The 52,642-nt window shown below is 67.6% G+C and carries 68 protein-coding genes (1 of these 68 cut by a window edge); 17 read left to right on the top strand and 51 right to left on the bottom strand.

The window, feature by feature from the left end; all coding sequences use genetic code 11:
• The 3 genes in view from E2L08_RS12995 to E2L08_RS12985 are tightly spaced (at most 8 nt apart) and all read right to left on the bottom strand, a layout consistent with a single transcriptional unit that may run on beyond the window.
• Positions 1-1,500, bottom strand: the 5' portion of a protein-coding gene (locus E2L08_RS12995; protein WP_240758230.1) for a TRAP transporter permease. The gene continues 462 nt to the left of window position 1, outside the view; the window shows 1,500 of its 1,962 coding nt (coding positions 1-1,500); its start codon is at positions 1,498-1,500; its stop codon lies off the left edge, out of view.
• Between the two features lie 8 nt (positions 1,501-1,508).
• Positions 1,509-1,973 carry a DUF1850 domain-containing protein gene (locus E2L08_RS12990; protein WP_240758229.1) on the bottom strand — a complete coding sequence of 155 codons (465 nt, stop codon included), beginning with the start codon at positions 1,971-1,973 and terminating at the stop codon, positions 1,509-1,511.
• Positions 1,970-2,932: a TAXI family TRAP transporter solute-binding subunit gene (locus tag E2L08_RS12985; RefSeq protein ID WP_133397523.1), complete on the bottom strand. Its 963-nt coding sequence runs from the start codon at positions 2,930-2,932 to the stop codon at positions 1,970-1,972. The genes E2L08_RS12990 and E2L08_RS12985 overlap by 4 nt, the downstream gene beginning before the upstream one ends.
• Before the next feature lie 210 nt (positions 2,933-3,142).
• Between E2L08_RS12985 and E2L08_RS12980 the strand changes: the two genes are divergently transcribed.
• From E2L08_RS12980 to E2L08_RS12960, 5 genes are read left to right on the top strand one after another with little or no spacing between them, the layout of a single operon-like run.
• Positions 3,143-4,645, top strand: coding sequence for an ABC transporter substrate-binding protein (locus tag E2L08_RS12980; RefSeq protein WP_133397522.1), 1,503 nt, complete (start codon positions 3,143-3,145; stop codon positions 4,643-4,645).
• 10 nt (positions 4,646-4,655) lie between these two features.
• Positions 4,656-5,609, top strand: a complete 954-nt coding sequence (locus tag E2L08_RS12975) for an ABC transporter permease (protein ID WP_133397521.1) — start codon at positions 4,656-4,658, stop codon at positions 5,607-5,609.
• Positions 5,606-6,424, top strand: coding sequence for an ABC transporter permease (locus E2L08_RS12970; protein WP_133397520.1), 819 nt, complete (start codon positions 5,606-5,608; stop codon positions 6,422-6,424). Before E2L08_RS12975 ends, E2L08_RS12970 begins: the two co-directional genes overlap by 4 nt.
• Positions 6,421-7,236, top strand: a complete 816-nt coding sequence (locus E2L08_RS12965) for an ATP-binding cassette domain-containing protein (RefSeq protein ID WP_133397519.1) — start codon at positions 6,421-6,423, stop codon at positions 7,234-7,236. The genes E2L08_RS12970 and E2L08_RS12965 overlap by 4 nt, the downstream gene beginning before the upstream one ends.
• On the top strand, positions 7,229-8,053 hold the full coding sequence (locus tag E2L08_RS12960) for an ATP-binding cassette domain-containing protein (RefSeq protein WP_133397518.1): 825 nt from the start codon (positions 7,229-7,231) through the stop codon (positions 8,051-8,053). Before E2L08_RS12965 ends, E2L08_RS12960 begins: the two co-directional genes overlap by 8 nt.
• On the opposite strand, the gene folD is transcribed toward E2L08_RS12960, so the two are convergent.
• Entirely contained in the window at positions 8,017-8,910 is an 894-nt protein-coding gene (gene folD, locus E2L08_RS12955) for a bifunctional methylenetetrahydrofolate dehydrogenase/methenyltetrahydrofolate cyclohydrolase FolD (RefSeq protein ID WP_133397517.1), read from the bottom strand. The genes E2L08_RS12960 and folD overlap by 37 nt on opposite strands.
• A gap of 157 nt (positions 8,911-9,067) precedes the next feature.
• Between folD and E2L08_RS12950 the strand changes: the two genes are divergently transcribed.
• Positions 9,068-9,541 (top strand): CIA30 family protein, encoded by a 474-nt coding sequence (locus E2L08_RS12950; protein WP_133397516.1) that lies wholly within the window; start codon positions 9,068-9,070, stop codon positions 9,539-9,541.
• Here E2L08_RS12950 and E2L08_RS12945 read toward each other — a convergent pair.
• The 9 genes from E2L08_RS12945 to E2L08_RS12905 form a co-directional block, all read right to left on the bottom strand.
• A complete protein-coding gene (locus E2L08_RS12945) occupies positions 9,526-10,218 on the bottom strand; it encodes a phosphatase PAP2 family protein (RefSeq protein WP_133397515.1) in 693 nt (230 codons plus the stop codon). The genes E2L08_RS12950 and E2L08_RS12945 overlap by 16 nt on opposite strands.
• Positions 10,209-11,624 (bottom strand): glycosyltransferase family 39 protein, encoded by a 1,416-nt coding sequence (locus E2L08_RS12940; RefSeq protein WP_133397514.1) that lies wholly within the window; start codon positions 11,622-11,624, stop codon positions 10,209-10,211. The genes E2L08_RS12945 and E2L08_RS12940 overlap by 10 nt, the downstream gene beginning before the upstream one ends.
• The gene (locus E2L08_RS12935) at positions 11,617-11,919 is read right to left on the bottom strand and encodes a lipid-A-disaccharide synthase N-terminal domain-containing protein (RefSeq protein WP_133397513.1); all 303 of its coding nucleotides are present in this window, start codon (positions 11,917-11,919) and stop codon (positions 11,617-11,619) included. The genes E2L08_RS12940 and E2L08_RS12935 overlap by 8 nt, the downstream gene beginning before the upstream one ends.
• On the bottom strand, positions 11,916-12,680 hold the full coding sequence (locus tag E2L08_RS12930) for a glycosyltransferase family 2 protein (protein ID WP_133397512.1): 765 nt from the start codon (positions 12,678-12,680) through the stop codon (positions 11,916-11,918). Before E2L08_RS12930 ends, E2L08_RS12935 begins: the two co-directional genes overlap by 4 nt.
• A 74-nt stretch (positions 12,681-12,754) precedes the next feature.
• A complete protein-coding gene (locus E2L08_RS12925; protein WP_133397511.1) occupies positions 12,755-13,990 on the bottom strand; it encodes an acyl-CoA dehydrogenase in 1,236 nt (411 codons plus the stop codon).
• Positions 13,991-14,085: 95 nt separating this feature from the next.
• Entirely contained in the window at positions 14,086-14,916 is an 831-nt protein-coding gene (locus E2L08_RS12920) for an inositol monophosphatase family protein (RefSeq protein ID WP_133397510.1), read from the bottom strand.
• A 159-nt stretch (positions 14,917-15,075) separates the two neighbouring features.
• Positions 15,076-16,476 carry a sensor histidine kinase gene (locus E2L08_RS12915; protein ID WP_133397509.1) on the bottom strand — a complete coding sequence of 467 codons (1,401 nt, stop codon included), beginning with the start codon at positions 16,474-16,476 and terminating at the stop codon, positions 15,076-15,078.
• Positions 16,477-16,486: 10 nt separating this feature from the next.
• A complete protein-coding gene (locus tag E2L08_RS12910) occupies positions 16,487-17,902 on the bottom strand; it encodes a dihydrolipoyl dehydrogenase family protein (RefSeq protein ID WP_133397508.1) in 1,416 nt (471 codons plus the stop codon).
• 1 nt (position 17,903) lies between these two features.
• Positions 17,904-18,629, bottom strand: a complete 726-nt coding sequence (locus E2L08_RS12905) for a TVP38/TMEM64 family protein (protein WP_133397507.1) — start codon at positions 18,627-18,629, stop codon at positions 17,904-17,906.
• Positions 18,630-18,895: 266 nt separating this feature from the next.
• Here E2L08_RS12905 and rpmH point away from each other — a divergent pair, with 266 nt between their 5' ends.
• From rpmH to E2L08_RS12855, 10 genes are all read left to right on the top strand, one after another.
• Complete coding sequence (gene rpmH, locus E2L08_RS12900) at positions 18,896-19,030, top strand: 50S ribosomal protein L34 (RefSeq protein WP_012177012.1); 135 nt, start codon at positions 18,896-18,898, stop codon at positions 19,028-19,030.
• Positions 19,030-19,440: a ribonuclease P protein component gene (gene rnpA, locus E2L08_RS12895; protein ID WP_168771152.1), complete on the top strand. Its 411-nt coding sequence runs from the start codon at positions 19,030-19,032 to the stop codon at positions 19,438-19,440. Before rpmH ends, rnpA begins: the two co-directional genes overlap by 1 nt.
• Positions 19,437-19,658, top strand: a complete 222-nt coding sequence (gene yidD / locus E2L08_RS12890) for a membrane protein insertion efficiency factor YidD (RefSeq protein WP_133397506.1) — start codon at positions 19,437-19,439, stop codon at positions 19,656-19,658. Before rnpA ends, yidD begins: the two co-directional genes overlap by 4 nt.
• Before the next feature lie 41 nt (positions 19,659-19,699).
• The gene (gene ttcA / locus E2L08_RS12885; protein ID WP_133397505.1) at positions 19,700-20,575 is read left to right on the top strand and encodes a tRNA 2-thiocytidine(32) synthetase TtcA; all 876 of its coding nucleotides are present in this window, start codon (positions 19,700-19,702) and stop codon (positions 20,573-20,575) included.
• 105 nt (positions 20,576-20,680) lie between these two features.
• Entirely contained in the window at positions 20,681-22,480 is a 1,800-nt protein-coding gene (gene yidC / locus E2L08_RS12880) for a membrane protein insertase YidC (protein WP_133397504.1), read from the top strand.
• 28 nt (positions 22,481-22,508) lie between these two features.
• Positions 22,509-23,153: a CatB-related O-acetyltransferase gene (locus tag E2L08_RS17380; protein WP_133397503.1), complete on the top strand. Its 645-nt coding sequence runs from the start codon at positions 22,509-22,511 to the stop codon at positions 23,151-23,153.
• Positions 23,150-23,803, top strand: coding sequence for a ribosome biogenesis GTP-binding protein YihA/YsxC (gene yihA, locus E2L08_RS12870; protein ID WP_133397502.1), 654 nt, complete (start codon positions 23,150-23,152; stop codon positions 23,801-23,803). The genes E2L08_RS17380 and yihA overlap by 4 nt, the downstream gene beginning before the upstream one ends.
• 81 nt (positions 23,804-23,884) lie before the next feature.
• Positions 23,885-25,699, top strand: coding sequence for a c-type cytochrome (locus E2L08_RS12865; RefSeq protein ID WP_168771145.1), 1,815 nt, complete (start codon positions 23,885-23,887; stop codon positions 25,697-25,699).
• Between the two features lie 110 nt (positions 25,700-25,809).
• Positions 25,810-26,679 carry an acetylglutamate kinase gene (gene argB, locus E2L08_RS12860; RefSeq protein WP_133397500.1) on the top strand — a complete coding sequence of 290 codons (870 nt, stop codon included), beginning with the start codon at positions 25,810-25,812 and terminating at the stop codon, positions 26,677-26,679.
• Positions 26,676-27,182, top strand: coding sequence for a SixA phosphatase family protein (locus E2L08_RS12855; RefSeq protein WP_133397499.1), 507 nt, complete (start codon positions 26,676-26,678; stop codon positions 27,180-27,182). The genes argB and E2L08_RS12855 overlap by 4 nt, the downstream gene beginning before the upstream one ends.
• A gap of 6 nt (positions 27,183-27,188) precedes the next feature.
• On the opposite strand, the gene E2L08_RS12850 is transcribed toward E2L08_RS12855, so the two are convergent.
• From E2L08_RS12850 to rplB, 33 genes are all read right to left on the bottom strand, one after another.
• Complete coding sequence (locus E2L08_RS12850) at positions 27,189-27,986, bottom strand: amino acid ABC transporter ATP-binding protein (protein WP_276321531.1); 798 nt, start codon at positions 27,984-27,986, stop codon at positions 27,189-27,191.
• A 15-nt stretch (positions 27,987-28,001) separates the two neighbouring features.
• Positions 28,002-29,297: an amino acid ABC transporter permease gene (locus tag E2L08_RS12845; protein WP_133397498.1), complete on the bottom strand. Its 1,296-nt coding sequence runs from the start codon at positions 29,295-29,297 to the stop codon at positions 28,002-28,004.
• A 2-nt stretch (positions 29,298-29,299) separates the two neighbouring features.
• On the bottom strand, positions 29,300-30,514 hold the full coding sequence (locus tag E2L08_RS12840; RefSeq protein ID WP_240758228.1) for an amino acid ABC transporter permease: 1,215 nt from the start codon (positions 30,512-30,514) through the stop codon (positions 29,300-29,302).
• A gap of 126 nt (positions 30,515-30,640) precedes the next feature.
• The gene (locus E2L08_RS12835; RefSeq protein WP_133397497.1) at positions 30,641-31,660 is read right to left on the bottom strand and encodes an amino acid ABC transporter substrate-binding protein; all 1,020 of its coding nucleotides are present in this window, start codon (positions 31,658-31,660) and stop codon (positions 30,641-30,643) included.
• Between the two features lie 214 nt (positions 31,661-31,874).
• On the bottom strand, positions 31,875-32,591 hold the full coding sequence (locus E2L08_RS12830) for an ATP12 family chaperone protein (RefSeq protein ID WP_133397496.1): 717 nt from the start codon (positions 32,589-32,591) through the stop codon (positions 31,875-31,877).
• Between the two features lie 16 nt (positions 32,592-32,607).
• Positions 32,608-33,660, bottom strand: coding sequence for an RluA family pseudouridine synthase (locus tag E2L08_RS12825; RefSeq protein WP_133397495.1), 1,053 nt, complete (start codon positions 33,658-33,660; stop codon positions 32,608-32,610).
• Complete coding sequence (gene crcB, locus E2L08_RS12820) at positions 33,657-34,034, bottom strand: fluoride efflux transporter CrcB (protein WP_133397494.1); 378 nt, start codon at positions 34,032-34,034, stop codon at positions 33,657-33,659. Before crcB ends, E2L08_RS12825 begins: the two co-directional genes overlap by 4 nt.
• 31 nt (positions 34,035-34,065) lie before the next feature.
• Entirely contained in the window at positions 34,066-35,385 is a 1,320-nt protein-coding gene (locus tag E2L08_RS12815) for a replication-associated recombination protein A (RefSeq protein ID WP_133397493.1), read from the bottom strand.
• 54 nt (positions 35,386-35,439) lie between these two features.
• Complete coding sequence (locus tag E2L08_RS12810) at positions 35,440-36,051, bottom strand: helix-turn-helix transcriptional regulator (RefSeq protein ID WP_133397492.1); 612 nt, start codon at positions 36,049-36,051, stop codon at positions 35,440-35,442.
• Between the two features lie 110 nt (positions 36,052-36,161).
• The gene (gene rplQ, locus E2L08_RS12805) at positions 36,162-36,578 is read right to left on the bottom strand and encodes a 50S ribosomal protein L17 (RefSeq protein ID WP_133397491.1); all 417 of its coding nucleotides are present in this window, start codon (positions 36,576-36,578) and stop codon (positions 36,162-36,164) included.
• A 123-nt stretch (positions 36,579-36,701) separates the two neighbouring features.
• Positions 36,702-37,718 (bottom strand): DNA-directed RNA polymerase subunit alpha, encoded by a 1,017-nt coding sequence (locus tag E2L08_RS12800; protein WP_133397490.1) that lies wholly within the window; start codon positions 37,716-37,718, stop codon positions 36,702-36,704.
• 117 nt (positions 37,719-37,835) lie between these two features.
• Positions 37,836-38,228 (bottom strand): 30S ribosomal protein S11, encoded by a 393-nt coding sequence (gene rpsK / locus E2L08_RS12795; RefSeq protein WP_133397489.1) that lies wholly within the window; start codon positions 38,226-38,228, stop codon positions 37,836-37,838.
• 15 nt (positions 38,229-38,243) lie between these two features.
• Entirely contained in the window at positions 38,244-38,612 is a 369-nt protein-coding gene (gene rpsM / locus E2L08_RS12790; RefSeq protein ID WP_133397488.1) for a 30S ribosomal protein S13, read from the bottom strand.
• Positions 38,613-38,786: 174 nt separating this feature from the next.
• Entirely contained in the window at positions 38,787-39,461 is a 675-nt protein-coding gene (locus E2L08_RS12785) for an adenylate kinase (protein WP_133397487.1), read from the bottom strand.
• Positions 39,458-40,834 (bottom strand): preprotein translocase subunit SecY, encoded by a 1,377-nt coding sequence (secY, locus tag E2L08_RS12780; RefSeq protein ID WP_133397486.1) that lies wholly within the window; start codon positions 40,832-40,834, stop codon positions 39,458-39,460. Before secY ends, E2L08_RS12785 begins: the two co-directional genes overlap by 4 nt.
• A gap of 118 nt (positions 40,835-40,952) precedes the next feature.
• Positions 40,953-41,429: a 50S ribosomal protein L15 gene (rplO, locus tag E2L08_RS12775; RefSeq protein WP_133397561.1), complete on the bottom strand. Its 477-nt coding sequence runs from the start codon at positions 41,427-41,429 to the stop codon at positions 40,953-40,955.
• A gap of 147 nt (positions 41,430-41,576) precedes the next feature.
• Positions 41,577-41,765 (bottom strand): 50S ribosomal protein L30, encoded by a 189-nt coding sequence (gene rpmD / locus E2L08_RS12770; protein WP_133397485.1) that lies wholly within the window; start codon positions 41,763-41,765, stop codon positions 41,577-41,579.
• A gap of 3 nt (positions 41,766-41,768) precedes the next feature.
• Positions 41,769-42,350 (bottom strand): 30S ribosomal protein S5, encoded by a 582-nt coding sequence (rpsE, locus tag E2L08_RS12765; protein WP_133397484.1) that lies wholly within the window; start codon positions 42,348-42,350, stop codon positions 41,769-41,771.
• A 113-nt stretch (positions 42,351-42,463) separates the two neighbouring features.
• Entirely contained in the window at positions 42,464-42,823 is a 360-nt protein-coding gene (gene rplR / locus E2L08_RS12760) for a 50S ribosomal protein L18 (protein WP_133397483.1), read from the bottom strand.
• Positions 42,824-42,834: 11 nt separating this feature from the next.
• Positions 42,835-43,368 carry a 50S ribosomal protein L6 gene (rplF, locus tag E2L08_RS12755; RefSeq protein ID WP_133397482.1) on the bottom strand — a complete coding sequence of 178 codons (534 nt, stop codon included), beginning with the start codon at positions 43,366-43,368 and terminating at the stop codon, positions 42,835-42,837.
• 10 nt (positions 43,369-43,378) lie between these two features.
• Positions 43,379-43,771 carry a 30S ribosomal protein S8 gene (gene rpsH, locus E2L08_RS12750; RefSeq protein ID WP_133397481.1) on the bottom strand — a complete coding sequence of 131 codons (393 nt, stop codon included), beginning with the start codon at positions 43,769-43,771 and terminating at the stop codon, positions 43,379-43,381.
• 13 nt (positions 43,772-43,784) lie between these two features.
• The gene (gene rpsN, locus E2L08_RS12745) at positions 43,785-44,090 is read right to left on the bottom strand and encodes a 30S ribosomal protein S14 (RefSeq protein ID WP_133397480.1); all 306 of its coding nucleotides are present in this window, start codon (positions 44,088-44,090) and stop codon (positions 43,785-43,787) included.
• A gap of 15 nt (positions 44,091-44,105) precedes the next feature.
• Positions 44,106-44,669, bottom strand: coding sequence for a 50S ribosomal protein L5 (gene rplE, locus E2L08_RS12740; RefSeq protein ID WP_133397479.1), 564 nt, complete (start codon positions 44,667-44,669; stop codon positions 44,106-44,108).
• Positions 44,669-44,974 (bottom strand): 50S ribosomal protein L24, encoded by a 306-nt coding sequence (gene rplX / locus E2L08_RS12735; RefSeq protein WP_133397478.1) that lies wholly within the window; start codon positions 44,972-44,974, stop codon positions 44,669-44,671. The genes rplE and rplX overlap by 1 nt, the downstream gene beginning before the upstream one ends.
• Entirely contained in the window at positions 44,974-45,342 is a 369-nt protein-coding gene (gene rplN, locus E2L08_RS12730; protein WP_133397477.1) for a 50S ribosomal protein L14, read from the bottom strand. Before rplN ends, rplX begins: the two co-directional genes overlap by 1 nt.
• A gap of 85 nt (positions 45,343-45,427) precedes the next feature.
• A complete protein-coding gene (gene rpsQ / locus E2L08_RS12725) occupies positions 45,428-45,760 on the bottom strand; it encodes a 30S ribosomal protein S17 (RefSeq protein WP_133397476.1) in 333 nt (110 codons plus the stop codon).
• A gap of 3 nt (positions 45,761-45,763) precedes the next feature.
• Entirely contained in the window at positions 45,764-45,991 is a 228-nt protein-coding gene (gene rpmC, locus E2L08_RS12720) for a 50S ribosomal protein L29 (RefSeq protein WP_133397475.1), read from the bottom strand.
• Positions 45,992-46,111: 120 nt separating this feature from the next.
• A complete protein-coding gene (locus tag E2L08_RS12715; protein WP_133397474.1) occupies positions 46,112-46,729 on the bottom strand; it encodes a TIGR02466 family protein in 618 nt (205 codons plus the stop codon).
• Positions 46,730-46,845: 116 nt separating this feature from the next.
• On the bottom strand, positions 46,846-47,259 hold the full coding sequence (gene rplP / locus E2L08_RS12710; RefSeq protein ID WP_133397473.1) for a 50S ribosomal protein L16: 414 nt from the start codon (positions 47,257-47,259) through the stop codon (positions 46,846-46,848).
• A 13-nt stretch (positions 47,260-47,272) separates the two neighbouring features.
• The gene (gene rpsC, locus E2L08_RS12705) at positions 47,273-47,980 is read right to left on the bottom strand and encodes a 30S ribosomal protein S3 (RefSeq protein WP_133397472.1); all 708 of its coding nucleotides are present in this window, start codon (positions 47,978-47,980) and stop codon (positions 47,273-47,275) included.
• Complete coding sequence (gene rplV / locus E2L08_RS12700; RefSeq protein ID WP_133397471.1) at positions 47,980-48,360, bottom strand: 50S ribosomal protein L22; 381 nt, start codon at positions 48,358-48,360, stop codon at positions 47,980-47,982. Before rplV ends, rpsC begins: the two co-directional genes overlap by 1 nt.
• Positions 48,357-48,635, bottom strand: a complete 279-nt coding sequence (gene rpsS / locus E2L08_RS12695) for a 30S ribosomal protein S19 (protein ID WP_133397470.1) — start codon at positions 48,633-48,635, stop codon at positions 48,357-48,359. Before rpsS ends, rplV begins: the two co-directional genes overlap by 4 nt.
• Before the next feature lie 2 nt (positions 48,636-48,637).
• A complete protein-coding gene (gene rplB, locus E2L08_RS12690) occupies positions 48,638-49,480 on the bottom strand; it encodes a 50S ribosomal protein L2 (RefSeq protein ID WP_133397469.1) in 843 nt (280 codons plus the stop codon).
• A 333-nt stretch (positions 49,481-49,813) separates the two neighbouring features.
• Between rplB and E2L08_RS12685 the strand changes: the two genes are divergently transcribed.
• A complete protein-coding gene (locus E2L08_RS12685) occupies positions 49,814-50,236 on the top strand; it encodes a hypothetical protein (RefSeq protein ID WP_133397468.1) in 423 nt (140 codons plus the stop codon).
• Between the two features lie 63 nt (positions 50,237-50,299).
• Here the strand turns inward: E2L08_RS12685 and E2L08_RS12680 are convergent, their stop codons facing one another.
• From E2L08_RS12680 to E2L08_RS12660, 5 genes are all read right to left on the bottom strand, one after another.
• Positions 50,300-50,596 carry a 50S ribosomal protein L23 gene (locus tag E2L08_RS12680; RefSeq protein WP_133397467.1) on the bottom strand — a complete coding sequence of 99 codons (297 nt, stop codon included), beginning with the start codon at positions 50,594-50,596 and terminating at the stop codon, positions 50,300-50,302.
• A complete protein-coding gene (rplD, locus tag E2L08_RS12675; RefSeq protein ID WP_133397466.1) occupies positions 50,593-51,213 on the bottom strand; it encodes a 50S ribosomal protein L4 in 621 nt (206 codons plus the stop codon). Before rplD ends, E2L08_RS12680 begins: the two co-directional genes overlap by 4 nt.
• Positions 51,210-52,091, bottom strand: coding sequence for a 50S ribosomal protein L3 (gene rplC, locus E2L08_RS12670; RefSeq protein ID WP_133397465.1), 882 nt, complete (start codon positions 52,089-52,091; stop codon positions 51,210-51,212). The genes rplD and rplC overlap by 4 nt, the downstream gene beginning before the upstream one ends.
• A gap of 2 nt (positions 52,092-52,093) precedes the next feature.
• The gene (gene rpsJ / locus E2L08_RS12665) at positions 52,094-52,414 is read right to left on the bottom strand and encodes a 30S ribosomal protein S10 (RefSeq protein WP_133397464.1); all 321 of its coding nucleotides are present in this window, start codon (positions 52,412-52,414) and stop codon (positions 52,094-52,096) included.
• Positions 52,415-52,558: 144 nt separating this feature from the next.
• The coding region (locus E2L08_RS12660) for an EF-Tu C-terminal domain-related protein (RefSeq protein ID WP_133397560.1) at positions 52,559-52,642 on the bottom strand (84 nt) is incomplete at its 5' end.

The following is a 52,642-nucleotide window of genomic DNA, read 5'->3' as shown; positions in this document are numbered from 1 at the left end:
GAACTCTTCGGTCAGGGCGGGGCCGACGAGGATGATGAGCACGATATAGGCCGCTGTCACCGGCAGCCCCAGCCCCAGCACGAGGCTCGCCAGCACCACCATGAACAGCGCGAGCAACAGGTTCCCGCCCGAAAACGCCAGCATCATCGCCGAGAACTTGAGCCCGAGCCCCGTCAGCCCGACCACTCCCACGATGATCCCCGCGACGGCGCAGGCGACCGAGACCGCCACCGCGTTGCGCGCCCCCAGCTCCAGCGCCTCGAGAAGCTGCGCGAGACCCGCGCGGCCCAGCGCGACCAGCCCCGCCCATGTCGGCCCCTGCGTGGCGAACCGCCACAGCGCGCGGGCGGCGGCCGAGGCGATGACCGCGAGGATCGCGTAGAACCCGACCCGCATCGGCGAATAGCCCGCCACCAGCAGCCAGACCAGCGCCACGAGCGGCAGCAGGAAATGCCAGCCCTCGATGAGCACGTCGCGGGTGCGTGGCAGATCCTCGGCGGCCAGCCCCTCGAGCCCCTGTTTCACCGCGGCGATATGGACCAGCAGGTAGACGGCGCCGAAATAGAGCATCGCGGGAAAGATCGAGACGAGCACGATGTCGATATACGGGGTCCGCGTGAACTCGGAGATGAGAAATGCCCCCGCCCCCATGAGCGGCGGCATGATCTGTCCCCCGGTCGAGGCCGCGGCCTCGATGCCGCCCGCCTGCGCGGGGCGATAGCCCAGCTTTTTCATCAGCGGGATGGTAAAGGCGCCGGTGGTCACGACATTGGCGATGGCGCTGCCCGAGATCGAGCCCATGCCCGCGCTCGCGATCACCGCGGCCTTGGCCGGCCCGCCCCGCTGCCGCCCCGTCATGGCATAGGCGAGATCGATGAAGAACTTGCCCGCGCCCGTCACCTCGAGAAAGGCGCCGAACAGCACGAAGACGAAGATGAAGGTCGCCGCGACACCGAGCGGGATGCCGAAGATCCCCTCGGCCCCCAGCGTCAACTGGCTCGCCAACCGTTCGAGCGTATAGCCGCGGTGGTTGAGGATGCCGGGCAGCAGGTCCGACAGGAACGGCAACTCGCCCCGGTTCCCGGCAAAGGCATAGACGATGAAGGCCGCCCCGATCAGCGTCATGGCAAGCCCGATGGCCCTCCGCGACGCCTCGAGCACGACAAGCGCCGTGAGCACTCCCACCCAGACGTCGATATCGCGCGGGATGATGGCATTGGCGATGGCGTCGATATTGGCGGGCACCCAGTAGCCCACCAGCGCGCCCGTCGCGATCAACGGCGCGTCGATGGCCCAGCCCAGCACGCCGCGGGGGCGGGTGCGGGTCACGGGATAGATGAGAAAGCACAGCACGAGGATGAAGCCGAGATGGATCGGGCGCTGAAAGAACAGCCCCAGCGGCTGGATGCCGGCGGCGTAGAGCTGGAAGAGCGACAGCGCGATCCCCACGACCGAGATCGCGCGCAGCACGGCACGGGGGGCGGCAATATCGGCTGGCATCGCGTCGCTCATCGCGCGGGCTCGAGCGTCAGCCACACGCGCTGCCGCGCGGCGACGGCCGACAGCGACACCGTGCCGCCCGCCCAGCCGATGCGGTGATCGACGCCCATCCCGCCCGGACGCAGCGCGTAGGCGTTGCCGGGCACGGGTTCGTCCATGTCCTCGATCCGGTAGCCGCCCTGCCCGTCCGAAACCTGCCTGCCCCGGCCCGGCAGATGGCCGAGCCCGGCGGCGAAATCGGGCTGGTGCGACTGCGTCAGCACCATGCGCCCGCCGCGGTTCTCATAGCAATCGGCCACCTCGAACCCCTGCACGGAATGGCGCCACAAAATGCACCAGCCTTCGCCCTCGGGCATCGGCACCGAGGCCAGCACGCGGCCGTCCCCGAGCCGGGCCACCAAGGTCGCGGCCGGCGCGGCCGTGGCGATCAGCAGGAGGGCGGCAAGCCCCCCTGCCACGCCGCCCGGTCTCACGGGCGCAGGTCGTCCGGGATCTCGGCGCCCGCTTCCTCGTAATAGCGGATAGCACCGGGATGCAGCGGGATCGGGGTCGCCGCCATGGTGAACTCGATCGTGGTCTCGTTCGCGGCCGGATGGACGGCGCGCATGTCGGCGATGTTCTCGAACATGGCCTTGGTGATGGAATAGACGAGATCCTCGTCCATCTCGGACGACGCGACCAGCACGTTCGGCACGCCGATGGTCGCCACGTCTTCGTCGATCCCCTCATAGGTGCCCGCGGGCAGGGTCGTGGGCGCAAAGACCGCGTTCGCCTCGTCCGCGGCGGCGATCTGCGCCTCGGTCAGCGCGATCATGGCGATATCCGCGGTGGTCGCGAGGTTGAGGATGGACGAGGTGGGGGCGCCCACGCTCCAGAAACCGGCGTCGATATCGCCGTTGGCCAGCGCGTCGGCCGTCTCGTTGAAGTTGAGCCGTTGCGCCGTGAAATCGTCGAAGGACATCCCGTTGGCCTCGAGGATGGCCTGCGCGTTGACCTCGGTGCCCGAGCCGGGCGCGCCGACCGAGACCCGCTTGCCCGCCAGATCCTCGAGCGACGCGATCCCCGAATCCGCCATGGTCACGAGCTGCACCGTGTTGGCGTAGAGCGATGCAACCCCGCGCACCATCGAAAGCTGCTGGCCGTCGAACCGGCCGGTGCCGGAATAGGCCTGCTCGACCGTGTCGGCCAGCGCGATGGCGAGGTCGGCATCGCCCGTGGCGACGAGGCCCATGTTCTCGACCGACGCGCCCGTGACCTCGGCGGTGGCCTGCGCGCCCTCGACGTTGTTGTTGATGACCTCGGCGAGGCCCCCGCCCATCGGGTAATAGACGCCGCCCGTCCCGCCGGTGGCGATGGAAAGCTGCGATTGGGCGAGCGCGGGGCCCGCGATGGCGATGGCGGCGGCGGCCGCGGCGATCCTGACCGAGATCATGTGACTAGTCCTCCCTGGTATGATGCCCCTCACCTTACGGGGCGGGGCCGTCGTGGCAAGCGATGGCTCGGCCTCGCGGCGACAGACGGGGCCGGGGCGATCCGGCGCGACATAAAGTTGTTCCAATCCGCCCGCCATTGCGCTTTTAGTGGCGCGACTGCGCAGCCGCCCCCCTCGGGGCGGTCCCGCGCCCTGCCCTGAGGAGCCGCCATGCCCGTTCCGCCGTTCCGCACCGCCCTTTCGCTGGCCGTCCTGTCGGCCGCCTGCGCCCTGCCCGCCGCGGGGTTTGCCGGGATCGACGACAACACCGTCGCCTTCGTCCAGTCGGTCGAGCCGGCCGGGCTCGACCCCACGGTCAGCTCGCCGGTCGCGGCGGGGCAGGTGACATGGCAAAACGTGTTCGAGGGGCTCGTGACCATCGACCGCAACGGCGAGATCGTCCCCCAGCTCGCGACCGGGTGGGAAGTGTCGCAGGACGGCCGGCAGATCACCTTTGCGCTGCGCGAGGGCGTCAGCTTTCACGACGGCACGCCCTTCGATGCCGAGGTGGCCAAATTCAGCCTCGAGCGTATCCTCGCCGAGGACAGCACCAACGGGCAAAAGGCGCTCTACACCGTGATCGAGCGTGTCGAGGCGCCCGATGCCGGGACGCTGGTGCTGACGCTGTCGCGCCCGTCCTCGGACCTGCTTTACTGGCTGGGCTTTCCCGCCGCCGTGATCGTGGCCCCCGACACCGCCGATACGAACGCCACCGATCCCGTGGGCACCGGGCCGTTCCGGGTCGCGGAATGGCGCAAGGGCGACCGGGTCGTGATGACCCGCGCCGAGGATTACTGGGGTGAGGCCGCGCCGCTCGACGGGATCACCGCGCGGTTCATCTCGGACCCGCAGGCGCAGGCCGCGGCGCTGAAATCGGGCGAGGTCGACGTGATCGCCGAGCTTGGCGCGGCCGAGCTTTTCGCCCAGTTCGAGAACGACCCCGCCTATACCGCCCGCGTCGGCACCGGCGAGATGGAGGTCGTGGCCGGCATGAACAACGCCCGCGCGCCCTTTGACGATATCCGCGTGCGGCAGGCGTTGCAGATGGCCATCGACCGCGCGCAGGTGATCGAGGCGGTGAAATCGGGGTTCGGCACGCCCATCGGCAGCCATTTCTCGCCCGCGAGCCCCTATTACGTCGATCTGACCGACCTGTTTCCCTACGACCCCGAGGCGGCCAGGGCGCTGCTGGACGAGGCCGGGCTGGGCGATGGGCTGGAGTTTACCTTCAAGGTGCCGAACCGGCCCTACGCCGAACGCACCGCCGAGATCATGCAGGCCTTTTTCGCCCAGATCGGCGTCACCGCGCGGATCGAAAGCTCGGATTTCCCGGCGGCATGGATCCAGGAGGTGTTCACCGATACCGATTACGACATGACCATCATCGGCCATGCCGAACCGCTCGATATCGGGATCTATGCGCGCGATCCCTATTATTTCAACTACGACAGCCCCGAGTTCGACGCCGCGATGGAGGCCGTCGCCACCGCCGCCACCCCCGAGGCGCGGGCCGATGCCTATGCCGACGCGCAGCGCATCCTCGCGCGCGACGTGCCCGCGCTCTACCTCTATTCGGACCCCAAGCTGGGGGTCTGGGATGCCCGGCTTGAAGGCGTCTGGGCGGACGGGCCGGTGCCTGCGAACGACATGACCGACCTGCGCTGGACGCGGTGACTGCCCGCCCGTGCGACGCCTGAAACGGATCGGGCGCCGGCTGGGCGGGCTGGCCGCCGTGCTGACGCTCGCCTCGGTCGTCATTTTTGCGCTGATCGAGGCGGCGCCGGGCGATCCGGCCCTGATCATGCTGGGCACGGGCGCGCAGCCCGACACGCTGGCCGCGCTGCGCGCCGAGCTCGGGCTCGACCGGCCGCTGGCGCTGCGATATCTCGACTGGATCGGCGGCGTGCTACGGGGCGACTTGGGGATGTCCTATACCTACGGCACGCCGGTGGCCGAGCTCATCGTCCAGCGCCTTGCCGTGACCCTGCCGCTGACCGCGCTGGCCACCGCGCTTGCCGTCGCGATCTCGCTGCCGCTGGGCACATGGGCCGCGCATCGCCCCGGCGGCGGGGTGGATGGGCTGGCGACGGTCTTCGCGCAGGCGGGCATCGCCGTGCCCAATTTCTGGATCGGCCTGCTGCTGATCCTGGGCGTGGCGCTGGGGCTCGGCGCATTTCCGACGGGCGGCTTTCCGGGCTGGGACGCCGGCGCAGGAACGGCGATCCACGCGCTCGTCCTGCCCGCGCTGGCGCTGGCGATCCCGCAGGCGGCGGTGCTGACGCGGGTGACGCGCGCCGCCGTGATCGAGATCGCGTCCGAGGATTTCATCCGCACCGCCCGCGCCAAGGGCCTGACGCGGGGACAGGCACTATGGCGGCATACGATGCCCAACGCGCTCTTGCCGGTGGTGACGATGCTGGGGCTCCAGATCCCGTTCCTGATCTCGGGCGCGGTACTGGTCGAGACGGTGTTCAACCTGCCCGGCATCGGGACGCTGGCCTATAATGCGCTCGCCCAGCGCGACCTGATCGTGGTGCAGAACGTCGTGCTGTTCTTCGCCGTGATCGTGCTGGCCAGCAATGCGGCGGTCGACGCGCTTTATGCCGTGCTCGACCCGCGGCTGAGGGGGCGGCGATGACCCGCCTTCCCCTGTCGCTTCTGGTCGGCGGCGCCATCACCGCCGCCTATCTCGCCGCCGCGCTAACCAGCCGCGTCTGGACCCCCGCCGACCCTACCGCGATGAACATCGCCCGCCGCCTCGCCCCGCCGGGCGAGGCGGGGTTTCTGGGAACCGACCAGATCGGGCGGGACGTGGCGTCGATCCTGATGGCGGGGGCGTGGACCTCGCTCGGGATCGCGGCGGTGGCCGTCGCGCTCGGCGCGGCGCTGGGGACGGCCGCGGGGCTTGCGGCGGCGGCGATGGGCGGGCGGGCCGAGCGGGCGGTGATGTCTCTCAACGCGGTGATGTTCGCCTTTCCGCCGATCCTGTCGGCGATCCTGCTGGGCGCGCTGCTGGGACCGGGCGGCGGCACCGCCATTCTGGCCATCGGGCTGTTCATGATCCCGGTTTTCGCGCGCATCGCGCGGGGCGCGGCCCTGCCCGTCTGGGCGCGCGATTACGTCGCCGCGGCGCGCATGGCCGGCAAGGGGCGCGCGCGGATCACGCTCGAGCATGTGCTGCCCAATATCTCGGGGCAGATCGTCGTGCAGCTCGCCATCCAGACGGGGCTCGCCATCCTCGCCGAGGCGGGCCTGTCCTTTCTCGGCATGGGCGTGCCGCCGCCCAGCCCCAGTTGGGGACGGATGCTGTCCGAGGCGCAGACATGGATCGGCACCGCGCCGCACCTCGTGCTGGCGCCGGGGCTGGCCATCGCGGGCGCGGTGCTGGGGCTGAACCTGCTGGGCGACGGGCTGCGCGACCTGACCGATCCGCGCCGGGACCATAGCGCATGAGGCTGGCCATCCGCGATCTCTCGGTCGGATTCGCACAACCGCGCGGCGCCCCCCCGCGCGAGGTGCTGCGCCGCATCGACGCGGAGCTGGGGCCGGGCGAGGTGCTGGGCATCGTCGGTGAAAGCGGCTCGGGCAAATCCGTCCTAGCGCTGGCCGTCATCGGGCTCTTGCCACGCACGGCGCGGGCGCGCGGCCGGGTCGAGATGGACGGCACCGACCTGTTGCCGCTGGGCGATGGGGCCATGTCGCGGATCAGGGGGCGCAGGATCGGCATGATCTTTCAGGAGCCGATGACCGCGCTCAACCCCGCGATGCGCGTCGGCGCCCAGATCGGCGAGGGGCTGCGCCTGCATCGCGGCATGGGCCGGGCCGAGGCGCGCGCCGAGGCGCTGCGCCTGCTCGACCGGGTGCGGATCGACCGCGCGGCCGAACGTCTCGACGCTTTCCCGCACGAGCTGTCGGGCGGCCAGCGCCAGCGCGTCGGCATCGCCATTGCGCTCGCCCCCGAGCCGGAGCTCCTGATCGCCGACGAACCGACCACCGCGCTCGACGTGACCGTTCAGGCGGAACTGCTCGACATCCTGGACGAGCTCGTGTCCGAGCGGGCGCTGTCGCTCATCCTCGTCAGCCACGACCTGGGCGTGATCGCGCGCCTCGCCGAGCGGTGCCTCGTGCTCTGGCGCGGCGCGGCGGTCGAGACCGGGCCGACCGCGCGGCTTTTGGCCGACCCGCGCCATGACCACACCCGCGCGCTGATCGACGCGCTGCCGCGACGGACGCGCGCCACCCTGCCCCGGTCCGCCGATGGATGAGATCCTGCGCACCGAAGGGCTGAGCCGTCATTTCGCCGTCGGCGCGCGCCGCTTGACCGCGCTCGACGACGTGTCGCTGCGGCTCGGGGCGGGGCGCATCCTCGGCGTGGTGGGCGAAAGCGGGTCGGGCAAGACCACGCTGGCGCGGCTGGTCATGGCGCTCGACCGGCCCAGCGCGGGGCGGGTCTTGATCGCGGGGCGCGAGGTTTCCGCGATGCCGCCCGCCGTGCTGCGCCGCGCGCGCACCGATTTCCAGATGGTGTTCCAGGACCCCTACGGGTCGCTCGATCCGCGCCAGAGGGTCGCGCGCATCGTGGCCGAGCCGCTGCACCTGCTGCCCGATCCGCCGCGCGGCGCGGCGCGGCGCGCCCTGCTGGCCGCGACCCTGGCCGAGGTGGGGCTCGAGCCGGACGCCCTCGACCGGTTCCCGCACCAGTTCTCGGGCGGCCAGCGCCAGCGCATCGCCATCGCGCGGGCCATCGTGACGCGGCCGAGGCTGCTCGTCGCGGACGAGGCGACCTCCGCGTTGGACGTGACGGTGCAAAGGCGCATCCTCGACCTGCTGCTCGGGCTGCGCGCGAAACATGGCATCGCCGTGCTGTTCATCAGCCACGATATCGGCGTGGTCGACGAGATCTGCGACGAGATCGCGGTGATGCGCGCGGGCCGCATCGTCGAGACCGGACCGGCCCGCGACGTGCTCGACGCACCGCGCGCCCCCTATACCCGCGCCCTGGTCGCGGCCGCGCCCCGGCTCGATACGGTGGCGCGGCGCGCGGCTCAGGCGGTCAGGCCCTCGGGTTCGGGCAGGCCGTGAATGCGGCAACAGGCGGTGACGGTATTGGCCAGCAGACAGGCGATCGTCATCGGCCCCACCCCGCCGGGCACCGGCGTGATCGCGCCCGCCACCTGCGCGGCCGCCGTGAACTCGACATCGCCGACCAGCCGGGTCTTGTCGCCCTCGCCCGCGACACGGTTGATGCCGACGTCGATCACGGTCGCGCCGGGGGCGATCCAGTCGCCCTTGACCATCTCGGGGCGGCCGACGGCGGCGACCACGATCTCGGCGCGGCGCACGACCTCGGGCAGGTCGCGCGTGCGCGAATGGGCCACGGTCACGGTGCAGCTATCACCCAGCAAAAGCTGCGCCATCGGCTTGCCGACGATGTTCGACCGTCCGATCACGACCGCCTCGCGCCCCGACAGGTCGCCGAGGTGGTCGCGCAGCATCATCAGGCATCCCAGGGGCGTGCAGGGCACCATCGCCTTTTGCCCCGTGGCAAGCAGCCCGACATTCGAGACGTGGAACCCGTCGACATCCTTGGCCGGGTCGATGGCGGCCAGCACGGCGTCGGTCTCGATATGGTCGGGAAGCGGCAGTTGCACGAGGATGCCATGTACCGCCGGGTCGGCATTGAGCTGCGCCACGAGCGCCAGCAGATCCTCTTGCGCCGTGCCGGCATCGAGCCGATGCTCGAAGCTCGCCATCCCGGCCTCGCCGGTCTGCTTGCCTTTTGAGCGGACATAGACCTGGCTCGCCGGATCCTCGCCCACCAGCACCACCGCCAGCCCCGGCGTCACCCCGTGGTCGGATTTGATCCGCGCGACGTGTTGGGCGACCTGTGCCCGGATGCGCCCCGCGAATGCCTTTCCGTCGATGATCGTGGCGGTCATTGGATCCCCTTCCTGTCCCTGCCTCGGGGCGCGGCCCGCACCCCGCGCCACTGGTGCCACCCCGGCGCGGGCTTGTCACGCCGCCCGCGGCACCCGGCTGGACCTTTCGCGCCGGCACGCGCACCCTGCGCAAAGGCAACGGGAGGGGCGCGCGCGCATGGTGATCTGGCAAGCCGGACGAAACGGGTTCTGGAGCCTCGTGTCCGACCGCGTCATGGGCGGGGTCAGCGCCGGACGCCTCGATTGCGACGCCACGGGCTGCCGGATGCGGGGGCGCGTGTCGCTCGACAATGACGGGGGGTTCCTGCAGATGGCCGCCGACCTGCCGGACGCGCCGCTCGACGCGCGGGGCTGTGACGGGCTCGCGCTGCGGCTACGCGGCAATGGCGAGGCCTACAACATCCACCTGCGCACCCCCGACGTGGCGCGGCCCTGGCAGTCGTGGCGGGTCTCGTTCACCGCGCCGCGCGACTGGACCGACCTGCGCATCCCGTTCGCACGCTTCGCGCCGCACCGGATCGAGGGCGCGCTCGACACCGCGCGGCTGAGCCGGATCGGTCTGGTCGCCATCGGCCGCGCCTTCGAGGCCGATCTTTCGGTCGCGCGCCTCGCGCTTTACGGCCGAACGTAGCGGTAACGCGGGATCAGGCGCAGAGCCGCGCCGATGGCCGCGACGATTAGGAACGAAAGCACCACGTCCGACACGAAATGCCGGCCCATGGCGACGCGCATCGCCCCGGTCAGCCCTGCCAGCCCCCAGATCACCACGAGCGCCGGGCGGCGGTCGGCGACGGGCGCCGCGCGCAGGATCGCCGCCAGTGCCAGCGCCGAGGCCGCGGCCCCCGCGCCCTCGCCCGAGACAAAGGAACAGTTGTCGGCGCATTGATCCGTCGGCAACCAGAAGGGCGAATACCGCGCCTCGCCGCCGAAGATCGTGACATCGGCGGGCCGGGCGCGGCCCCAGTAGGATTTGAGCAGCACATCGACGATCAGCCCCGGCCCCAGCGCAAAGACCAGCAGCGCCCATTCATAGACGCGGCCCGGCACGGCCCAAAGCCGCCGCCCCGCCGCCCCCATGAGGGCGCCCACAAGGCACAGTGCAAAGGTGGCGTTCATCGCGCCCCGCAGCAGGTTGCGCAGGCGCTGCGCGGCGGGCTCGGCGTCATAGCTGAACCCCCCGCGCTCGGGGAAATGGGTCCAGCCCGACACCGCCGGGTCGAGGCCGGGAAACAGCGCAAAGACCGCCGCCACCACGACGATCGCCGCGAGGCAAAGGACCAGCGGCCGGGCGTGGGGGCTCAGAGGCATGCGGGCGGCAAAAGCTCCAGGTGAAGGACGCGGCCCGCATGGGCGCCGCCGGCGATGCGGGGCGCGGCCAGCGTCCGCGCCGCGGCGCAGTCCGAGGGCGCAAAGCTCGCGCGCAGCACCGGGGCGGGCGGATCGTCGGGCAAGGGCCGCGTCTGTTCGTAGTAATTGGACGGCGCCCCCTCGGGGCGCGGCGCGTAGATCGCCCAATCGGTGCCGTCGAGCGTCCAGAAGAGATCGGCCAGAAGGTCGCGATCCGTGGCGAGGATCGCCGACGCCCCCCCGGCCCGCGCCGCCTCGTCGATCATGCGCGAGACCTGCGCCCGCCCGAGATAGCGCGCGGCCATCGGCTCGCCCGAGGGCAACCGCATCACCCCCGGCAGGGCCGCGGCCAACGGCACGACGAGGCAAAGCGCGGCGTTCAACGCGGTCGAGATCCGCAGCCAGCGCGGTGCGCGGTCGTACAAGATGGCTGTGGCCAAGGGCACGCCCGCCAGCAACCCCGCAAAGGCCCAGTTCGCATAGGCCTGATCGAGCAGCGCCTGCACCGACACCACGGCAAGCGGGGGCAGCGCGAACAGCGCGAGCCACCCGAACCCCGCGCCCCGCCGCGTCGCCGCGGCCCAGACAAGCGCGGCCATCAGCACCGGCCCCATGACCCCGAATTGCGAGGCGACGAAGGCGGCGAACCCGCCGGGATTCACCGACGGCCCCCGCCCCTCGGGGCCGATCCAGCCCACGTTCTCCATCGTATGCGCCACGGTGGTCATGTCGTTGGACAGGTTCCACAAGAGGTTCGGCGCGATCACGATGGCGAACGGCAGCACCATGACGGCGAGCTGCACCCCGCCCAGACGCCGGGCCGGCACGAGCATCTGCGCAAGCGCAATGCCCGCCACCGCATAGACGGCCGCATATTTCGCCATGAAGGCCAGCCCCAGCATCGCCCCCGCCAGCGCGGCGGGCGCCAGCCCCCCGCGCCCCGCCCGCCACCACAGCGCCAGCCCTGCCGCGAGGAACGGGGCCATGACCGTATCGGTCGAGATCATCCAGCTTCCGACCGAGACGATGGGCATGGTCAGATAGGCGGCGGCGACCCAGGCGGCGAGCGTCGTACCGCCGGGCCGCACCATCAGCGCGAGCCGCGCCAGGATCAGCGCGGTCGCGCCGTGCAGGATCGGCGCGGGCAGGCGGACCCAGAACGTGGCTTGCGGCGCGATCTCGGACATGGCCCGCAAGAGCCACCCGATCAGCGGCGGCTTGGAGAAATAGCCAAGGGCCAATTCCTGCCCCCAGAGCCAGTATTGCGCCTCGTCGACGAAAAGATCGGTACGGTCGAAGGCCAGGAACACGATCCGCAGCCCGACGATGGCCGCGGTGACGGTCAGGGCCGGCCGCAGGTCAGTCACGCCGCGTCTCGGTATGGATCAGCCACAGGTTGCGCGCATAGACGATCAGCCCCAGCGACTGCCCGAGGATGAAGACCGGGTCGCGCCGATAAACGGCATAGGCGAACAGGATCACCCCGCCCGCGATCGAGAAATACCAGAAAGCCAGCGGAATGACCGACCGGCCCTCGCGCTCGGACACGATCCACTGCACGAGGAACCGCCCCGAGAACATCAGCTGCCCGGTCAGGCCGAACATGACCCACCAGAACTCGAGCCACGTGTCGACATGCACGAACTCGAGCGCCGCGTTCATGCGTCCGTCCCGGTGGCGGCGACGGGTGCGGCGGCGGCCTCGATGGGGCGGGCCCGTTCGCGCTTGCGCCGCCGGATCAGCCAGGCCACGCCCAGCAGGTCCACGGCGCCGACCATCGCCCGCCCGAAATTGGTATAGTTCGACCGCCCGCCCATCCGCGGCCGGTCGCCCACCTCGACATGGACGACCTCGGCCCCGGCGCGCAGGAACAGCGCCGGAAGATAGCGGTGCATGTGATCGAAATAGGGCAGGTCGAGATAATCGTCGCGCCGGAACGCCTTGAGCCCGCAGCCCGTGTCGGCGGTGGCGTCGCCAAGAACCGCCGCGCGGATGCGGTTGGCCGCGCGCGAGGCCAGCCGCTTGCTGGCCGTGTCGCGCCGCCGCCGGCGCTGCCCGGCGACCAGCGTCGGCCCGCTCGCCGCGGCCAGCCGGCGGGCAAGGCGCGGCAGCTCGGCCGGGGGGTTCTGCCCGTCGCCATCCATGGTGCAGACCACGGGCGCCCGTGCGGCCAGCACGCCGGAATGGATCGCCGCGCTCTGCCCCGCGGGGCGGTCATGGCGCAGCGGTCGCAGCCCCGGATGCGCGCGCGCGAGCTCCGACAGCAGCGCGGCGCTGCCGTCATCCGACCCGTCATCGACCACGATCACCTCGATCCGCGCGTCGACCCCGGCAAAGGCGTCGAAAATCTCGGCGACCAGCGCGCGCAGAACCGCCGATTCGTTCCGGGCGGGAACGACGATGGAAATATCGGGATCTGACATCAAGCTACCTCGGGCCGCGCGGGGGGCGCTATAGCCCGCCCGCCCGAAATCCGAAAGACCCCGGCCCCCGCGACCTAGAAGAACGCCTGGAGCCCCGTCTGTGCCCGCCCCAGGATCAGCGCGTGTACGTCATGCGTGCCCTCGTAGGTGTTCACCGTCTCGAGGTTCAGCATGTGGCGCATCACCGGGAAATCGTCCGAGATGCCGTTGCCGCCCAGCATGTCGCGCGCCATCCGCGCCACGGTCAGCGCCTTGCCGCAATTGTTGCGCTTCATCAGGCTGATCGCCTCGGGCGAGGCTGTGCCCGCATCCATCATCCGCCCGAGTTGCAACGCGCCCTGCAGGCCCAGCGCGATCTCGGTTTGCATGTCGGCGAGCTTTTTCTGGAAAAGCTGCGTCTGCGCCAGCGGCCGGCCGAACTGCGTGCGGTCGAGCCCGTATTGCCGGGCGACGTGCCAGCATGCCTCGGCCGCGCCCATCACGCCCCAGGCGATGCCGTAGCGCGCGCGGTTGAGACAGCCGAACGGCCCCTTGAGCCCTTGGACGCCGGGCAAAAGCGCCTCCTCGCCGACCTCGACATCCTGCATGACGATCTGGCCCGTGGGCGACGCCCTGAGCGACAGCTTGCCTTCGAGCTTGGGCGACGAAAGCCCGGCCATCCCCTTTTCCAACAGGAACCCGCGGATCTTGCCGTCATGCGCGTCGGACTTGGCCCAGACGACAAAGACATCGGCAAAGGGCGCGTTCGAGATCCAGGTCTTGGTGCCGTTCAGGACATAGCCCGCCGCGGTCTTGCGCGCCGTCGTCTTCATCCCGGCGGGGTCGGACCCGGCATCGGGTTCGGTCAGGCCGAAACAGCCGATCATCCGGCCCGCGGCCAGTTCGGGCAGGAACCGCGCGCGCTGCGCATCGCTGCCATAGGCGTGGATCGGGTACATCACCAGCGAGGATTGCACCGACAGCATCGAGCGATAGCCCGAATCGACGCGCTCCACCTCGCGCGCGATCAACCCGTAGGTGACGTAATTCGCCTGGAGCCCGCCGAACCGCTCGGGGATCGTGGCGCCCAGCAGCCCCGCCTCGCCCATGGCGGGGAAAAGCTCGGGCGCGCTTGTCTCGCCGCGAAAGGCGTCGCGCGCGAGGGGGGCGAGCCGGGCCTCGGCAAAGGACGCGGCGGCGTCGCGCAGCATCCGCTCGTCCTCGTCGAGCTGCGCCTCGAGCCCCAGCGGATCGGCCCAGACAAAGGCCGACAGTTCGGGGCCGTGGCCCGCGGGATGGCGCGGGGTCTGCTCGGGGCTGTCCTTGGGCATGGCGGATCTCCTGAAAGGGCGGGCGCGCAACGCAGTATCGGCAGAACGGGAGCCGCCTGCAACGCCCCCGCGTCGCGACCGATCCGCCCGTCCGATCAGCCCAGCGCCGGGGCGAATGTCTCGCGCAGGGCCTCGAGCCGATCGGCCGACGAGGCCGCCATCAGGATCTGGCCGGTATCGGAGGGATCCCATGCGTCCCCCGACAGCGTGCCGCAGGCGCCACCGGCCTCGGTCACGATCAACTGGCCGGCGAGATGGTCCCAGGGCTTGGACTGGGCGGCGATCAGCCAGTCGACATGCCCCTGCGCGAGCATCCGGTATTCGTGGCACGAACAGCGCAGGGTCTGGATGCGGCCGAACCCCGGCACGCGCGCAGCGACGGCGGCCTGACGGTCCGGCGCGAACAGCCCCAAAGGCAGGTATCCCGTCTCGTCCTCGGGCGCCCGCGCGCCGCGCACCGACAGCCGACGCGGGGCCACGCCCTCGCGCGCGATATGCGCCCCCTGGCCCGCCCGCGCCGTCACCCAATCGTCGAGCACCGGATCGTAGAGCGCGCCGAACCGCGTCTCGCCGCCCGCGCGGATGGCCGCGATGATCCCGAACAGTGCCAGCCCGTGGGCATAGTTCCAGGTGCCGTCGATGGGGTCGATCACGGCGACGGTCCCGGCCCCGTCCAGCGCCGAGAGAAGCCCCGGATCGCTTTCCGAGATCTCCTCTCCCAACAGGGTCGCGCCCGGCAATAGCGGCCCCAGCCGGGCAAAGATGGCAGCCTCGGCGGCGCGGTCGGCAACGGTCACGAGGTCTTCGGGCCCCGATTTCGTCTCGACCTCTTCCTGGTCGAGATTGCGGAACCGCGGCAGGATCTCGGCGCGGGCCGCATCGCGCAGGGCCGCGACGATGGCCGCGCAGGTCTCGGGGGATGGCACGGTCGCAACCTCGCATCAGGGGGATCGGCGCGCACATTAGGCACCGCTTGGCCGGGGGCAAGACACAACGATGCTGCGCGGCGGGGACGGGTGCTCACGCCCCGCTCTTCTCTTTCTCAAATACCCATCCGACGCCGCGAGTGGCGCCATGCGCTGGGGCTATTCGGGCGCGTCCAGCCCGACCACGGCGCGCGGCAGGCGGATCTCGAACCGTGTGCCCTCGGGGCCGGTCTCGACCAGCGTCAGCGTTCCGCCATGGCCGCGGACGAGCTCGTGCGCGATGGTCAGGCCCAGCCCCGTGCCGCCCTTGCCCGAGGCCGAGGCGAATGGCTCGAACAGGTGATCGCGGGCGCGGGGCGGCAGTCCGGGGCCGGTATCCGAGACCTCGACGATCCAGTCGCTCTCGGTCTCGCGGCCGAGGATCGCGATGCGCCCGCCCTCGGGGCGCAGCGCCAGCGCCTGGCGGGCATTGCGCACGAGGTTGCCCAGCACGCGGTAAAGCTGTTCGGGATCGGCGCGCACGTACATCTCGTGGGGGATGTCGCGTTCGATGGTCACGTTCTGGTCGGCCGCGGCGAGCCGTTCGCCCTCGATCACGTCCTCGACGATATCACCCAGAGGAACGCGTTGCAGCGCCGGTTGCGGCTCGTCGACGCGGCCGAAGGCCAGCGTGCCCTCGCAGATCGAGATCGCCCGGCTGATCGAGTTCAAAAGCTTCGGCAACAGCCGCTTGGCGGTGGGATCCTCGCTGGTTTCCTCGAGCCGGTCGGCGAAAAGCTGCGCGGTGGTCAGCACGTTGCGCAGGTCGTGGCTGATCTTGGCCACCGCGCCGCCAAGCTGGGCCAGCCGCTGGCGTTGCCTGAGCGCGGCGGTAAGCTGCGTCTGGAGGCTGCGCAGCGCCTGTTCGGCGGTCCGCAGTTCGCGCACGCCGGCCGAGGGCACGATGACGCGGCGCGCGTCCTCGGGCGCCTCGGCATAGCTCTCCATCGCCTGCACCACGCCGCGGATGGGCAGCACGATCACGCGGCGCACCGCCCAGAACAGCAGGATCGCGGTCATGCCCGAGATCACCGCCGACAGGATCAGCACCCGCAGCCCGTATTGCAGCATCGCCATCCTGAGCGGCCCGTCGGCCAGCGTCACCTCGATCACGAGGTTGGGCCGGCGCGGCGGGGTGGCGAGGACGCGCACGATCTCGTCGCTGTCCTGAACGAGCGTCGCCATGGCGTCGCGGATCAGCGTCACGGCGGTCGCGTCGCGCAGATCGTAGGTCGCGGCCACCGGCGACGGGATCTCGGAACTGAGCACGAGCTGGCGTGCGTCATCGGCGCGCAGCACGATATTGTAGACGCCCACCGTCTCGAGAAGCTCGCGTTCGAGCGCCGGGTTCACCATGTCGTCCGACAGCGCGGCCAGCGACGCGATATGCGCCCGCTCGACCGCGGTATAAAGGTAATCCTCACGGAAACGGGCGACCGACGGCACGAAGATCAGCACTTCGGCCAGCATGACGAAGATCACCGTCAGGATGAGGAAGCGGCCGGACAGGCTGTTGAGCATGTTCTTCCCGTCAGGGCAGGTATTTCTGTATCAGTCCAACGACGCTCTTGAGTGTATCGTTTCCGAACAGTCTTGGCGAGAAATACGCCGAAGCGGCCTTCTTGTTCAGCTCCATCAGGGTCGGATAGGGCAGGACGGTATCGGCCAGCGCCTTCATCCTGAGCCCGTTGGCGATGGCGAGCGCCCAGACCCCGATCAGCTCTCCGGCCTGCGCGCCCACGATGGTGGCGCCGACGGGCTTGCCACGCACCACCATGACCTTGACGAACCCCGTCGTCCTGTCTTCGGTATTGGCGCGGTCGTTCTCGGCATATTCCGCGCGCACGACCTCGAGATTGCCGCCGTGCTCCTCGCGGGCCTGCGCCTCGGTCAGCCCGACCTGCGCGAGTTCCGGGTCGGTATAGGTCGCCCAGGGGATGTGGTGCTGTTTCGCCTTTGCTGGCAGGCCGAACACGATGGACCGCACGACGACGCCCGCGTGATAGCCCGCCACATGGGTGAACTGGAGCCGCCCGGCCGCGTCCCCGATGGCATAGACCCGCCGGTTGCTGGTCGAGCGCAGATCGTCGCCCACCTCGATGGCCCGGTCATGCTTGACGCCCCCCGCATCCAGGTCGAGCCGGTCGAGATTGACCTTGCGCCCCACCGCGATCAGCAGGTGCGAGCCCGAAAAGCTGCGGCCGCCCTCGGTCTCGACGGTCACGGCCCCGTCCTGTCCGGTGACGCGCGCGGCCTGTTCGCCCTCGACGATCTCGATACCCTCGCCGCGCAGCCGCTCCATCAGGATGGCGACGGCCTCGGGGTCGTCCTTGGCCAGGGCGCGCGAACCCTCGACCACCGTCACCTTGCAACCCAGGCGGCGATGGGCCTGCGCCATTTCCATGCCGATATTCCCGCCGCCGATGACGATCAGGTGCTCGGGCCGCTCGCGCAGGTCGAAAATGGTCTCGTTGGTGAAATAGGGCACCGCGTCCAGCCCCTCGATGGGCGGGACCAGCGGCGAGGATCCGGTGGCCAGCACGAAGCGGCGCGCCTTGATCCGACGCTCACCGACCTGCATCTCGGTGGGCGAGACAAAGCGCGCCCAGTCGCGGATGACGCGAACGCCCAAGCCCTCGAACCGCTCGACGCTGTCGGCGGGTGCCAGCGCCTCGATGGCCGCCTCGACATGGTCCTTGGCGGCGGCGAAATCGACCTGCGGCGCGGCCGGCGCGACGCCCATGCCGCCCTTGCGCACGGTCTGGGCGTGCTTGCCCGCCGCGATCAGCGCCTTGGAGGGGACGCAGCCGAAGTTCAGGCAGTCGCCGCCCATCTTGCGCCCCTCGATCAGTACCACGTCGGCGCCGAGCTGCGCCGCTCCGGACGCGACGGACAGCCCTGCCGAGCCCGCGCCCACGATGCAGATGTCGCAGGAAATCCGTTCCATGTCAGAGACCTTTCCGCCCGCGCAGGGCCTTGATGAGGATGGGAAGCGCCGCCAGAAGGCACAGGCCGAGGATCGGCAGAAGGATGTGCGGCTCGAAGACGATGCCGAGATCGGGCGTCTCGCCGCGGGCGAACACCTCGCCCAGCCCCGCGCCGACCGAGGTATAGACCACCGCGCCGGGGATGATCCCCAGAAAGGTCGAGACCGCGAATCGCCATAGCGCCACGTTCATGAAGGCCGGCACGAGATTGGCGACGAAGAACGGCACCGCGGGCACCAGCCGGATGAGAAAGAGCATCGACCACTGGTTCTCGTCGATGCCGGTCTTGATGCGCCGGATCAGCCCCTCGCCGGCCGTCATGCGCGCCGACAGCCGCTCTCCGAGGCCCCAGCGCGCCGCGAGGAATATCGCGATGGCGCCCAGCGTCGCCCCGGTGATGTTGTAGAGCGCGCCGGGAAAGGTCGCGAACAGGAACCCCCCGGTCAGGGTGGCGATGGTCGCGCCGGGCAGGCTGAAGGCCACGATCGCCGCATAGGCCGCGACGAACCCCGCGACGCTGGCGAGGTAATTGGCATCGCGAAAGGCCAGCAACTCGGCACGGTTGCGCGCCAGCGCGTCGAAGCTGAGATAGTCGCGCAGGGTAAAGGCCCCGATCAGCGCCACGGCGGCGATCACGATGATCGGCACGCGCCTGCCCCAGGCCGATCGAGTCGTGGTGTCGTCCATGCCGGGGCACTCCTGTCGATGGCGTCGGCGGCGATGGTGGCGGTTCGCGCGGCGGGCGCCACCCCTATCACGCGCGATTGAGGGGTCGTGACGGAATGGGGCGGGGGCTGAAACGGTTCCACCCCGTCGCGGTCCGCGCGGGCGGTTGACAGCGCGGCGCGCCGGCCCTAGAGGCGGGGTTCGAGACGATCGCGCCCCGGCCGATGCGTGTGGCCCCCCGTGCGGCCGGCGCGACGCCGCGGCATGCAGCAGACCGGAGAGACGCCATGAAACGCACCTTCCAGCCTTCGAACCTCGTGCGCAAGCGCCGTCACGGGTTTCGTGCGCGCATGGCCACCAAGGCCGGCCGCAAGATCCTGAACGCGCGCCGCGCCCGCGGCCGCAAGTCGCTCAGCGCCTGATCGCTATCGCCGCTGACACGGATCGCCCCGCCGCGCCGCAAGGTGCAGGCGGGGTTTCCGCGTCCGGGCACGACGCGCCCTCGACCGAACGTCTCACCCGGCGTGCCGATTTCCTGCGGGCGGCGCGGGCGGTCAGCGTGCGGGCCGACGGGTTCGTGTTGCAGGCCCGCGACCGGGGCGCGCCCGGCCCGGTGCGCGTCGGGTTCACCTGCTCGAAAAAGGTCGGCAACGCGGTGGCGCGTAACCGCGCCAAGAGACGCCTGCGCGAGGCCGCGCGCCTGACGCTGCCCGGCCGCGCCCGGCCGGGATGGGATTACGTGCTGATCGGGCGGCGCGACCGCACCGCCGCAATCCCCTTCGACACCCTCTGCGCCGAGCTTGCGCGCGCGCTCGACCGGGCGCACGGATGACCCCGCTTGCCTGGATCCTTGCGCTTCCGGTGCGGGTCTATCGCGCAGTGTTCTCGCCATGGGTGGGCTATAACTGCCGCTATGACCCGACCTGTTCGGCCTATGCGCTCGAGGCGCTGCGGCGGCACGGGGCCTTGCGCGGCGGCTGGCTGACGCTGCGCCGCATCGCGCGCTGTCACCCCTGGGGCGGGGCCGGCGTGGACGACGTGCCGGATTGAGCCCGCTTCCCTGCCCGGCCGATCCGCGCTATCGCGCGGTCATGCTGGACCACAACGACATCCATCCGCTTTTCGCCGGCGCCCCCGCGACGACCGAGTTCCGCAAGCTGCGCAAACGCATCCTGCGCGAAACCCGCGAGGCGATCACACGCTATGGCATGGTGCGCGGACCGCGTGACACGGGCCCCGAGCGATGGCTCGTCTGCCTGTCGGGCGGCAAGGACAGCTTTACCCTGCTGGCCGTTCTGCACGAGCTTCAGTGGCGCGGATTGCTGCCGGTCGAGCTTCTGGCCTGCAATCTCGACCAGGGGCAGCCGGGTTTTCCCGCCACCGTCCTGCCCGAGTTTCTCGAGGAACGCGGCGTGCCGCACCGGATCGAGTTTCGCGATACCTTCAGCGTGGTCAAGGACAAGGTGCCCGAGGGTCGGACCTATTGCGCGCTCTGCTCGCGGCTGCGGCGCGGCAACCTCTATCGCATCGCCCGCGAGGAAGGGTGCAGCGCGGTCGTGCTGGGCCATCACCGCGACGACATCCTCGAGACGTTCTTCATGAACCTGTTCTTCGGCGGCCGGCTCGCGACCATGCCGCCCAAGCTGGTCAACGAGGATGGCGACCTGTTCGTGCTGCGCCCCCTCGCCCATGTCGCCGAGGCCGATTGCGCGCGGTTCGCCGCGGCGATGGCCTATCCGATCATCCCCTGCGACCTCTGCGGGAGCCAGGACGGGCTGCAACGCCAGCAGGTCAAGCGCATTCTCGACGAATGGGAGGCGCGCAGCCCCGGACGGCGACAGATCATGTTCCGCGCGCTGGCCCATGCGCAGCCCTCGCACCTGCTCGACCCGGCCCTGTTCGATTTCGCCGGGCTCGACCTTTCGGCGGCGGGGGATATATCGTTGCCGGACGACACGACCCGTTGACCCCTGCGTGAGCGGAGGGCACCCACAAGGGCTTTGCGCTTGACCTCGACCCGCACGCCCTGTTGAACACCGGCTGAATTGGCGGCTGGCCCGGGGCGGAACGATATGGACGACCAAAACAGGAACCTCATCTTTGCGACGGTTCTGAGTTTCCTCGTCATTCTGGGGTGGATGTTCTTCTTTCCACCCGAACAGCCCGTGCGCGACACCACGGCCGATAACGTCGCGGCCGATGCCGACCTGGCGGTGGCCGACCTGCCGCCCTCGGCCCGCGTCGCGGGCGAAACCGTGCCCGACGCCCCCGCGGCAGAGGTCGAGGCCCCGCGCATCCCCATCGACACACCGGCGTTGGCGGGCTCGATCTCGCTCAACGGGGGGCGGATCGACGACCTTTCGCTCAAGCGCTATCGCGAAACGCTGGACCCCGACTCGCCCATAGTCGACCTTCTGTCGCCCGTGGGCGGCGGACAGCCCTATTACGCGCTGTTCGGCTGGGCGCCGGGCGGATCGCTCGAGTTCGACGACGTGCCGGGCGCCAACACCCCCTGGCGGCTGGTCGAGGGCGAGGAGTTGGGCGTGAACCGGCCCGTCACGCTCGAATGGGAGAACGGCGCGGGGCTGACCTTTCGTCGCGTGATCTCGGTCGATGACGACTACATGTTCACCATCGACCAGACGGTCGAGAACCGCTCGGGTGCGGCCGTCCGCATGGCGCCCTATGGCACCGTCGCGCGCCACGGCGAGCCCGACACCACCGGCTTTTTCATCCTGCACGAGGGCGTCGTCCGCATGTCCGACGGCGAGCTGCAGGAGCTCGATTACGACGACCTGCCCGATCTGACCGCCGATGCCCGCGAGGGCGCGCCGGCCGACGTGATCGAGGTGGCCGGCGACGGCTGGGTGGGGTTCACCGACAAGTACTGGATGACGACGCTGGTGCCCGGCGCGGGCAGCGCGTTCACCTCGGTGGCGAAATATGTCCCGCGGTCGGATGTCTACCAGACCGAGGCCCGCCTGCCCACGATGGAGATCGGCGACGGTCAGACCGCGACCACCACCATGCAGCTTTTCGCCGGCGCCAAGGAGTGGGAGAGCATCCTCGCCTACCAGAACCAGGGCGTCGACCGTTTCGTCGATTCGATCGACTGGGGCTGGTTCTTTTTCCTGACCAAGCCGATCTTTGTCGTGCTGCACTGGCTGAACCTCGCCATCGGCAACATGGGCTGGTCGATCATCGTCCTGACCCTGTGCATCAAGGCGCTGCTCTTTCCGCTGGCCTACAAGTCCTACGTCTCGATGGCCAAGATGAAGGAACTCCAGCCCGAGATGGAAAAGCTGAAGGAGCGGGCCGGCGACGACCGCCAGAAGCTTCAGCAAGAGATGATGCAGCTCTACAAGAAGGAAAAGGTGAACCCCGCCTCGGGCTGTCTGCCCATCCTGTTGCAGATCCCGATCTTCTTCTCGCTCTACAAGGTCATCTTCGTCACGCTCGAACTGCGCCATGCGCCCTGGATCGGCTGGATCCGCGACCTGTCGGCGCCCGATCCGTCCTCGATCCTCAACCTGTTCGGACTGCTGCCCTGGGGCGTGCCCGATCCCAGCTCGTTCTTTGCCATCGTGTCGCTGGGCGTGCTGCCGATTTTCCTCGGCATCTCGATGTGGCTTCAGCAAAAGCTGAACCCGGCCCCCACCGATCCGACGCAGCAGATGATCTTTGCGTGGATGCCCTGGGTGTTCATGTTCATGCTGGGCAATTTCGCCAGCGGGCTCGTGCTTTACTGGATCGCGAACAACACGATCACCTTCTCGCAGCAATACATCATCATGCGCAGCCAGGGCTACAAACCCGATGTGCTGGGCAACATATTGCGCGGGTTCAAGCGCGAGAAAAAGGAAGCCAAGTGACCGGCGCGCGCCTCGCGCCCGCCCCGGCATGAGCGTCGGGCCCGATCCGTCCTGCCTGCATCCGCTGGCCTTCAGCGAACAGGTCGCGTTCCTCCAGCCGCTCGCCGAGGGGCGCGAGAATGTCGAGATCGGGCGCTTTGCCTATTATGACGACCCCGACGGGCCCGAGGGCTTTTTCGATCGCTGCGTGCGATACCATTTTCCGTTCCACGGCGACCGGCTGGTGATCGGGGCGTTTTGCGCCATCGGCGCGCGGGCCCAGTTCATCATGAACGGCGCGAACCACGGCATGACGGGGCTGTCGACCTACCCTTTCGCGATCTTCGGTCATGGCTGGGATGACGGGTTCGATTTCGAAAGTTTCTTCGAAAACGCGCGCGGCGATACGGTGATCGGCCCCGATGTCTGGATCGGGACCGAGGCGATGATCCTGCCCGGCGTGACCATCGGCGCGGGCGCCGTGATCGGCGCGCGGGCGGTCGTGGGGCGCGACGTGGCGCCCTATGCCGTCGTGGCGGGCAACCCGGCCCGCGAAATCCGGCAGCGCTTCACCCCCGATATCGTCTCGCGCCTTTTGGCAGTCGCGTGGTGGGACTGGCCGGCTGAGCGGATCACCCGCGCCCTGCCCGCGATCCGCGCGGGCGACATCGAAATGCTGGAGACCATGGCATGACCACCCTGCCCTTTCCCCTGGCCGAGCCAACGGAGGACGAGCGCGAGACCGGGCGGTTGATGTTTGCCGGGCCGGTCGAGTTCGTCAAAGGCGTGGTCGCCATGGACGGGCTGCCGCCCGCCGACCGGATCGAGGTCTGTTTCGCCGGGCGCTCCAACGTGGGAAAGTCGAGCCTCATCAACGCGATGACCGGGCGCAAGGCGCTGGCCCGCGCGTCGAACACCCCCGGACGCACGCAGGAAATCAACTATTTCACCGCCGGTGAGATGTTCCTGGTCGACCTGCCCGGCTATGGCTTTGCCAATGCCCCGGTCGCCGTCGTGGGCAAGTGGCAGGCGCTGATGCGGTCCTACCTCGGCGGACGGCCGACCTTGCGGCGCGCCTTTCTGCTGATCGACCACCGCCACGGGCCGAAACCCGTCGATGACGAGATCATGAAGCTGCTCGATCGCGCCGCCGTGCCCTTTCAGGCGGTGCTGACCAAAGCCGACAAGGTCAAGGCGAGCGAGCGCGGGCCGATCCTCGACCGGCTCAGGGGCGTTCTGTCGCAGCACCCGGCCGCATTTCCCGAGATTCTGGTCACATCCTCGGAAAAGGGCGACGGAATCGCCGATCTGCGCGCAGTCATTGCCGGGCTGGGGCGCGACTGACGCCGCACCGCTCGGAACGCCATCCGCCGCGACGTGTTTCGGTTCGTACACGAACGCGCGAGCCTTGACGGGGAGATGACCATGAAGCGGCCGAAAATCAAGCGCAGGGATATCTATGCCGGCGTCATCGCGCTGGTCGGGACCGGGGCCGTCGTCGGGGCCGTCGCCTTTACCGCCCTGTCCTTCGGCGCGTTCAACGTCTCGGCCACCTATCCGCATCCAAAACCCGTCCACTGGATGCTGCACTATGTCTTCAAGCGCACCGTCGCCGTCAGGTCGAGCGAAGAGCCCCCCGAGGATCTGATGGCCGAGGGTCGCAGGCTGCTCGGCACGCAGCATTACGCCAATGCCTGCGCCAAATGTCACGGCGGTCCGGGGCTGGGCCAGAACCCTCAGGCCCTGTCGATGCGGCCACGGCCGCAGCACCTCGCCTCGGTGGTCGACCAGTTCTCGGACAGCGAGCTTCACTGGATCCTCAAGAATGGCGTGCGCTACTCCGCCATGCCCTCGTGGCCGGCCGAGGATCGCGACGACGAGATCTGGAACGTCGTCGCCTTTTTGCGCGAGTTGCCCGAGCTTTCGACCGAGGAATACGTCTCGCGGCTGCAATGGCCCGAGGGCGAGGATCTGCCGATGATGCCCTATGGCGAACGCGGCCCGTTGATCGAGACGGACATGCCCCCCAAGGCACCGCCGCTCGACGAATATCTCTATGCCTCGCCTGCGACCGAGTGGCGCGATTTCGCGATCCAGGGCCACCCGGTCCAGCGCTGCGCCGCCTGTCACGGCGTGGACGGCAGCGGCAGCGCGACCAACGGCTATGCGCCGAACCTGACCGCGCTCGATGCGCCCTATATCGAGACCGCGCTCGAGGAATACGCGGCCGCCGAGCGCGAAAGCGGGATCATGCAGATCGTCGCGTCGAACCTGTCGGCGACCCAGCGCACCGAGCTTGCCGCCTATTTCGCCAACCTGCCCGACAAGAAGGCCCCCAAGGCCGGGCAGCCCGCCGACCTGGTCCCCGTGGGCGAGGAAATCGCGCTGAACGGCGTGCCCGAGCGCGCCATCCCCGCCTGCACCACCTGCCACCAGCAGGGCCGCAGCGAACTGGTCGACGGGCTGGCCGTGCCGAACCTCGCCGGGCAATCGCCGATCTACATCCGCGAGCAGCTTGAACTGTTCGCCAAGGGCGGGCGGCGGTTTCAGGCGCTGTGGAACCCGATGCACTACGTCGGCGGCGCGCTCGAGGAACGCGAGATGATCGCGCTCGGCGCCTATTTCTCGTCGCTCGAGCCGGATACCGCGCTGCCGCAACCCACGCTCGCGCTGGCCGATGTCGAGGCCGGGCAGCAGGTCGTCATCAATGTCTGCTCCAAGTGCCACCAGGCCAGCGGGCGCGGCAGCGACGGAGGCGACGTGCCGAACATCTCGCTCCAGAACGAGACCTATATCAGCCACCAGCTCTGGAAGTTCCGCAACGATATCCGCCCCAACAGCCGGATGAGCGAAACGACCAAGCTGCTCTCGGCCGAAGAGCTGCGCGACGCGGCCGCCTATTTCGGCTCGCTCGAGCCGCTGGACCGCGACGAGACCGTGGATGCCACGCTGGTAGCGCAGGGCGACGAGATCGTGCGCAACGGTATCCCCGAGCGCAACGTGCCGTCCTGCCTGACGTGCCACGCCGAAAGCTCGGTCAGGGATGTGCCGATCATCGCGCGGCTGCACGGGCAGACCTTCGAGTATCTTGATTCGCGGTTGGAACAGTTCGCCGGCGATACGGGTGATGGGCTCTACGGGCTGAGCCCGATGCACCGGATCGCCTCGCGCATGGACGATGGCGAGCGCGCCGCCGCCGCCGCCTGGTTTGCGGCACAGGATCCGCTGCCCAAGGACTGACCGCCCGCGCGGCGGAACCCAGGGCGGCGCGCATCCCCCGCGATGCGCGCCGCCATCTGCTTGAGCGTTCCGGCGCCAGCCGCTAGGCAGAGGCGAACGAGGGACGCTCCATGACAGATACGCGCGCGACGCATGACGACTGGGCCGCAACGGCCCATACTCTCAGCCAGGCCCTGCCCTATTTCCAGCGCTATGCCGGGGCCACGGTGGTCATCAAGCTGGGCGGTCACGCCATGGGCTCGGACGAGGCGATGCGCAGCTTTGCCCGCGATATCGTGCTGATGCGCCATGTCGGCGTGAACCCGGTCATCGTCCATGGCGGCGGCCCCATGATCAACGCCATGCTCAAGGCCCAGGGCGTCGAAAGCACCTTTGTCGGCGGCAAGCGCGTGACCGATGCGGCGACCATCGAGATCGTCGAGATGGTGCTGTCGGGGCTGGTGGGCAAGCGCATCGTGCAGGCCATCCAGGCCGAGGGCGGGCAGGCTGTCGGCATCAGCGGCAAGGACGCGCGGCTGATGGTCTGCGAACAGACCGACCCGGCGCTCGGCTTTGTCGGCACGCCGGTCGAATGCAATCCCGGCTTTCTCACCGCGCTGCAATCGACGCGCACGATCCCCGTGATCGCCCCCATCGGCACCGGCCGCGCGGGCGAGACGTTCAACGTGAACGGCGACACCGCCGCGGGGGCCATCGCCGCGTCGCTACGCGCGGACCGGCTGCTGTTGCTGACGGATGTGTCGGGGGTCAAGGGCGAGGATGGCGAGGTGATCTCGGAGATCACGCCCGAGGCGATCCGCGCGCTGACGGAGGACGGCACCATCTCGGGCGGCATGATCCCCAAGACGCAGACGGCGCTAGATGCCATCGACGGCGGCGTGCGGGCGGTGGTCATCCTCGACGGGCGCGTGCCCCATGCGGCCCTGCTCGAGCTTTACACCCAAGGCGGGGCCGGCACCCTGATCCGGGGCCAGAGGTGAGCCTGCGGCTTGTCCTTACCCGGCACGCGAAATCCGATTGGGCCGATGCGGCGACCCCCGACCACGACCGCCCGCTGAACGCGCGGGGGCGCGACAGCGCCCGCGCGATGGGCGATTGGCTCAGGTCGCAGGATGCGACGCCCGACACGGCGCTGGTCTCGACCGCGAAACGGGCGGTCGACACATGGTCGGACCTGTCGGCAGCGTTCACACGCACGGTCGAGGTGCGCCTGATGCGCGCGCTCTACCTTGCCCCGCCCGAGGATATACTGGCCGCGTTGGCGCCGCTCGAGGTGCAATCGGCGCTGGTGATCGCGCATAACCCCGGCATGGCCGCCCTCGCCCAATGGCTGGTCGACGAAACCCCGGCCTCGGTCGAGTTCCACCGCTTTCCGACCTGCGCGACGCTGATCCTCGACATCGCGGCCCAATGCTGGGCCGATCTGGGGCCGCGCAGCGGAGCGGTCGCGGGCTTTGCGGTGCCGCGCGACCTGATGGGCTGACCGGGCCTAGTGGCCGAGGATCTGGCTGAGAAACAGCTTGGTCCGGTCGCTCTTGGGGTGGTTGAAGAACTCTTCGGGTTCGTTCTGTTCGACGATCTGACCCTGATCCATGAAGATGACGCGGTTCGCGACCTGCCGCGCGAAACCCATCTCATGGGTGACGCAAATCATGGTCATCCCCTCTTCGGCGAGCTCGATCATGGTGTCGAGCACCTCCTTGATCATCTCGGGGTCGAGCGCCGAAGTCGGTTCGTCGAACAGCATGATCTTGGGCCGCATGCACAGCGACCGCGCGATGGCCACGCGCTGCTGCTGCCCGCCCGAAAGCTGGCCGGGATACTTGTTCGCCTGATCGGGGATCTTGACCTTTTCGAGGAACTGCATGGCGTCCTGCTCGGCCTCGCGCTTGGGGGTCTTGCGCACCCAGATCGGCGCCAGCGTGCAGTTCTCGAGGATGGTGAGGTGCGGGAACAGGTTGAAGTGCTGGAACACCATCCCGACCTCGGACCGGATGCGGTCGATATTCTTGAGATCCGAGGAAAGCACCGTTCCATCGACCTCGATCCGGCCCTTCTGATGCTCTTCGAGCGCGTTGATACAGCGGATCAACGTCGATTTTCCCGACCCCGAGGGGCCGCAGACCACGATCCGCTCGCCCTTGTAGACGGTCAGGTCGATGTCGCGCAGGACGTGGAAGGCGCCGTACCACTTGTTCATGTTCTCGATCGAGATCGCGACCTCGTCGCTGACCTTCATGGCGCTGCGATCGACGGTTTTCGGCGCGGCTTGGGGGGTGTCGGTCATGGTCATGGGCATCCCTCAGCGATGATCGGTGGCCAGCTTGCGCTCGAGCCATTGGGAATATTGCGAAATCGTGTAGCAGACGACGAAGAACAGCAGGGCGGCTGCGCCGTAGAGTTCCCAGTAGACGCCGTTCCAGTCGGTCGAGGCCAGGATCGGGCCGCGGATCATGCCGACCACGTCGAACATCGAGATGATCGAGACGAGCGTGGTGTCCTTGAACAGGCCGACGGCGACATTGACGATGCCGGGGATCGAGATCTTGAGCGCCTGCGGCAGGATGATGAGGCGCATCGCCTGCCCGTAATCCAGCCCCAGCGCATCCGCGGCCTCGTATTGGCCGCGCGGCAGGGCCGCCAGACCGCCGCGGATCACCTCGGCGATATAGGCCGAGGCAAACATCGTGATCATGATGATGACGCGCAGGATCAGGTCGAAATTCGTGCCGGGCGGCAGGAAATAGGCGAGAACCACGTTCGCCACGAAAAGCAGCGTGATGAGCGGCACGCCGCGGATGAACTCGATGAAGGCGACGCAGGCGATCTTGATGATGGGCAGGCGCGATTGCCGCCCCAGCGCCAGCAGGATCCCGAAGGGCAGCGAGAGCGAGACGCAGACCGTGCCCAGCATCATGTTCAGCATGAAGCCACCCATGTCGCGCGAGGGCACCGGCATCAGGGCCACGAAATCGGGAACGGCGCCCGCGACGGCGATGCCCACCCACCACACGATGCCTGCCACGACCAACGCGGCGACAAGCGCGGTGGCAAAGCCGCGCGAGACGGTGGCGCCGAAGGCCACGTAGCCCAGCACCACCCCCAGAAGCGCCATGAGCGGCACGACGATCGTGCCCCCCCACAGCAGCCAGTAGGCGGCAAAGGGATAGAGCAGCGTCAGGATCAGCAGCTTTCGCGGCAGCCCCGAGAACAGCACCGGCGCCGCGCAGACGAACAGCAGGATGAAGGCCAGCGTGGGGCGCCAATAGGCCTCGGTCGGGTAGGAAAAGCCGAAGAGAAGCTGGTTCCATCGCTCGGTCAGGACGGCAAAGCACCCCGCGTCGACGCCCTGCAGGATCTCGCGGCATTCGCTGAGCGAGCCCGCGTTCCACACCCCCGAGAACAACCAGGGCAGGAAGCCGCTGAGCAGCGAGAATACGACGTAGAGCGAGACCAGCGTCAGAAGCGTGTAGAACCAGTTCGAGAACAGGTTCTCGCGGCCCCATTTGAGGATGCCCCTTTCACGCGCGGGCGGCGGGCTTTGCGGGATGAAGCTTTCGCGGACGAAGGCGGCGGATTGGGCGTGGGTGTCGCTCATGATTACCGCTCCTTCAGCGCGACGGAGGCGTTATAGACGTTCATCGCGGCCGAGATCGACAGGCTGATGACGAGATAGAACAGCATCAGCAGCAGGATCGACTCGATGGCGCGGCCGGTCTGGTTCAGCGTGATCCCCCCCAGCGTCGCGGTGATGTCGGCGTAGCCCACCGCGATGGCGAGCGAGCTGTTCTTGGTCAGGTTGAGATATTGCGAGATCAGCGGCGGGATGATGACGCGCAGCGCCTGCGGAAGGATCACGAGGTTCATGATCCGTCGCGGGCGCAGCCCCAGCGAGGCCGCGGCCTCGGTCTGGCCCTTGCTGACGGCGAGGATGCCGGCGCGGACGTTCTCGGCGATGAAGGCGCCGGTATAGACCGACAGTGCCAGCCACAGCGCGATCAGCGGGCGCTGAATCTCGAATCCGCCCGAAAGGTTGAACCGGTTTGCCAGCGTGTCGGGCATGTTCAGCCCGATGGGCTGGCCGAGGATGAAATAGAATGCCACCGCCGGCACGACGAGGATCGGCAGCACCGGCCAGGCGGGGTAGAGCGTGCCGCTGGAGAACAGCGCCTTCTTGCGAAAGCGCATGTAGGCCCATGCGGCGACGATCGAGGCCACCAGCGCCACGACGACCCAGACCGACCCCGCCTCCCAGATCGGGGCGGGCGACGTGATGCCCCGGTTGGTAAAGGCGAAAAGGCCGAAGATCAGCCCGCGCTCGGGCTCTTCGCCGAGATAGACGCGGGGGCTCGGTCCAAGCTGGACGATGGTGCCGATCATCAGGATCCAGATCAGGACCGGCACATTGCGGAACGCCTCGACATAAAGCGACATGAGGCGCGCCACGAGCCAGTTTTTCGACAGGCGCAGCACCCCGGCGGTGACGCCGATCACCGTGGCGGTGATGCAGCCCATGATCGCGACGAGCAGCGTATTGAGCAGCCCCACGATGGCCGCGCGCAAGTGCGAGGATTGGCTGTCATATTCGATCAGCGCCTGGTTGATGTCGTAGCCAGCCGGATCGCCGAGAAAGCTGTAGCTGAAATTGAGTCCCGCCGCCGCGAGGTTGCTGACGAGGTTCATCCCCAGCCACGCCATCAGGAATATGATGACGATCAGCGCGATGAACTGGTAGGTCAGCCCGCGATAACGCCGGTCGTTGAGCAGCATCGAGGGGCGAAACCCGCTGTGATCCTGGTCCGGTATGCTTGCCATGACTGGATATCCGAAGGGTTGCGGTCACCGGGCCGCAGGCAGAGACGCCCCGGCAGGTGGGAAATGACGTGGTCTGGATGAACGAAGAAAGGCGCGGGCGGCGCGAACCGCCCGCGCGAAAGCGTCTTAGCGGAACGGGGGCGAATACATCAGCCCGCCATCGGTCCACTGGGCGTTGAGCCCGCGCGACAGGCCGATGGGCGTCTCTTCACCGATGTTCTTGGCGAAGAGCTCACCGTAATTGCCGCCCGCCGCGATGGCGTTGACCGCCCAGTTGGCGTCCAGGCCGATCATCTCGCCGAGATTGCCCTCGGTGCCGAGAAGGCGGTTGATCTCGGGGCTGTCGCCCGCCGACGACGCCATGTCGGCGACATTGGCCGAGGTCACGCCCAGTTCTTCGGCGGCGATCAGGGCGTTCAGCGTCCAGCGCACGATATCGCCCCACTCGCTATCGCCATGGCGGACCAGCGGGCCGAGCGGCTCTTTCGAGATGATCTCGGGGAGGATGACATGGGCCGACGGATCCTCGAATGTGGCCCGCGTCGCGGCAAGGCCCGAGGCGTCGGTGGTGTAGGCGTCGCAGGCGCCGGCGAGGTATTGCTGCTGCGCCTCGCCATTGGTCTCGATCGGGACCGGCTCGTAGCTGATGTTGTTCTTGCGGAAGAAATCCGCGAGGTTCAGCTCGGTGGTGGTGCCGGTCTGGACGCAGACGGTCGCGCCGTCGAGATCCTTGGCAGAGGTCACGCCCAGGTCGCGGGGCACGATGAAGCCCTGGCCGTCGTAATAGTTCACGCCGGCGAATTCGAACTTGAGGTCGTTGTCGCGGCTGAAGGTCCAGGTCGTGTTGCGCGACAGAACGTCGATCTCGCCCGAGGCGAGCGCGGTGAACCGGGTCTTGCCGGTCAGCGGCACGAATTCGACCGCAGAGGCGTCGCCCAGCACGGCTGCGGCGATGGCCCGGCAGAGCGCGACGTCGAACCCTTCCCAGGTTCCGCTGGCATCGGGGGCCGAGAAGCCGACAAGGCCGGTGCTGACGCCGCAGTTGAGCGTTCCGCGTTCCTTGACGTCGTCGAGCGTGGCGGCCGAGGCGGCGCCGGCCATGAGACCCGTGGCAGCGGCGGCGCCGAGAAGCATCTTTTTCGTCATGTAACCCTCTTACTGAATGGCCGTCGCAACGCGCGACGGTTTATTGTCTCGCCCGGATTGGGTCCGGTACGATCTTTGGGCCGGGCTTTCGCCCCGCCGAATGTCATGAGTGTGGGCGGATTCATCGCGACGGGTCAAGGCACCGATCATAAACAGTGATGCCACGGACCGCCAAAAGCCCAAAAAATCGGCGCTAACATTCGCTAACGTCGCGTCACGCCTCGTTCGACAACGCGTGAAAGCGCCATGCGGTCGCAAAGGACGCCGCCTTGCGCGCGGCAAGCTCTTCGGCCTCGTCGTCGCGGCCCCATTGTTCGGTCTGCCAGATCTCGTCCAGCCGCGAGAGATCCCATGCCGCGTCGTGGGACAGCTCGCCCGCCGCCGTGGCCAGCGCCAGAACGAAGGACCCCGAGAGCGTCACGAGTTCGTGGAAACCGGCCAGCTCGAAATGGTTCATCCCCTCCATCGCCTGAGCGAGCCGGGCGATGTCGGCCTCGTGCTGCGCCACGGGCATGACGCCTTGCGTGACGGAAAGCCGCGCGCCATGGGTGCGCGCCGCCCAGTCGAGCCACGGATCCCACAGCTCGGCCTGACGGATGACGAGCCCGAGGGGCCGGTCGGCGCGATAGCACAAAAGGTCGGTGCGCGCGTATTCGGCCAGTTGCGCCTCGACGGCCGCGCGGTGCTCGGCCACGGTATCGATGGCCGAGTTCGCGGTGCGCGTCAGCGGCATGGCGGCGGGGTCGATCCGCTCGGACTGCGCGTCCCATTCGTCGGCGACCGCACGGGCCAGCGCGACCGTCGGCAGGGTCAGCCGCGCGCCGGCGGGGCTGTGCACGGGCTTGCCATCCAGAAGAACGGCATGGCGGTCGGGGGCCTCGGCCGCGATTTCGGCGGCGCTCCAGAACCGTTTCACGGCCCATTCGGTCATTGCGATGCTCCTCGTCTCAGATGCCGGCGTCGGGGTCGAACGGATCGGCGGGCGCGTCCGAGGGGCGCCATTCCAGCGCCTCCCAGGTGCGGGCCATGTGATCGGGCAGCGGCGCGGTCAGGGCAAGCGTCGCACCCGTGGCGGGATGGCGCAGGGTCAGGCTGCGGGCGTGCAGGTGCAGCTTGCGGCTCATCCCGCCGCCAAGCTGGGCGCCCCAGCCATCGCCGAGGTTCTCCTGCCCCGATCCGCCGTATTTGCCGTCCCCGATGATCGGGTGGCCGAGCTCGGCCATATGCGCGCGAAGCTGGTGCGTGCGCCCCGTAATGGGCTCGAGCGCGCACCACGACAACCGCCCGCCCAGTGCCGAGAGCGTGGCGTAATGCGTCTCGGCGCGCTTGGCCCCTTCGGTCGTGCGGACCGCGTCGGGATGCAGGCAACGCATCTTTTCGCCCTCGCCCCCCGCGCCGTGGCCCGGTGCCTTGACCAGGCCGAACTTGATGACCCCCATGCGCGGATGCGGCACGCCCGCGACCGCGCCCCAGTAAATCTTGCGCGTGCCGCGATGCTTGAGCGCCTCGACCAGCTCCTTGGCCATGGTCCGGGTCCGCGCGAGGATCAGCACCCCCGACGTGTCCTTGTCGAGGCGGTGCACCAGCCGCGGCTTGTCGTCAAAGCCGAAACGCAGCGCCTCGGCCAGACCGTCGACATGGCGCGTCTGCCCGCTACCGCCCTGCGTGGGCAGGCCGGGCGGCTTGTTCAACGCGATGATATGGTCGTCGCGATAGATAACGGCCGACTGGATCATGCGCGCATCCGCATCGCTGACCCTGGGCTCGGCGTGAAAGGGCTGCGGCGCCGCCTCGTCGGGCAGGGGCGGCACGCGGATCTCCTGGCCCGCGCTCACGCGGCTCGCGCCCTTGACGCGGCCGCCATCCACGCGGATCTCGCCCTTGCGGCACATCTTTTCGATGCGGCCCTGAGGGACATGCGGGAACCGCTTGCGGAACCAGCGGTCGAGCCTCTGGTCGCCCTCGTCGGGGCCCACCGTCACGATCTGCACGCCGCTCATGCCAGCAACCCCCGTCCCAGAAGCACGCCAAGATAAAGCCCGCCGATCGACGCCCCGACCGACAGGAGGATATAGGCCGCCGCCTGCCCCGCCTGCCCCTTTTCCATCAGCGCGAACGCCTCGAGCGAGAAGGCCGAGAAGGTGGTGAATCCGCCGAGGATGCCGGTCTGCACCAGCGGCGCGAATTGCGACAGCCCGCGCTGCGCCATGGCCACCACGGCGAGGCCCATGACGAAAGAGCCGAGCACGTTGACGCTGAGCACGGCAAGCGGGAATCCCGGTCCCGTCACGCGCAGCACCCATAGCCCCATGCCCCACCGGGCCGAGGCGCCGATGGCCCCGCCAAGGGCGACCTGTAGAAGCGTTCCGATCATGTCGCCCTCCTCGGGGGATGCGGCGCCGGTGTCAATCCGCCGCGCGCCGCGTGCGTTGCCGCGTGAACCAGTCGAGCCGCTTGCGCAGGTCCCGCTCGAAGCCGCGGTCGACGGGTTCGTAATAGGCACCCCGCGCCATGCCATCGGGGAAATAGTTCTGCCCCGAGAACCCGTCCTCGGCGTCGTGGTCGTATTCGTATCCGGCGCCGTAGCCTTCGTCGCGCATCAGCTTTGTGGGCGCGTTGCGGATGATCTTGGGCGGCGGCTCGGACCCGCTTTGACGCGCGGCGCGCATCGCCGCCTTGTAGCCCGCGTAGCCGGCATTCGATTTCGGCGCGAGGGCGAGATAGATCACCGCCTGCGCCAGCGCCAGGTCGCCCTCGGGCGATCCGAGCCGCTCGTAGGTCTCCCACGCGTCGAGACAGTGCCGCTGCGCCTGGGGATCGGCCAGCCCGATATCCTCGACCGCCATGCGGGTGATCCTCCGCGCCAGATAACGCGGATCCTCGCCCCCCGCGAGCATCCGCGCCAGCCAGTAAAGCGCGGCATCGGGGTCAGAGCCCCGCACCGATTTGTGCAGCGCCGAGATCAGGTTGTAGTGCTCGTCGCCGGTCTTGTCGTATTTCGTCGCACGGCGCGACAGACGGCGGGCCAGCGTCTCGCGGTCGAGCGGCTCGGTCACGTCCCAGGCGGCGATCTGTTCGACAAGGTTGAGCAGCGCCCGCCCGTCCCCGTCGGCCATCTCGACCAACGCCGCGCGCGCACCTGGGGCCAGCGGCAGGGTCCGGTCCAGCTCGGCCTCGGCGCGGGCGACCAGCCGGGAAAGATCCTCGGGCCCCAGCCTTTCGAGCACGAGAACCTGCGCGCGGCTGAGAAGGGCCGCGTTCAGCTCGAATGACGGGTTCTCGGTGGTGGCGCCGACCAGCAGGATGGTCCCGTCTTCCATGTGGGGCAGGAAACTGTCCTGCTGCGCCTTGTTGAAGCGGTGGATCTCGTCGACGAAAAGCAGCGTGCCCTGCCCGTTGGCATGGCGATGGCGCGCCGCCTCGAACACCTTCTTCAGCTCGGCCACGCCCGAGAATATCGCGCTGATCTGCACGAAATTCAGATCGGTCTCGCGCGCGAGCAGCCGGGCGATGGTGGTCTTACCGACGCCCGGCGGCCCCCAGAACACCAGCGACGACAACGCCCCGGCGCCCAGCATCACCGTCAGCGGCGCATCCGGGCCGATGACCTGCGGCTGGCCGATCACCTCCGAGAGGCGGGCGGGGCGCAGCCGGTCGGCCAGCGGTCGCGGACCGGCGGGCTTGCGATCGGCAGAGGATGCGGCGGTGTCGAAGAGATCGGCCATGCCGTCCATCTAGGCAGGCGCGCGCCCCGAGGCCAGACCCCGACGGCCGGCCGCTCAGATCAGGCGGTAATCCTTGGCCCGCTGGATCGCCTCGGCGGTCGTGCGCGCCAGAAGCCGCTTGCGCGCGCCGGCGAGGCGCAGCTTGAGCGCCGATTCCGAGATCCCCAGCCGCCCGGCGGCCTCGGCATATCGCATCCCGCTGGCCACGAAGGACAGCGCCTGGGTTTGCGCCGCGGTAAGCTGTTTCTCGGGGTTGGTGAGGTCATGGAGCCGCTTGAGCTCGGACGCCATGGCGCCGATCTCGGCATCGGTCAGTTCGCGGTCGCGCCGGGCGGCGCCGACGATGCTGCGCGACCGCACCTCGCCATGCGAGATGGTCGCGCCGAACCGCAGCCCGAAGGCGCGGGATTCGGCCATGATGCCGTAGGGGTCGGGAATGTCGGGGTTCGACCAGCGCGTCCAGCCGGTATTGGCAAAGGCCCAGGCGGTCATCGGATCGCGCAGGACATAGCCGCGTTCGGTGTAATGCTGCTGCCATTCGTCGGGATAGGTGCTGACATAGACGATGGGCGAGGTGAAACGGATGTGCAGGGCGATCAGATAACCGCCATCCGCGCGGCTTCCAAAGGGGCCTTGCCCATTTTCCAGATCGGTCAGGTCTATCATGTCGTTCCCCCGCGGAATGTCTTGGCGATCCGCGGTGCGGGGTGCACCTTTCTGTCAAACCTGGAGGGCAAAAAGGCCGGAGCGTCGCAACGCTCCGGCCCGGAACTGGATCAGGCCTCGGCCTCTTCGGCCTCGAGGCGGGCACGATCGCCCGCGCCCTTGGCCTCGGGGTCGCGATCAACGAACTCGATGATCGCCATCGGCGCCATGTCGCCATAGCGGAACCCCGCCTTCAGGACGCGGACGTAACCGCCCTGGCGTTCGGCATAGCGGGGGCCCAGCACGTCGAAAAGCTTGGCGACGTAGGCGTCCTGCTTGAGTTGCGAGGCGGCCTGGCGACGGGCGTGAAGGTCGCCGCGCTTGCCGAGGGTGACGAGCTTTTCGACGATGCGGCGAAGCTCTTTGGCCTTGGGCAGCGTGGTCTTGATCTGCTCATGTTCGATGAGCGAGCCGGCCATGTTGGCCCAGAGCGCCTTGCGGTGTTCATGGGTCCGGTTGAGGCGGCGGTATCCGCGGGCGTGACGCATATGATGTTTCCTTTCGCGTGTTTTGCTTTGTCCGGCCGGCGATGCGTGTCACCGGCTCTCCTTGGGGCCTGTGGCCCGGTCGTGCCGACGGGCGTGCGGGGGCCCGAAAGCCCCCGCCGCCAATCAGAAGTTGTCTTCGAATTTCTTGGCCAGATCCTCGATGTTCTCGGGGGGCCATTCCTCGACATCCATCCCGAGATGCAGACCCATGCCCGAAAGCACTTCCTTGATCTCATTGAGGGATTTGCGGCCGAAGTTCGGGGTCCGCAGCATCTCGGCCTCGGTCTTCTGGATGAGGTCGCCGATATAGACGATGTTGTCGTTCTTGAGGCAGTTGGCCGAACGTACCGAAAGCTCGAGCTCGTCGACCTTCTTCAGCAGCAGCGGGTTGAACTCGAGCCCGTCGTCGTCGTCCTGGCGCGAGGCGCTTTCCGGCTCGTCGAAATTGACGAAGATGCCAAGCTGATCCTGCAGGATGCGCGCACCGTAAGCCACGGCATCCTCGGGGCTGAGCGAGCCGTCGGTCTCGATCTTGAGCGTTAGCTTGTCGTAGTCGAGCACCTGCCCCTCGCGGGTCGGCTGCACGTCATAGCTGACACGGCGGATCGGCGAGAAGATCGCGTCGATCGGGATCAGCCCGATGGGCGCGTCGTCGGGGCGGTTCTTGTCGGCCGAGACATAACCCTTGCCCTGTTGAACCGTCATTTCCATGAACAGCTCGGCATCCTCGTCGAGGTGGCAGATGACGTGGTCGCGGTTCAGGATCTCGATACCCTGGCTGACCGAGATATCGCCGGCCGTAACAACGACCGGGCCCTTGGCCTGGATCGAGATGCGCTTGGGCCCCTCGACCTCCATCTTGATGGCGACGCCCTTGAGATTCAGCACGACATCGGTGACATCCTCGCGGACGCCCGCGATCGAGCTGAACTCGTGCAGCACGTTGTCGATCTGAACGCTGGTGATGGCCGCCCCCTGGAGCGACGACATCAGCACGCGGCGCAACGCGTTGCCGAGCGTCAGGCCAAAGCCCCGCTCAAGCGGTTCGGCGACCACGGTCGCCTGGCGCTGCGGGTCGTTTCCGGGCCGGATCTCGAGCTGTTGGGGCCGGATCAGTTCCTGCCAGTTCCTGGTAAGCATGTATATCTCCCCAATTCTAGCCGCTGGCCATGCAGTCCAGCGGCGTCCCGAGGCTGAAAACGAGAAATGCAGGCCGTACGACGAAAGGCGCGACCTGCGAAGGCATCCGAAAGGCGGTCAGACGCGGCGGCGCTTGGGCGGGCGGCAGCCGTTATGAGCCATCGGGGTCACGTCGCGGATCGACGTGATGTTGAAGCCGACCGCGGCCAGCGCGCGCAGCGCGCTTTCGCGGCCCGAGCCGGGACCCTGAACCTCGACCTCGATCGTGCGGACGCCGTGTTCCTGGGCCTTGCGCCCGGCATCCTCCGCGGCGAGCTGGGCCGCATAGGGGGTCGATTTGCGCGACCCCTTGAAGCCCATCGTGCCCGCCGACGACCAGGCAATCGCGTTGCCCTGCACGTCGGAGATCAGGATCTTGGTGTTGTTGAACGAGGAATTCACATGAGCAACGCCGGCGGCGATGTTCTTGGAGACCTTCTTTTTCGCGGTAGCGCGACGATCGCGTGCCATCTGTCGAGACCTCCCTTACTTCTTCTTGCCGGCAATGGCCTTTGCGGGGCCTTTGCGGGTGCGGGCGTTGGTGTGGGTCCGCTGACCGCGCACCGGGAGGTTGCGACGATGGCGCAGACCGCGGTAGCAGCCGAGATCCATCAGGCGCTTGATGTTCATCTGGGTGTCGCGCCGCAGATCGCCCTCGACGGTGTAGTTCTCGTCGATATGCTCGCGGATCTTCAGCACTTCGGCATCCGAAAGCTCGTTCACGCGGCGCGAGCTGTCGATTCCTACGGCGTCGCAGATGGCTTGGGCGGCAGAGCGGCCGATACCGGTCACATAGGTGAGCGCGATGGGCACCCGTTTGGCGGTGGGGATGTTGACCCCGGCGATACGTGCCAAGTCGTATTGTCCTTTCGTTGCGAGCCCGTCGTTCCAGGCCCTTTTTTCACAACGGAAGCCCATGGCCGAGACCACGGGCTGCGGTTGAGGTGATGCGACAGGTCGGGCACGGCAGAGCGCCTGCCGAACCGTCGATGATGCGAGGTCGCCCCTTAGTGGGGATTCGCGCCCGCGTCAAGCCGTGGCGCGTTCCGAACCGGCTTCGGCCTCGTCGAGTACCTTGGCGATCTGGGCCGCGACCGTGTCGATCTCGGACAGGCCGTCGACCACGCGGCGTTGGCCCCGCGCATAGTAATAACCCAAAAGCGGCGAGGTCTTCTTGTAGTATTCCATCAGCCGCTGGCGCAGGCTCGCCTCGTTGTCGTCGGCGCGACGCGTGAACTCGGTCCCGCCGCAGACGCGGCATTTCCCGTCATCGGGAATAGGCTTGGTGATGTCGTTATAGACCTCGCCGCAGGTGGCGCAGGTGGACCGCGCCGTGATCCGCTGCACCAACGCGGCGTCGTCGACCTGCATCTCGATCACGGCGTCGAGTTTCTGGCCGTACCGGTCGAGCAGGTCGTTCAGCGCATCGGCTTGCGCCAGCGTCCGCGGGAACCCGTCGAAGATAAAGCCGCCGCCGGTCCTCGCCGCCAGCTTTTCCTCGATCAGCCCGATCACGATCTCGTCGGTGACGAGTTCGCCCCGGTCCATGACCTCGGCCACCCGCTTGCCCATGTCGGTGCCCGATCCGCGCGACTCACGCAGCATGTCGCCGGTCGACAACTGGGTCATCCCACGCTCCTCGACGAGACGCCGGGCCTGGGTTCCCTTGCCCGCGCCCGGCGGTCCGAGAAGTATTATGTTCATCGACGCGAGCTCCCCCTGGCTTTTGCGGTCGTGGTCTTGCGACCCCGTTTCTTGCCGCGAAGCTGGGATTTTTCAATAAGCCCCTCGTATTGATGGGCAAGCATGTGGCTTTGCACCTGCTGGATCGTGTCCATCGTGACCGACACGACGATCAGCACCGAGGTCCCGCCGAAATAGAACGGGATCGCGAACTGGGCGCGCACGATCTCGGGCAAAAGGCAAACCGCCGTCAGGTAGGCCGAGCCGAGTACGAGGATCCGCGCCACGACGTAGTCGAGATATTCCTCGGTCCGCTTGCCGGGGCGGATGCCGGGAATGAACCCGTTCTGGTTCTTGAGGTTCTCGGCCACGTCCTCGGATTTGAAGGACACGTTGGCGGTGTAGAAATACGTGAAGAAGACGATCATGCCGCCGAAGAACAGCAGGTAAAGCGGCTGCCCCGGACCGAAATAGGCGAGGATCGTCGACAGGACCGGGCCCGTCTGGTTGCCCGAGAAGGTCGCGAGCGTCGTCGGCAGAAGCAACAGCGACGAGGCGAAGATCGCCGGGATCACGCCCGCCGGGTTCACCTTGATCGGCAGGTGGGACGAGCCGCCGTCATAGACCTTCATCCCGACCTGGCGGCGCGGGTACTGGATATGCAGCTTGCGCAGGCTGCGCTCCATGAAGACGACGAAGGCGATCACCGCGATCACCATGAGGATGATCCCGATGATGACCGCGGGGCTGATCGCGCCCGACCGCCCCGAGGCAAAGAACTGCGCCAGTGCGGCGGGAACCTCGGCGATGATGCCGACGAAGATGATGAGCGAGATGCCGTTGCCGATGCCGCGCTGGGTGATCTGCTCGCCCAGCCACATCAGGAACATCGTGCCGCCGACCAGCGTGATGACGCAGGCCACGCGGAAGAACCAGCCCGGATCGGTGACGAGCCCCCCCGCCTCGAGGCTGACGGCAAGCCCGTAGGCCTGGAAGGTCGCCAGGAACACCGTGCCATAGCGGGTGTATTGGTTGATCTTCTTGCGCCCCTGCTCGCCCTCTTTCTTGAGCTGCTCGAGCTTGGGCACCATGGCCGTCATCAACTGCACGATGATCGACGCCGAGATATAGGGCATGATCCCCAGCGCAAAGATCCCCATGCGGCCGATCGCGCCGCCGGTGAACATGTTGAGGATCCCGCCGAGCCCGGCCGAAGCCTGGTCGATGAAATCGCGAAGCGCCCCGCCGTCGATGCCGGGCACGGGGATATAGGTCCCCAGCCGGTAGACGCAGAGAAGTCCAAGCGTGAAGAGGATGCGCGCGCGTAGCTCGGTCGCCTTGCCGAAGGCGGACCAGCTCATGTTGGCGGCCATCTGTTCGGCTGCTGATGCCATTGGGGCCCCGTCTCAATCGGAAACGCCGCGCGAACCGGTTTTCGCGGTCCGCGCGGCGTGATGAAAACCTACGAGATCATGTAAAGGCGGGCGCGGCCCGCCACAACCCGCGACCGTCTCACGCGGCGTCGCTATCCGACGCGCCGCCCGTGACCGTGACCGTTCCGCCCGCCTTTTCGACGGCTTCGACGGCGCCCTTGGACGCGCCGGTGACGGTGATCTTGATGGCCTGGGTGATCTCGCCCTTGGCCAGCAGACGGATCCCGTCGCGCTTGCGCCGCACGAGGCCCGAATCGACCAGCTCGGTCTCGGTGATCTCGGCGCCGAGCTTGCCCGCGTCGATGAATTTCTGGATCAGGTTCAGGTTCACCACCGCGTAATCCTTGCGGTTGATGTTGTTGAATCCGCGCTTGGGCAGGCGTTGATAAAGCGGCATTTGCCCGCCTTCGTAGCCGTTGATGGCCACGCCGGACCGGGATTTCTGACCCTTGATGCCACGACCGGCGGTCTTACCCTTGCCCGAACCGGGGCCGCGGCCGACGCGCTTGGCGCGCTTGGCGGCGCCGTCATTGTCACGAAGTTCGTTGAGTTTCATCATGCTTCTCCTGTCTTGCCGGACGACCCCTCCGGGAAGCGGATGAGGGGGACACGGCGATCATTGCGTAATGGCCGGTTGGGTCGGCTTGGTCTGGCGCGCGCCCCGCATCGCACGGGGCGCGCGCGCGCGTGTCGCGCTACGGCCTCAGCCGCGCTCCTCGACGATCTGGACGAGATGCGGGATCGAGTTCACCATGCCGCGCACCGAGGGCGTATCCTCGAGCTCGCGGGTGCGGTGCATCTTGTTGAGCCCCAGGCCCTTCAGCGTCGCGCGCTGGATGGCGGGGCGGCGGATCGGAGAGCCGATCTGCTTGACGACGATGGTCTTGGCCATGGATCAGGCCTCCTCGGCGACTTGGGTTGAGGCATCCGGCTGATCGTCCCGGCGCGGGAGGATATCGGCGACCTTCTTGCCGCGACGCTGCGCGACCGAACGCGGCGACGCCTCGTTCACCAGCCCGTCGAGCGTTGCGCGAATCATGTTGTAGGGGTTCTGCGAACCGAGCGACTTGGCGACCACGTCCTGCACGCCGAGCATCTCGAACACGGCACGCATCGGGCCGCCGGCGATGATCCCGGTACCCTGCGGAGCGGTGCGCATGATCACCTTGCCGGCGCCATGACGACCATAGACGTCGTGATGCAGCGTGCGGCCATCGCGCAGCGGCACGCGGATGATGTTGCGCTTGGCGGCCTCGGTGGCCTTGCGGATCGCCTCGGGGACCTCTTTCGCCTTGCCCTTGCCGAAGCCCACACGGCCGCGCTGGTCGCCGACGACGACGAGCGCCGCGAAACCGAAGCGCTTGCCGCCCTTGACGGTTTTCGAGACGCGGTTGATCGCGACGAGGCGATCGGCGAATTCGGGGGTCTCGTCGCGGTCGCGACGGTTTCCGCCCCTGCGGTTGTCATCTCTGGCCATGCGGCCTCCTGTTTTTCGGGGGTCAGGCCCCGGTTCGTTCCGATCCCGGTGCGCGCGGCAAGACCGCGGCCCGGATCATCGAGACGCCCCGGCGAACCGGGGCGTCTGCACCTTCAGATCTTCAGCCCACCCTCGCGGGCGGCATCGGCGAGCGCCTTGATGCGGCCGTGGAAGAGGAACCCCCCACGGTCGAAATAGGCCTCTTCGACGCCCTTGGCCTTGGCCCGTTCGGCAATCGCCGAACCGATCTTGGCCGCGGCCTCGACGTTGTTCTTGCCGACGACGCCGAGGTCCTTCTCGAGCGACGAGGCCGAGGCGAGCGTGACGCCCTGGACATCGTCGATGAGCTGGACGCTGATATTCTTGTTCGAGCGGTGAACGCTCAGGCGGAGTTTGCCCGAGTTTACCGCGCGAAGCTTGTTCCGAACGCGCAGGCGGCGCTTGAGGAACAGATCCCGTTTGCTGTTTGCCATCTGTCCGGTCCTTACTTCTTCTTGCCTTCCTTGCGGAAGATGAACTCGCCCTTATAGCGGATGCCCTTGCCCTTGTAGGGTTCGGGACGCCGCCAGTCGCGAATGTTCGCGGCGACCTGGCCGACCTGCTGGTCGTCGATCCCCTCGACGAGGATCGAGGTCTGTTTCGGCGTGGTCACGGTGACGCCGTCGGGCACCTCGAAATCGACATCATGGCTGAGGCCGAGGTTCAGCTTGAGGACGTTGCCCTGCATCTGGGCGCGGTAGCCGACGCCCTGGATCTCGAGCTCTTTCCTGAAGCCGTCGCTGACCCCGGTCACGAGGTTCTGGATCATGGTCCGCGACATGCCCCATTGCTGGCGCGCGCGCTTGGACTTGCCACGCGGCGTGACCGACACGGTGCCGTCGTCGACGGTCAGCGTGACGTCGTCGGTCGCGGTAAAGCGGCGGGCGCCCTTGGGGCCCTTCACCTCGATGGTCTGGCCGGAGATGTTGGCTTCGACCCCCGAGGGAAGCGCTACGGGGCGTTTTCCGATTCGAGACATGGTTCCCTCCTCAGAAGACGGTGCAGAGGACTTCACCACCGACATTGGCCGAACGCGCGGCCTGGTCGGACATGACGCCCTGCGGGGTGGAGACGATGGACACGCCGAGGCCCTGACGGACCGAGGGGATGTCGCGAACGCCCATATAGACGCGGCGGCCCGGCTTGGAGACGCGCTGGATTTCCTTGATGACCGGGGTGCCCTCGTAATATTTTAGGCTGATCTCGATCGCCGGATGGCCCAGCTTGTCCTTCGTGGCCTCGTAGCCGCGGATGTAGCCTTCGTCGGCCAGCACATCCAGCACCCAGGCGCGCAGCTTGGAGGCGGGGGTGATGACGGTCGACTTGCCGCGCATCTGCGCGTTGCGGATCCGGGTGAGCATATCGCCGAGAGGATCGTTCATTGCAGTTCCTCCCTTACCAGCTCGACTTGACCATGCCCGGAACCTGGCCCTGCGAGCCGAGGTCCCGAAGCGCGATCCGCGACATCTTGAGTTTGCGGTAGTAGGCGTGCGGGCGCCCGGTGAGCTGGCAACGGTTGTGAAGCCGCGTCGCCGACGAGTTGCGCGGCAGCTTGGCAAGCTTGAGCTGGGCCTTGAACCGCTCTTCCATGGGCCGGCTTTCGTCACGCGCGATGTCTTTCAGCTCGGCACGCTTGGCGGCGAAACGATCCACCAGCGCCTGACGCTTCTTCTCGCGCTCGATCATTGCTTTCTTAGCCATGAGTTCGGATTCCTCTCAGCTGTTGAAGGGCATGTTGAAATGCTTCAACAGCGCTTTTGCTTCGGCGTCGGTGGCGGCGGTGGTGCAGATCACGATGTCCATGCCCCAGTTCTCGTCGACCTTGTCGAAATTGATCTCGGGAAAGACGATATGCTCCTTGATGCCCATGGCATAGTTGCCGCGGCCATCGAAGCTTTTGCCGGGGACGCCGCGGAAGTCGCGGATACGCGGCATGGCGACCGTGATGAGGCGGTCGAGGAACTCGTACATCCGGTTGGCACGCAGCGTGACCTTGGCGCCGAGAGGCATCTCTTCGCGGACGCGGAAGCCGGCGATCGACTTCTTGGCCTTGGTCACGACGGCCTTCTGGCCCGAGATCGTGCTCAGGTCGTTGGCCGCGGTCTGGGCTTTCTTGCTGTCGCGCACGGCCTCGGAGCCGGCACCGATGTTCAGCACGATCTTGTCGAGCCGCGGCACCATCATGTCGTTGGCGTAACCGAACTCTTCCTTCAGCTTGCCCTTGATCTCGTCGAGATAGAGCTGCCGGAGGCGCGGGGTGTAGGTGCTTTCGTCGAGCATCAGATCACGTCTCCCGTGGTCTTGGCAAAGCGGACCTTCTTGCCGTCCTCTTCGCGGAAGCCGACGCGCGTGGCCTTGCCGTTGGCGTCGAGGATGGCGAGGTTCGACAGGTCGATGGGCATCGCCTTGGGCGTGCGGCCGCCCTGGGCGGTCTGGCTCTGGCGGACGTGGCGGATCGCCATGTTCACGCCGTCGACCACGGCCTTGCCGGCCTTGGGCATCACCTGCGAGATCTCGCCCTGCTTGCCCTTGTCCTTGCCGGCGAGTACGACGACCTTGTCGCCTTTGCGGAGCTTGGCAGCCATCACAGCACCTCCGGAGCGAGCGAGATGATCTTCATGTAGTTCTTGGCCCGCAGCTCGCGCACGACGGGGCCGAAGATGCGGGTGCCGACAGGCTCGCCCGCGTTGTTGAGGATGACGGCGGCGTTGCGGTCGAACCGGATCGCGGTGCCATCCTCGCGGCGCACTTCCTTGGCGGTGCGCACGACGACGGCCTTGCGCACGTCGCCCTTCTTGACGCGGCCACGCGGAATCGCCTCTTTCACCGAGACGACGATGACGTCGCCCACGCTGGCGTATTTCCGCTTGGACCCGCCGAGCACCTTGATGCACTGAACTCTCCGGGCACCGGAGTTGTCAGCGACATCCAGATTGGTCTGCATCTGGATCATTGTGTGTCTCCCGACCTTCAGGGCTCATCCCTGGGGTTTCGTAAATGCAGGGCCGGCGGATGCCGGCCCCATCGGAACGCGCCGCTCAGTGCTGGGCGGCGGCCTCTTTCTCTTCGTGACGCTGCGCGTCTTCCTGCTGCTGGGCCTGCGCATGTTCGGCACGCTCGGCCAGGAAAGCCTGGTAGGCCTCGTCGGTCAGCACTTCCCAACGCTTGGTCTTGGACTTGGGCGCGCATTCCCGGATGCGCACGATGTCGCCCACGCTGAACTGATCGTTCTCGTCATGGGCGCGGTATTTCTTGGACTTGCGGATGGTCTTTTGCAAGACCGGGTGCGTAAAGCGCCGCTCGACCAGCACGGTGATCGTCTGGGCGTTCTGGTTCGACGTCACGACACCCTGAAGGATACGTTTGGGCATGGATCAGGCCTCCGCTTCGGTGGTCGTGGCGGCCGCGGCGGCGGCCTTCTCGGTCAGGACGGTCTTTACGCGGGCGACATCGCGCCGCACGACACGGATCCGCGCCGTGTTCTCGAGCTGGTTGGTCGCAGCCTGAAAGCGGAGGTTGAAGGCCTCTTTCTTGAGCTGCGCAAGCTGATCGCGAAGCTCGTCGGGCGTCTTGTTGCGCAATTCCTGGGCGTCGAGCGCCATATGTCGTCTCCTTGCAACATCACCGGAGAGCCGTGCGAACACGTCACCCTGATTCCCGGTGGAGGTGGATGAAGCGGCCGTATAGAGCGCCCGGCCGCGCGTGGCAAGGGGCGAAAGCCCCTACGCCCAGGCGTAGTTGAAGCTGACGCTGATGCGGTCCTCGTCGGTCATGTTCATCGGCACTTCGTGGCGCAGCCAGCTTTCCCACAACAGAACCTCGCCCTCGGCGGGCGTGACATAGACGAAGTTGCGCAGGTTCTCGGGGGCGTCCTTGCGGCGCGGCGGGGCCGCCATCATCATCGGAAAGCGCGGATCCTCGAACCGGATCGGCGAGGTTCCGTCGGGCAGGCTGACATAGGTCGTGCCCGAGATCACCGAATGCGGATGCAGATGGCTGGTGTGGATGCCGCCTTCGGGGAGGATGTTGATCCAGATATCCTCGAGCTTCAGCGCCTTGTCGCCCAGATCGAAGGCCAATTCCTCGGCGAAACCCGCGACATGCGCGTCGAGCGCCTTGACCACCTCGGCAAAGATCGGAAAGCGCCAAGGCAGGTCGGTCAGCGAGGCATAGCTGGTATATCCGGGGAAATCGTTGCGATCGCACCAATCCTGGCCGGCCTCGTCATCCTCGGCGATGGACAGGCACGAGGCGCGCAGCTCGGCGGTGTCGATCCGAGGATCGCGGGCGGAGAGGGGCGCGCGATAAAGGGGCGTGACGAAAAGCGGTGTGGTGGACATCGGGCGAACCTCGGTCGGTCATGAAATGGGGTGCGGTCCGTGCCGCGTTACGCAAAAGGGCGGAGGAAGCCCCCCGCCCTTTCGCACGTCCTGAGGCGGGTGGCCCCGCCCTGCCCTTACCAGTCCTCGCGGACAACGGTGCGGGTCTTGATCGGCAACTTCATCGCGGCGAGGCGCAGGGCCTCGCGGGCGACCGGCTCGGTCACGCCGTCGATCTCGAACATGATGCGGCCGGGCTTGACCTTGGCGGCCCAGAAATCGACCGATCCCTTGCCTTTACCCATCCGCACCTCGACCGGCTTGGACGTGACCGGCAGGTCGGGAAAGATGCGGATCCAGACGCGGCCCTGACGCTTCATGTGGCGCGTCATGGCCCGGCGGGCGGCTTCGATCTGGCGCGCGGTGATGCGCTCGGGCTCAACCGCCTTGAGGCCGAACGTGCCGAAGTTCAGGTCGGACCCGCCCTTGGCCTCGCCGTGGATGCGGCCCTTGTGCATCTTGCGGAACTTGGTGCGCTTCGGTTGGAGCATATCTCAACCCTCCTTAGCGACGGCCACCGGCGCCGCGAGGCGTCGGACCGTCCTGGATTTCCTGGGCGCGGCGATCGCGGGCCTGCGGATCGTGCTCGAGGATCTCGCCCTTGAAGATCCACACCTTGATTCCGATGATGCCATACGCGGTCTTGGCCTCGATATTGGCATAGTCGATATCGGCGCGCAGCGTGTGCAGGGGCACGCGGCCTTCGCGATACCACTCGGTCCGGGCGATCTCGGCGCCGCCGAGACGGCCCGACAGGTTGACCCGGATGCCGAGCGCACCCATGCGCATGGCGTTCTGCACCGACCGCTTCATCGCGCGGCGGAACGACACGCGCCGCTCGAGCTGCTGGGCGATGCTTTCGCCGACCAGCGCGGCGTCGAGCTCGGGCTTGCGGACCTCGACCACGTTGAGGTGAAGTTCGCTGTCGGTCATCGCGGCGAGCTTCTTGCGCAGCGTCTCGATATCTGCGCCCTTCTTGCCGATGATGACGCCGGGACGCGCCGTGTGGATCGTGACGCGGCACTTCTTGTGCGGACGCTCGATGATCACGCGGCTGATGCCGGCGGCCTTGCACTCTTCCTTGATGAACTCGCGGATGCGGATATCCTCGAGCAGCAGGTCGCCATAGTTCTTGGTGTCGGCATACCAGCGGCTGTCCCAGGTGCGGTTCACCTGAAGGCGCATCCCGATCGGATTGACCTTGTTACCCATCAGGCTTGCTCCTCATTCTGGCGGACCTTGATCGTGATCTCCGAGAACGGCTTGACGATGCGGCCGAACCGGCCGCGCGCCCGCGGACGTCCACGCTTCAGGGTGATGTTCTTGCCGACATAGGCCTCGGCCACGACAAGCTCGTCCACGTCGAGGTTGTGGTTGTTCTCGGCGTTGGCGATGGCCGACTGAAGGCATTTCTTCACGTCGCCGGCGATACGCTTTTTCGAGAAGGTGAGATCCTGGAGGGCCTTCTCGACCTTCTTGCCGCGGATGAGGCCGGCAACGAGGTTGAGCTTTTGCGGGCTGGTGCGCAGCATCCGCGTCTTGGCCATGGCCTCGTTCTCGGCAACGCGGCGGGGGTTCTTGTCCTTGCTCATTTGCGCTTCGCCTTCTTGTCGGCGGCGTGACCGTAATAGGTCCGGGTCGGCGAATATTCACCGAATTTCTGGCCGATCATGTCCTCGGTGATGTTCACCGGGACGTGCTTCTTGCCGTTGTACACGCCGAAGGTGAGGCCCACGAACTGGGGCAGGATGGTGGAACGGCGCGACCAGATCTTGATGACCTCGTTGCGTCCGCTCTCGCGGGTTTTTTCGGCCTTCTTGAGGACATAGCTGTCGACAAAAGGGCCCTTCCAGACGGAACGCGACATTATCAGCGTCCTTTCTTACGGGCGTGACGCGAGCGCAGGATGAGCTTCTGCGACGCCTTGTTCTTGTTGCGGGTCCGGGCGCCCTTGGTCGGCTTGCCCCAGGGCGTGACCGGGTGACGGCCGCCCGAGGTGCGGCCTTCGCCGCCGCCATGCGGGTGATCGACGGGGTTCATGACCACGCCGCGCACGCTGGGACGCTTGCCCTTGTGACGCATCCGGCCGGCCTTGCCGTAGTTCTGGTTGCTGTTGTCCGCGTTCGAGACCGCACCGATGGTCGCCATGCATTCCTGCCGCACCATCCGCAACTCGCCCGAGGACAGGCGGATCTGGGCATAGCCGCCGTCGCGACCGACGAACTGGGCATAGGTGCCCGCGGCGCGCGCGATCTGGCCGCCCTTGCCGGGCTTCATCTCGATGTTGTGGACGATCGTGCCGATGGGCATGCCCTGGAACGGCATCGCATTGCCGGGCTTGACGTCGACCTTGGCGCCCGAGACGATCTTGTCGCCGACGCCGAGGCGCTGCGGCGCCAGGATATAGCGCTGCTCGCCGTCCTCGTACTGAACGAGGGCGATGAAGGCGGTCCGGTTGGGATCGTATTCGATCCGGGCCACGACCGCGCTGATGTCGTGCTTGTTCCGCTTGAAATCGACGATGCGGTAGAGCCGCTTCGCCCCGCCGCCGCGGCGACGCTGGGTGATACGTCCGGTGTTGTTGCGGCCGCCATGCTTGCTCAGACCCTCGGTGAGGGCCTTGACAGGGCGTCCTTTCCACAGCTCCGAACGGTCGATCAGCACCAGCCCGCGCTGGCCCGGCGTCGTCGGCTTGTACGACTTGAGTGCCATGCTTTCTGTCTTCCGTTGCTTGTGGCGACTGGCGCGTCTTTCTCGTGCGCCGCCGCGAGTAAAGGGCCCCGAAGGTCCCCGAAGAAATTTGCCGATACAGCAAAACGATAAGCCCGGACGAATCCGGAGCCTTGCCGATGTGGGTGCCTAAAGTCCGCCGCAACGCGGGTCAAGACCCGCGAGGCGCCAAAACGCCCGGCGGAACGCCCCCAACCCGAACAGTTTACGACAAACCGTCGCAGAAGTCTTACGCCAGGCGCGGCCCTCTCCCATGTCTTCACCATTGGTTGAACGGACGGGCCCCCGCGCCCGGTCACAGAACAGGAGATTTCGATGACGGTCATCGACACCGTCGGTAGCTACAGCCGCCGTATTCCCACGATCCGCAGTTCGGACTGGTTCATTCGCCTGCCCCTCGCGGCGATCGTGATCGAGCAGGGATTTTTCAAACTGTCGGGCTTCGCGGCGCAGGCCGAAGGCTACGGGCTGCCGCTGATCGTCTTTGCCCTCGCGACCTTTGCCGATCTCGCCGGCGGACTCGCGATCCTGCTGGGCGGCCTCATGCGCGACCGGTGGGAAACCGACCTGCTGACACGGCTGGGTGGCCTCGCCATCATGTGCGTGACCGCGGGCGTCATCGTGATGATCTATTTCGGGCCGTTCTCGGGCTGGCAGTTCCAGGGCATGATCCTGGCCGCCGCCGCGTTCTTTGCGCTCAGGGGCAACGGCGACACCGAAAGCCGCCGGGTGCTCTGACGACATGAAAAGGCCCGGAGCATCAAGGATGCTCCGGGCCGCGTTTCGATCTCGACGCCGGGATCAGAGACCCGTGGTCACGTCGATCGTGTTGCCCTCTTCGAGCGTCACATAGGCCTTCTTGACCGTGGCGCGACGCCCCAGGATCCCCCGGAACCGCTTTTGCTTGCCCTTGGTGATGGTCGTGTTCACGGCCTTCACCTTGACGTTGAACAGGTTCTCGACGGCATCCTTGATCTGCGGCTTGTTCGCGTCGATCGCCACCTCGAAGACGACGGCGCCGTTCTCGGACGCCATGGTGGCCTTCTCGGTGATGATCGGCTTGCGGATCACGTCGTAATGTTCGGTTTTCACGCTCATTTCAGACGAGCCTCCAGTGCTTCGATCCCCGCCTTCGTGATGACGAGCGTATCACGCTTGAGGATGTCATAGACGTTGGCGCCCATCGACGGGAGCACGTCGAGCCCCTCGATGTTGCGCGCGGCACGGGCGAAATTGTCGTTCACCTGCGCCCCGTCGATCACCAGCGCCCGCTTCCAGCCCAGATCGCGCATCCTGGCCGAAAGCGCCTTGGTCTTGGCCTCGGCGAGATCGGCGGATTCGAGCACGATGAGGTTGCCCTCGCGCGCCTTGGCCGAAAGCGCGTGACGCAGGCCGAGCTTACGGAACTTCTTGGTCAGCTCGTGGCCGTGGCTGCGCGGGGTCGGACCCTTGTAGACGCCACCCTTGCGGAAGATCGGTGCGTTCCGGTCACCGTGGCGTGCGCCGCCGGTGCCCTTCTGGCGATAGATCTTCTTGGTGGAATAGCTCGTCTCCGAGCGGGTCTTGACCTTGTGGGTGCCCTGCTGCGCGTTGTTGCGCTGCCAGCGGACGACCCGGTGCAGAATATCGGCGCGCGGCTCGAGCCCGAAGATCTCGTCGTCGAGATCGACCGAACCCGCCTTGCCGCCGTCCAGGGTCAGAACGTCGGTCTTCATTGGTCACCTTCCTTCTTCTCGCCGGGTTCGGCATCCGAATTGTCGGTCTGCGACGTCTCTTCCGAGATCTCGGCCTCGGCGGCCTTCAGCGCGGCCTCCTGCTCGGCGGCCTGACGCTCGGCCTCGGCCTGTTCGGCCTCGATCCGCTCGCGCTCGGCCGCTTCGGCAGCCTCGGCGGCCAGACGCTCGGCCTCTTCGGCGGCGGATTTCAGCGCGGCCGGGTAGATCACGCCCTCGGGCGCGGCTTTCTTGACCGCGTCCTTGATCGTCACCCATCCGCCCTTGGAGCCGGGAACGGCGCCCTTGACCATGATGAGGCCCCGATCGGCATCCGTGCGCACGACCTGCAGGTTCTGCGTGGTCACGCGGGCGGCGCCCATATGGCCGGCCATCTTCTTGCCCTTGAACACCTTGCCGGGGTCCTGGCACTGGCCGGTCGAGCCGTGCGAGCGGTGGCTGATCGACACGCCGTGCGATGCACGCAGACCGCCGAAATTGTGCCGCTTCATCGCACCGGCAAAGCCCTTGCCGATCGAGGTGCCCGACACGTCGACGAACTGTCCCGCGAAATAGTGGTTCGCGGTGATTTCCTCGCCCACGTCGATCATGTTCTCGGGGGCCACGCGGAACTCGGCGATCTTGCGCTTGGGTTCCACCTTGGCCGCCGCGAAATGACCGCGCATGGGGCGCGCGACGTTCTTGGCCTTGGCCGTGCCGGCGCCGAGCTGGACGGCGGTATAGCCGTCACGCTCGGAGGTCCGCTGGGCCACGACCTGCAACTTGTCGAGCTGGAGCACGGTCACGGGGACCTGCCGCCCGTCTTCCTGGAAGATCCGCGTCATGCCGACCTTCTTCGCGATAACGCCAGAGCGCAGCATGGTCAGCCTCCCATCACCTTGATGTCCACCGCGACGCCCGCCGCGAGGTCGAGCTTCATCAGCGCGTCCACGGTCTGCGGCGTCGGATCGACGATATCGAGCATCCGCTTGTGCGTGCGGATTTCGAACTGGTCGCGCGACTTCTTGTCCACGTGGGGGCCACGCAGGACGGTGAATTTCTCGATCTTGTTCGGCAGCGGGATCGGTCCGCGAACGGACGCCCCGGTGCGCTTGGCGGTCGAGACGATTTCCTGGGTGGAACTGTCGAGCACCCGGTAATCGAACGCCTTGAGGCGAATGCGGATATTCTGGCTGGCAGCCATTGGTCGTGTTCCCTTGACAGGGTGGCGGTCGAGAGGTGGACGAGGCTCATTCCTCGCCCACGTCGGACCAGTATGTTCGGGCGGGTTGCCCCGCCCCCTTGTCGTGGCGGGCCGGGCGGGGGTGTCCCGTCCGGCCCTTTGCCGTCACTCGATGATCTTGGAGACCACGCCGGCGCCGACGGTGCGGCCGCCTTCGCGGATGGCGAAGCGCAGCTTCTCCTCCATCGC

Origin of the sequence: Palleronia sediminis, from assembly GCF_004358695.1 — a bacterium.
In the GTDB taxonomy this organism is placed as follows: domain Bacteria; phylum Pseudomonadota; class Alphaproteobacteria; order Rhodobacterales; family Rhodobacteraceae; genus Palleronia; species Palleronia sediminis.
Note: the sequence above shows the minus strand (reverse complement) of the source record. Positions and strands in the feature narration are given on the sequence as shown.

Bases quoted from the DNA above. Each gene is read 5' to 3' on its own strand.
- E2L08_RS12985 (WP_133397523.1), bottom strand. From the start codon at position 2,932: ATGATCTCGGTCAGGATCGCCGCGGCCGCCGCCGCCATCGCCATCGCG.
- E2L08_RS12980 (WP_133397522.1), top strand. From the start codon at position 3,143: ATGCCCGTTCCGCCGTTCCGCACCGCCCTTTCGCTGGCCGTCCTGTCG.
- E2L08_RS12970 (WP_133397520.1), top strand. From the start codon at position 5,606: ATGACCCGCCTTCCCCTGTCGCTTCTGGTCGGCGGCGCCATCACCGCC.
- E2L08_RS12965 (WP_133397519.1), top strand. From the start codon at position 6,421: ATGAGGCTGGCCATCCGCGATCTCTCGGTCGGATTCGCACAACCGCGC.
- E2L08_RS12960 (WP_133397518.1), top strand. From the start codon at position 7,229: ATGGATGAGATCCTGCGCACCGAAGGGCTGAGCCGTCATTTCGCCGTC.
- folD (WP_133397517.1), bottom strand. From the start codon at position 8,910: ATGACCGCCACGATCATCGACGGAAAGGCATTCGCGGGGCGCATCCGG.
- E2L08_RS12950 (WP_133397516.1), top strand. From the start codon at position 9,068: ATGGTGATCTGGCAAGCCGGACGAAACGGGTTCTGGAGCCTCGTGTCC.
- E2L08_RS12945 (WP_133397515.1), bottom strand. From the start codon at position 10,218: ATGCCTCTGAGCCCCCACGCCCGGCCGCTGGTCCTTTGCCTCGCGGCG.
- E2L08_RS12935 (WP_133397513.1), bottom strand. From the start codon at position 11,919: ATGAACGCGGCGCTCGAGTTCGTGCATGTCGACACGTGGCTCGAGTTC.
- E2L08_RS12930 (WP_133397512.1), bottom strand. From the start codon at position 12,680: ATGTCAGATCCCGATATTTCCATCGTCGTTCCCGCCCGGAACGAATCG.
- E2L08_RS12925 (WP_133397511.1), bottom strand. From the start codon at position 13,990: ATGCCCAAGGACAGCCCCGAGCAGACCCCGCGCCATCCCGCGGGCCAC.
- E2L08_RS12915 (WP_133397509.1), bottom strand. From the start codon at position 16,476: ATGCTCAACAGCCTGTCCGGCCGCTTCCTCATCCTGACGGTGATCTTC.
- E2L08_RS12910 (WP_133397508.1), bottom strand. From the start codon at position 17,902: ATGGAACGGATTTCCTGCGACATCTGCATCGTGGGCGCGGGCTCGGCA.
- E2L08_RS12905 (WP_133397507.1), bottom strand. From the start codon at position 18,629: ATGGACGACACCACGACTCGATCGGCCTGGGGCAGGCGCGTGCCGATC.
- rpmH (WP_012177012.1), top strand. From the start codon at position 18,896: ATGAAACGCACCTTCCAGCCTTCGAACCTCGTGCGCAAGCGCCGTCAC.
- yidD (WP_133397506.1), top strand. From the start codon at position 19,437: ATGACCCCGCTTGCCTGGATCCTTGCGCTTCCGGTGCGGGTCTATCGC.
- ttcA (WP_133397505.1), top strand. From the start codon at position 19,700: ATGCTGGACCACAACGACATCCATCCGCTTTTCGCCGGCGCCCCCGCG.
- yidC (WP_133397504.1), top strand. From the start codon at position 20,681: ATGGACGACCAAAACAGGAACCTCATCTTTGCGACGGTTCTGAGTTTC.
- E2L08_RS17380 (WP_133397503.1), top strand. From the start codon at position 22,509: ATGAGCGTCGGGCCCGATCCGTCCTGCCTGCATCCGCTGGCCTTCAGC.
- yihA (WP_133397502.1), top strand. From the start codon at position 23,150: ATGACCACCCTGCCCTTTCCCCTGGCCGAGCCAACGGAGGACGAGCGC.
- E2L08_RS12865 (WP_168771145.1), top strand. From the start codon at position 23,885: ATGAAGCGGCCGAAAATCAAGCGCAGGGATATCTATGCCGGCGTCATC.
- argB (WP_133397500.1), top strand. From the start codon at position 25,810: ATGACAGATACGCGCGCGACGCATGACGACTGGGCCGCAACGGCCCAT.
- E2L08_RS12850 (WP_276321531.1), bottom strand. From the start codon at position 27,986: ATGACCGACACCCCCCAAGCCGCGCCGAAAACCGTCGATCGCAGCGCC.
- E2L08_RS12845 (WP_133397498.1), bottom strand. From the start codon at position 29,297: ATGAGCGACACCCACGCCCAATCCGCCGCCTTCGTCCGCGAAAGCTTC.
- E2L08_RS12840 (WP_240758228.1), bottom strand. From the start codon at position 30,514: ATGGCAAGCATACCGGACCAGGATCACAGCGGGTTTCGCCCCTCGATG.
- E2L08_RS12835 (WP_133397497.1), bottom strand. From the start codon at position 31,660: ATGACGAAAAAGATGCTTCTCGGCGCCGCCGCTGCCACGGGTCTCATG.
- E2L08_RS12830 (WP_133397496.1), bottom strand. From the start codon at position 32,591: ATGACCGAATGGGCCGTGAAACGGTTCTGGAGCGCCGCCGAAATCGCG.
- E2L08_RS12825 (WP_133397495.1), bottom strand. From the start codon at position 33,660: ATGAGCGGCGTGCAGATCGTGACGGTGGGCCCCGACGAGGGCGACCAG.
- crcB (WP_133397494.1), bottom strand. From the start codon at position 34,034: ATGATCGGAACGCTTCTACAGGTCGCCCTTGGCGGGGCCATCGGCGCC.
- E2L08_RS12815 (WP_133397493.1), bottom strand. From the start codon at position 35,385: ATGGCCGATCTCTTCGACACCGCCGCATCCTCTGCCGATCGCAAGCCC.
- E2L08_RS12810 (WP_133397492.1), bottom strand. From the start codon at position 36,051: ATGATAGACCTGACCGATCTGGAAAATGGGCAAGGCCCCTTTGGAAGC.
- rplQ (WP_133397491.1), bottom strand. From the start codon at position 36,578: ATGCGTCACGCCCGCGGATACCGCCGCCTCAACCGGACCCATGAACAC.
- E2L08_RS12800 (WP_133397490.1), bottom strand. From the start codon at position 37,718: ATGCTTACCAGGAACTGGCAGGAACTGATCCGGCCCCAACAGCTCGAG.
- rpsK (WP_133397489.1), bottom strand. From the start codon at position 38,228: ATGGCACGCGATCGTCGCGCTACCGCGAAAAAGAAGGTCTCCAAGAAC.
- E2L08_RS12785 (WP_133397487.1), bottom strand. From the start codon at position 39,461: ATGAACATAATACTTCTCGGACCGCCGGGCGCGGGCAAGGGAACCCAG.
- secY (WP_133397486.1), bottom strand. From the start codon at position 40,834: ATGGCATCAGCAGCCGAACAGATGGCCGCCAACATGAGCTGGTCCGCC.
- rplO (WP_133397561.1), bottom strand. From the start codon at position 41,429: ATGAAACTCAACGAACTTCGTGACAATGACGGCGCCGCCAAGCGCGCC.
- rpmD (WP_133397485.1), bottom strand. From the start codon at position 41,765: ATGGCCAAGACCATCGTCGTCAAGCAGATCGGCTCTCCGATCCGCCGC.
- rpsE (WP_133397484.1), bottom strand. From the start codon at position 42,350: ATGGCCAGAGATGACAACCGCAGGGGCGGAAACCGTCGCGACCGCGAC.
- rplR (WP_133397483.1), bottom strand. From the start codon at position 42,823: ATGGCAAACAGCAAACGGGATCTGTTCCTCAAGCGCCGCCTGCGCGTT.
- rplF (WP_133397482.1), bottom strand. From the start codon at position 43,368: ATGTCTCGAATCGGAAAACGCCCCGTAGCGCTTCCCTCGGGGGTCGAA.
- rpsH (WP_133397481.1), bottom strand. From the start codon at position 43,771: ATGAACGATCCTCTCGGCGATATGCTCACCCGGATCCGCAACGCGCAG.
- rpsN (WP_133397480.1), bottom strand. From the start codon at position 44,090: ATGGCTAAGAAAGCAATGATCGAGCGCGAGAAGAAGCGTCAGGCGCTG.
- rplE (WP_133397479.1), bottom strand. From the start codon at position 44,669: ATGCTCGACGAAAGCACCTACACCCCGCGCCTCCGGCAGCTCTATCTC.
- rplX (WP_133397478.1), bottom strand. From the start codon at position 44,974: ATGGCTGCCAAGCTCCGCAAAGGCGACAAGGTCGTCGTACTCGCCGGC.
- rplN (WP_133397477.1), bottom strand. From the start codon at position 45,342: ATGATCCAGATGCAGACCAATCTGGATGTCGCTGACAACTCCGGTGCC.
- rpsQ (WP_133397476.1), bottom strand. From the start codon at position 45,760: ATGCCCAAACGTATCCTTCAGGGTGTCGTGACGTCGAACCAGAACGCC.
- rpmC (WP_133397475.1), bottom strand. From the start codon at position 45,991: ATGGCGCTCGACGCCCAGGAATTGCGCAACAAGACGCCCGACGAGCTT.
- E2L08_RS12715 (WP_133397474.1), bottom strand. From the start codon at position 46,729: ATGTCCACCACACCGCTTTTCGTCACGCCCCTTTATCGCGCGCCCCTC.
- rplP (WP_133397473.1), bottom strand. From the start codon at position 47,259: ATGCTCCAACCGAAGCGCACCAAGTTCCGCAAGATGCACAAGGGCCGC.
- rpsC (WP_133397472.1), bottom strand. From the start codon at position 47,980: ATGGGTAACAAGGTCAATCCGATCGGGATGCGCCTTCAGGTGAACCGC.
- rplV (WP_133397471.1), bottom strand. From the start codon at position 48,360: ATGAGCAAGGACAAGAACCCCCGCCGCGTTGCCGAGAACGAGGCCATG.
- rpsS (WP_133397470.1), bottom strand. From the start codon at position 48,635: ATGTCGCGTTCCGTCTGGAAGGGCCCTTTTGTCGACAGCTATGTCCTC.
- rplB (WP_133397469.1), bottom strand. From the start codon at position 49,480: ATGGCACTCAAGTCGTACAAGCCGACGACGCCGGGCCAGCGCGGGCTG.
- E2L08_RS12685 (WP_133397468.1), top strand. From the start codon at position 49,814: ATGACGGTCATCGACACCGTCGGTAGCTACAGCCGCCGTATTCCCACG.
- E2L08_RS12680 (WP_133397467.1), bottom strand. From the start codon at position 50,596: ATGAGCGTGAAAACCGAACATTACGACGTGATCCGCAAGCCGATCATC.
- rplD (WP_133397466.1), bottom strand. From the start codon at position 51,213: ATGAAGACCGACGTTCTGACCCTGGACGGCGGCAAGGCGGGTTCGGTC.
- rplC (WP_133397465.1), bottom strand. From the start codon at position 52,091: ATGCTGCGCTCTGGCGTTATCGCGAAGAAGGTCGGCATGACGCGGATC.
- rpsJ (WP_133397464.1), bottom strand. From the start codon at position 52,414: ATGGCTGCCAGCCAGAATATCCGCATTCGCCTCAAGGCGTTCGATTAC.